The organism is Janthinobacterium sp. 344, from assembly GCF_900112025.1.
In the GTDB taxonomy this organism is placed as follows: Bacteria; Pseudomonadota; Gammaproteobacteria; order Burkholderiales; family Burkholderiaceae_D; genus Janthinobacterium.
On the sequence record NZ_FOKL01000001.1, the window covers coordinates 151,648 to 208,280 of the forward strand.

Consider the following 56,633-nt stretch of genomic DNA (forward strand, 5'->3'; position numbering starts at 1 on the left):
CTGGTGCGGCTGGCAGGAATTGAACCCACGACCCCTTGGTTCGTAGCCAAGTACTCTATCCAGCTGAGCTACAGCCGCGCAGGCAAACATTATAGCGTATTCATTTCGCTTTGAAAAGTTCGATTTTTCAATCGCTTAGCTGATTTTGCAGAATACCGCCCCGCACCATCAACCACCTTTTCACTGCTAAAAAGCGTACGCCTTTTATCGGTGGACACTTCTGCTTTCACAGTGGCATCCAGCGAATCGAGAAGTTGCTGTCTCGAAAGAAGCGGGATTATAGGGACTGCTTTCCCGCCTGTCCAGTGCTATCTTCAGCCGCGTGGAAAACGCGCGGCGCGCTGGCCGCCGCCCGCCGTGCAAGCGTGCGGTGGCCGTGTGCCGCTTGGAGCTACAATACCAGTCAGATGGTGCGTCATATGCATGCGCAGCAAGGGGCGCATCACGGGACGCTGGCACATGGCGATGGCCGCAGTCCAGCATGCCCGTGACCATGACCAACACACCGCGCGGCGACGGGCCCTGGCCCGCCGGGCAGCGGCGGCCCCACAGGGCAAGGCGGCCCGCGTGGCAGACTAACTGTTGCAGGATTTCCGATGGCCAAGCATGACCGCAAGCAAGACCTGCTCCCCCCATCGGCACCGCTGCGTCTGACAGCAGAGCACCTCGTCCGCTTGCTGGAAGGCGTGACCGACGGTTTCAGCCTGCTCGACCGCGACTGGACCATCCGCTATATCAATACGCGCGGCGCCGACATGCTGGCGCCGCAGCGCCTGCCAGGCGCCAGCATGGCAGGCAGCAGCCTGTGGCAAGCCTGTCCCGGCTTGCTGGGCACGGAACTGGAAACCTATTACCGGCGCGCCATGGCGCAGCAGCACAGCGCCAGCTTCGAGCTGTTCTATCCGCCGCTGGGGCGCTGGCTGGAAGTGCGCATCTTCCCTTCCAGCGACGGCTTGACCACCTATATCCAGGACATCAGCCAGCGCAAGGCCGCCGAAGAAACCCTGCGCCAGAGCGAAGAAGACTTGCGCGCGCTGGCCAATTCCATTCCACAACTGGCGTGGATCGCCAGTTTCGACGGCACCATGTCCTGGTACAACCAGCGCTGGCACGACTACACGGGCACCACCGCCGAGCAGATGGCCGGCGACGGCTGGAGCATGGCCTACGATAGCGAGAGCCTGCCGCACATGTTGCAGGGCTGGAAGGCCGCCTTGCGCGCCGGCACGCCGTTCGAGATGGAATTCCCCATCCGCGGCGCCGACGGCCAGTACCGCTGGTTCCTGACGCGCGCCAATCCCGTGCGCGACCGGGGCGGCCAGCTGCTGCGCTGGTTTGGCACGAGCACCGATGTCGACCAGGTCAAGCGCGCGCAGGAAGCCTTGCGCGACGAAACGCGCGTGCTCGAACTGCTCAACAACACGGGCGCCACCCTGGCCGGCACCCTGGACCTGCCTGCCCTGCTGCAAGAAACCGTGGACGCGGCCACGCGCATCAGCGGCGCGCGCTTTGGCGCCTTCTTTTACCAGGGTGATGAGGCCCTGCCCCCGGCGCGGGCCGTGAGCGGCATCAGTGCGCAACAGGCCAACGCCATCGCCGCCGAACTGCGCCAGGGGCCGGCCATGCGCCAGAACGATTTGCTGGCGGCCCCGGATGGCCACGCGGGCGCCGATATCGCACCGCCGCTGCGCAGTTGCCTGAGCCTGCCCGTCAGCTCGCGTTCGGGCCAGTTGCTGGGGCGCCTGCTGCTGGGGCATCCGCAAGCGGGCATGTTCAGCGCGCGCAGCGAACGCATCGTCTCGGCCATCGCGGCCCAGGCCGCCGTCGCGCTGGACAATACGCGCCTGTACGCGGCCGCCACGCGCGCCGCCGAAGAGCGCAAGGTGCTGCTCGACAGCGAGCGCGAGGCGCGCGCCGAGGCGGAGCGCACGAACCAGCTGAAAGATGATTTTCTTGCCACCCTGTCGCACGAACTGCGCACGCCGCTGTCGGCCATCCTCGGCTGGGCCCAGGTGCTGCGGCGCGGCACGCGCGACCAGGCCGACCTGCACCGCGGCCTGCAAAGCATCGAACGCAATGCCCGCGCGCAGGCACAGCTGATCGAGGACTTGCTCGACATGAACCGCATCACCTCGGACAAGGTGCAACTGGACCTGCAAACGCTGGTGCCCGCCAGCGTCATCGCCTCGGCCATCGAAACATTGCGTCCGGCGGCCGACGCCAAGCACATCACCATCGATTGCAACGTCGCCAACGATGCCGGCACCATCACGGGCGACCCCAGCCGCCTGCAGCAAGTCATCTGGAACCTGCTGTCGAACGCCCTGAAATTCACGCCACAGGGCGGGCGAGTCGATATCCACGTGCAGCGCGCGGGCAGCCGCCTGGCCATCACGGTGGCCGATAACGGCATCGGCATCCGCGCCGACTTCCTGCCGCACGTGTTCGACCGTTTTCGCCAGGCCGATGCCTCCACCACGCGCAAACATGGCGGCCTGGGCCTGGGACTGGCCATCGTCAAGCACCTGGTGGAACAGCATGGCGGCACGGTCACGGCCAGCAGCGCCGGTGAAATGCAGGGCGCCAGCTTCACCGTGCGCCTGCCCCTGAGCGCGCCGGCCACGCCGGCAGGCCAGCCCGGCAACGCCCTGCCCGACTTGCGCGGCATCCGGGTCTTGCTGGTCGACGACGAGCCGGACGCGCGCGAGCTGACGGAACGCATCTTGCGCGACAGCCACGCCGAAGTCCACGGCACCGGCAGCGCGGCCCAGGCGCTGCAGCTGCTGGGCCTAGTACAGCCTCACGTGCTGGTCAGCGACATCGGCATGCCCGGGGCGGACGGTTTCGACCTGCTGGCGCGGATCCGCGCCCGCGCTCCCGGCGACTGCGGCGCCCTGCCCGCCCTGGCGCTGACGGCATTTGCGCGGCCGGAAGACCGCCAGCGCGCACTCGACAGCGGCTTTCAGGCCTGGATCTCGAAGCCGCTGGACCCCAACGAACTGCTGGCGGCGGTGGCCCGCCTGGCCACGCTGCGCCTGGCCGACGCGCCGCCCTGAACGCGGCGTCAAAAGATGATATAAAGAAATACATATCCCAAGACAAAATATCTATTCCCATGGGTTAGCCTTCCTACTTTCAGACGCGGCACTGTCCTACAAGCAACTTACGCGAAGTTTGCTACACTGAAATGCAGAAGTACACCTGTATGGCAGGCTGGCGACAGGCAAACCTGACTGGGAAGCGCGGCAGTAGCGGACTCGTGCGCTGTTGTGCGCCCCATCTTGATGCAAGGCGCTACTATCATGCCCAGCCGCCGTCAGCCCCGCCACCAGCCCATTACCTGCGGCGGAAGCCAGCGTTGCATTAGACCGTATAACCGAGACCTTACATGCCCAGCCAAGATGAGATTTTGAAAGCCAAAATTTTGGTCGTCGACGACTCACCCGACAATGTCGACCTGATGCTGGAAATCCTGCGCGATGCCGGTTACACCAACGTCACGGCCACCATGCGCCCGGCCCAAGTCTGCCCATTACACCGGGAACATTGCTATGACCTGATCCTGCTGGACTTGCAAATGCCCGAGCTGAATGGTTTCCAGGTCATGAAAGGCTTGAAAGAGATCGAGCATGGCGGCTATTTGCCCGTGCTGGCCCTGACGGCGCAGCCCAGTTTCAAGATCGCCGCCCTGGAAGCGGGTGCGCGCGACTTCATCAGCAAACCGTTCGACCTGATGGAAGTGCACAAGCGCATCCACAACATGCTGGAAGTGCGCCTGCTGTACAAGGAACTGGCGCAATACAGCAAGCAGCAGCAGGAGCTGGCCCTGCATGATCCATTGACGGGCCTGCCCAACCGGCGCCTGCTGGAAGACCGCATCGAGCACACCTTGCAGCATTCGGCCCGCAACCGGGGCAAGTCGGCCATCCTGTACCTGGACCTGGACGGCTTCAAGGCCATCAACGACAGTTACGGCCACGGCTACGGCGATGAAATCCTGAAAATGGTGGCGGCGCGCCTGGTGGGCGCCTCGCGCAAGGAAGACACGGTGGCGCGCATCGGCGGCGATGAATTCGTCATCGTGCTGGGCAACCTGGCTGGCAAGGGCGACGCGCGCGAACCGGCCGCCAAGCTGATCGAAGTCATTTCCGAACCGTATTTCATCAACGACCTGACCCTGCGCCTGTCGACCAGCATCGGCATCGCCATCTACCCGGACGACGCCACCTCCGTCGAATCGCTGCTGGGTGCGGCCGACACGGCCCTGTATGAGGCCAAGCGCGCCGGCAAGAACCGTTTTTGCTGCTCGCCGCACGAGGTGATCGTACCGCAAGTGAACATGCAGAAAAGCAGCATCCCATCGATCGCCTGACGCCTGAGCGGGTGATGCCCGCTTGAGCGGGTGATATTCATAAAAAAAACCGGGCGCCTTGCGGCTACCCGGTTTTTTTGACGTTTCACCGCTTATTTCTTGACTGCCGCAGCCTCATGCTTGCCAGCATGCTGGTGATCCGTCTGCGCATCGACGGTATCGGGCGACACTTCGATGCGCGTGATGCCCGCATCGACGGAAATCGGGTCGCTGGCGGGGAAAGTCATTTCCACGGCGTCGTCCAGCAATTCTTCCTTGGCCCGCTCTTCGCCGCTCATGCCCTCTTCATCGGCCAGGATGGCCAGCGCGCTGGCCCATTTGACGAAATTGAGGTTGGACAATTCGCGCACGGTGGTCACGCCAAACGCCTGCTGCAAAGCCTTGGCGTCTTTCGCGCTGACACCGCGCAAGGCGCTGATGGGGGCGTTGACGATGTCGCGGAAGCTTTTGTCGAGGTATTCCTTGTCGACGATGGTTTCGATATTCATGGCATGTCCTTTCGTTTCTATAAATGGGCCTGCGCCGCGCCCTGCGCCACACTGGCGGCGATGCTGCGTGAAGATGTTGCACGCCCCCACTATGGCAGGCGTGCCTGGCCAGGTATGTGCGCAACCGTACGTAACTGCGCGTACACTTGCTGATGACGGCAGCAGGCATAAAGTTTCCTATTGCACAAAAATGATGGGAGGAGATTAAAATTGCCGAAAAGACAGAAATTTTCCATCCATGCGCCCTGCGATGAAATCATCATGTATGATCCACAACTTGAATTTGGTCCTCTCCTTTCACCATTCACGGGGCGCTATGTCCGCACAAACAGATCCGAACCAGGAAACGGCCCAAGCCGATGCGGAACGCGCCGCCGATCTCAGCGAGTTGCTGGGTCACGTCAATACCAGCTGGGATAACGAGCGGCGCGCCCTGTCGCGCCAGTTGCATGACAGCCTGGGCTCCTCGCTGACGGCGCTGACCATGCACCTGTCGCTGCTGACGCAAAAGATGCCGCAGGAAGCGGCCCTGCTGGACCGCGCGGCGACCATGAAGCAACTGCTGTTGAACGTGATCGAAACCAACCGCCAGATGCAGATGAAGCTGTGGAACGACAAGCTGGAATTTCTCGGCGTGAATGTGGCACTGGGCGAACTGGCTGCGCAATTTGCCGAGCAGCACAAGATCACCGTGCGCTGCAGCCTGCCGGAAGATGAACTGATCTGCCCCCGCAACGTGGGCGTGGCCCTGCTGCGCACCCTGGAAGAAGCGCTGAGCAACATCGCCGCCCACGCGCAGGCCACCGAAGTGGACATCATCATCGATGACAATGACGAAGCGCTGATGATGACCGTCAAGGACAACGGCGTGGGCTTGCCCACCCATGCCCCCGTCGAGATGAGCAAGCACGGCCTGCGCTCCGTGCGCGAACGGGTCCACTACCTGGGCGGCACCTTGAGCCTGGCGGCCAACCCGCAAGGCGGCACGGCCCTGAGCGTGATACTTCCCCGTATTACGCCAAAAGAATAAGCTGACCGCCGCCTCAGCGCGGCGCCCCCACGATCGCCTGCGGCAGCACCAGCTGCGCGACGAGCGCGGCGCGGCATTCCGCCTGGCCCGCCAGCGTGCCCAGGCGGCCATCGAGCAGGCGCAGGAAATATCCCACGCGCAACACATCCGTCAATTGCCGCATCAGCGCCGCGTCGGCCGGGTGGGCCTGGCTCAACGCCAGCGCCAGCAGGCTTTGCCAGATATCCGCCTGCGCCGTCTTCCAGCCAACCGTCTGTAAAAAGCTGCCAGGCGGCTGGCCCAGCTCCCCATGCACGCTTGCCAGCAAGGCATCGCGCGGCAGTGCGCCAGGCAAGCGTTCCAGTTCCGTGCGCCACAAGGGGAAACGCAGCAGCGGCGCCGGCAGCGCCTCCAGGCTGGCGATGAAACTGGCCCTGCCGTATCCCTGCATGCGGAAATGCAAGGCATGGCGCCTCTTTTCCTCGGCCGCCTCCTCGCCCGTGCACGACAGCAGCAACTGGTAAAAATCCAGCCTGTCCGGCTCCAGGCCCAGGCTATCCAGGGTCATGTGCAGGGCAGCATCGCCTGGCACAGCGGTTAGTGGTTGCTTGGCAGTGTCATGCATGGCGGGCTTTCGGCAAGGTGGTGATCGGCGGTGCTCCGAGTATAGAGGGTTTTGCCACCGTTGCGCCGCGCGCCGCCGCGCATCGGCTACACTGGGACATGATCTTATCGACAAGGGGAGACAGCATGCAACGAATCGCAACGGCCTTGCTGGCAGCGCTGCTGGCCATGGGCGCCGCCCGGGCCGCCGACAAAACCGTGCCGCCGCCGGAAACCGTGGACAAGCTGGCCTGGCTGGCCGGCTGCTGGAACGTCGATGGCGCCGAACCCGGTTCCGGCGAACAATGGAGCACGGCCGCCGGCGGCACCCTGCTCGGCACCAGCCGCACCGTCAAGGGCGGCAAGACGACGGCGTTCGAGTTCGTGCAGATCCGCCTCACCGAACCGGGACAGCTTGCCTACATCGTGCAGCCCTCGGGCCAGCCGCCCGTGACCTTCAACCTGCTGCGCCAGGACAAGCCCAACGAATTCATCTTCGCCAACCTGGACAATGATTTCCCCAGCCGCATCATCTACCGCCACGACAGCGAGCGCATCCTGCACGCCAGCATCGTCGGCACCTTGAAGGGCAAATTCACCACCATTGACTTTCCCATGACGCGGGGCCGCTGCGAGGCGGCGCCGGTGGCGCGCAGTAAATGAAAAAAGGGCCTTGCGGCCCTTTTTGACGGAATAAAAACGGATCAGTGCAGCTTGACCTGCGGCGTGCTGCGCTTGATGAGGAAACGGCCCATGGCCATGACGGCCGTGCGCACGCTGCCCAGCACGGCATTGTGGTGCATCAGGTGCAGGCTCACGTACATCATGCGCGCGACAAACCCTTCGACAAACCAGCTCAGGCCCTTCAGCGAACCCATCAGGGTGCCCACCGACGTGGTGCGGCCAAACGACACGAGCGAACCGTAATCGAGGTATTCATACGGCTTGGTCTGTGGCGGCTTGCCCTTCGCTTGCAGGAGGAAGGTTTTCAGCAGGTAATCCGCTTGCTGGTGGGCAGCCTGGGCGCGTGGCGGCACCAGCTTGCCGTCGGGACCGGCACACGCGGCGCAATCGCCCAGCGCATAGATATTCGCATGGCCCTGCACATTGAGCATGCCCGTCACTTCCAGCTGGCCGGCGCGGTTGGTCGGCAAGCCCAGGGTGGCGAGGAATTCCGGCGCGCGGATGCCGGCCGCCCACACGCAGATGTCGGCCGCGTAACTGGTGCCGCTGGCCACCGTCACCTTGTCGGGGTCGATGGCCGTCACGCGCGTGTCCGTCACCACCGTGATGCCATGCTGGTGCAGCAATTTCGAGGCGGCGATGGAAACGCGTTCGGGCAGCGGCGCCAGGATGCGCGGCGCGCCTTCCAGCAAGGTGATGCGCACATCCTTGATGGCGTTCAGGTTCTGGAAGCCGTACGCCGCATACACGCCGCTCGCTTCGCGCAATTCGGCCGCCAGTTCCACGCCCGTGGCGCCGCCGCCGATGATGACGATATCGACGCCGGGATGGCCCGCGTCGCCCTGGCGCTGCTCGGCCATGGCCAGCAGTTTCAACAGGGTCAGGCGGAAGCGTTCCGCGTCTTCCGTGGCGTTCAGGGAAATCGTGTTTTCCTTGGCGCCAGGCACGCCGAAGTAATTCGAGGTGCTGCCCACGGCCAGCACCAGCTGGTCGTAGCTGACCGTGCGCTGCGGCAAGAGCTGCTCATCCTTGTCGGTGGCGATGGCGCCCACCGTCAGGCTGTTCGATGCCGCGTCGAGGGCGATCAGGGGACCGTAGACATAGGTAAAACCATTGTCATGCGCCAGCATCTGGTACGACAGGCCTTCCTGGTGGATGTCCAGGGTGCCGGCCGCCACCTCATGCAGCGATGGTTTCCAGATATGGTAGAGGCGGCTGTCGACCAGGGTCACCTGGCCGGCGCCGAGCTTGCGGCTGAGTTTACAGGCCAGCTCCAGGCCGCCTGCTCCGCCACCTACGATTACGATTTTACTATGCAAAGATCCTCCGATTGACTAACTTAATTCCTGTGGTCGTTGCCCCGATCGCCGCGGTTGCCATTGCCATTGTTGCCCGGCTTGTTGCCTGGGCCATGGCCGTTGCCGTGGTCATTGCCATGACCTGGACGGTTGCCGTGGTCGTTGCCAGGGCGTCCCGGGCGGTTGCCATTGTCGTGATGGTCGCCCGGGCGGTCCGGCCGGCCATGCTGCGGCTGCGGCGGACGGCCACCGGGACGGCCATAGTGGTGGTCGGGATGTTGCTGGCGATAACGGGGCACATACTGGTTGTTATACCAACTATCCTGTACGAAATAAACTTCTTGGTTACAGGCATTATACTTGCGGCAGTGCTTGGACCAGTTTTTCGCATGGCCAGGCGGCACGCGCAGGTAGATCGGGCGGCCCACGTAGTGCGATGGACGCTGCACGATGATCGGTTGCGGATACAGCAGTTGCGGCGCGGGATAGTCGCCCACATCGATGCGCCCGTAAAAGCCGGGCTGGCCGATCGTGACCGAGACGCCAACCTGGGCGATGGCGCCCGTGGCGGCCGACAGCAAGGCGGCGGCAAGTATCAGGTTTTTCATGGAGGCACTCCTTGTATTGGTTATGTCTTCATTGTAGACCTTGTGCCAAAACAAGTTTGTACGCAAAGACACATAAGGAAAGTGTCACCCTTTCACCACAATTTTCCTAAAGGCACGACCAAACCGCTGAACAGCGACCAGTCCGGCGAGGCGCCCGTCAGCCCCCGCGCCATGCCAATATCGATGGCCAGGCGCGGCGTGGGGCTGTAGGTGGCGGCCAGCAATAGCTGGGCCGTGGCCGGCGCGCCGCGCAGCCGCGTGCCGGAAAGCTCCGCCGTGGCGCCCCAGCGCGCGCTGACGGGCGTGGAAAATGAAGCCGCCCAGCCCGTTTGCACGGTGCCCGTGCCGGGATCGGCGGCGCCCAGGCGCGTGGCATTCAGGTTGGCATCCATGTGCACAGGACCCAGGTCGCGGCTGAAAATGCCGTTCAGCGCGACGTCGCTCTTGCCGCTGCCGATGGCGTCCTTGGCCGTTGGCACCTTCCAGCCCAGCTCCAGGCCCAGGGCCGTGGCGCTGTCGAGCACGAAGGCGCGCTTGAGCACCACGGTGGTGTCGCCCACGCCCGTCTCGCGCCGGCCCGTGTCGTCGCGCGCGCGCACGTAGCCCTCGCCTTCGAGCAAGAGCCCCCACTCGGGCGTGAAGGACAGTTTGAAGGTGTACGGCAGGCTGGTGCGGCGCGTGTCGCCCGTTTTCGTCGACAGGCCGCCCACTTCAAATTCCAGCTGGCCCGGCGCGGGCAGCTGGGCGGGACTGGCGACGGAGGGCCGGTAAGGCAGGACGGGATCACCGTCCTGCGCTTGTGCCAGCGGCGCCAGCAGCAGGGACAGCATCAGCAGGGGAACGGCGGGAGACGACATGGCAGGCCCATTGGCGGCAAACGATAGCCACAGCCTACCACCGTCGCGGCCATGGCGCGCGGGCAAGCCGGCTCAGGCCAGGCGCCGCACGCCCTGGCGTGCCACGGCGGGCGGGCGGCGCAGCGGCGTCACATTGTTCGCCGGCGGCACGGCGCTGCGTTCGGCCTGCGCCTGCAGGCGGAACACGCCCACCAGCTCCGTCAGGGTCTGCGCCTGGTCTTGCAGCGATTCGGCGGCGGCGGCGGCCTCTTCCACCAGGGCCGCATTTTGCTGCGTCACCTGGTCCATCTGCAGCACGGCCTGGTTGACTTGCTCGATGCCGGCGCTCTGCTCGGCGCTGGCAGCCGTGATTTCCTGCATGATGTCGGCCACCTGGCGCACGCTGGTGACGACTTCATCCATCGTCTTGCCCGCGTCATGCACGAGCTTGGCGCCTGCCTCCACCTGCTCGACGGAGTCGCCGATCAGGGTCTTGATTTCCTTGGCGGCACTGGCCGAGCGTTGCGCCAGGTTGCGCACCTCGGCCGCCACGACGGCGAAGCCACGGCCCTCCTCGCCCGCCCGCGCCGCTTCCACGGCCGCGTTCAGGGCCAGGATATTGGTCTGGAAGGCGATGCCGTCGATGACGCTGATGATGTCGACGATCTTGCGCGACGAGGCGTTGATCGATTCCATGGTCTGCACCACCTGTTCCACCGCGGCGCCGCCCTTGCCTGCCACGTCGGAAGCGGCGCCGGCCAGCACATTGGCCTGCCGCGCATTGTCGGCGTTCTGGCGCACGGCCGAGGTCAGCTGCTCCATCGACGACGCCGTCTCTTCCAGTGAACTGGCCTGCTCTTCCGTGCGCGACGACAGGTCGAGGTTGCCCTGGGCAATTTCGCCGGACGCCGTATTGATCGTGTCCGTACCCGAGCGCACCTGGCTGACGATACCCACCAGCTTGTCGCGCATGGTCTTCATGGCAAACAGCAGGCTGTCGCTGTCGTGGCTGGCCGTGCGGATGTCCATGGTCAGGTCGCCTTCGGCAATGGCGCCGGCGATCCGCACCGCATAGGCAGGCTCGCCGCCCAGCTGGCGCGTCAATGCCCGCGTGATCAGCGCACCCAGCGCCAGTCCCGCCGCCAGGCTGCCCAGCACCAGTGCGATCATGAAGCTGCGGCTGGTCTGGTACACGCTGGACGCCTGGTCGGCGGCGGCCTTGGCCCGCTCTTCTTTCTGCAAAGACAATTTATCCAGCACACTGTCAAGCTCGTCGGCATGCAGCCGCGTCTTGTTCAGCAGCTGCGTCAAGGTGGGACTGCGCTGCGCCAGCGGCTCGGCCGCCGCCAGCACCAGCGCCTGCTGCATGGTGGCGATGTACTCCGCCTCGACGGCGGCAAAGCGGGCAAACAGGTCCTTGGCGGCCGGCGTGACGAACAGCGGCTGCGCCTTGGCCAGATAGCTTTTATTTACGTCGAGAAATTTGGTGATATCGGCCTGGCGCTTGCTGCGCTCGTCCTGCGTGGTAGCCAGCAGGAAATTGCTGCGCGCCCGGCCCACCTTGATCAGGGCGATATTCGCTTCCTTGATGTATGACAGCCCCAGCAGCTCCTGAGTGTACATTCGTCCCGCCATGGTATCGATCTTGCCCATGTTGAAGATGCCGATGCCGGCCACGATGGCCCCCATCAGGGCCACGCAAAAGAAGGCCGCGAGCAGGCGCGTGCCTACCTTCATTTGATTCAACATGTTTCCTCCCAAGCCAGACGGTGGCGGATAAGCACAGCAATGCTTTGAATATAGGGAAAAAACGGTTAAAAAAATGCTCGGATTGTCACCAACCAACAATTCCTTGATATAAAGCAACATGCACAAGGGCTTGCCGTGCTAGGCAAGCCCTCGAAGCAAGCGGTCAGTGTCCGCCATGCCCTGTCGGCTTGCGCACCGTCATCTCGATGCCGCCCTTGGCCGCCGGCTTGGCCGCGCCCTGGCCGCGCACGGGTTCCGGCAAGGCGCCCGTCCATTCATACGCCAGGGTGCCGGCCGGATGCTTGTACCAGCCCGGGTCGCGGTAATCGCCCGGTTTCTGGTCCTTGCGCACCTTCACCGTGGTAAACATGCCGCCCATGCCGATGGCGCCGAACGGGCCGTCGCCCGCCATCATGGGCAGGGTGTTGTCGGGAATCGGCATCTGCATCTCGCCCATGTCGGCCATGCCCCGCTCGCCCATCACCATGTAGCCGGGCACCAGCTGGTTGATCTTGGCCGCCACGCCCTGGTGGTCGACGCCGATCATGGTCGGCACGTCATGCCCCATGGCATTCATCGTGTGGTGCGACTTGTGGCAGTGGAAGGCCCAGTCGCCCAGGTCCGTGGCCGTGAACTCCACGGCGCGCATCTGGCCCACGGCGATATCGGTGGTCACTTCGGGCCAGCGCGACTCGGGGCGCGTCCAGCCGCCATCCGTGCCCGTCACCTCGAATTCATGGCCATGCATGTGGATCGGGTGGTTGGTCATGGTGAGATTGCCCACGCGCACGCGCACCTTGTCGCCCTGGCGCACGACCATGGGGTCGATGCCGGGGAAGACGCGGCTGTTGAAGGTGAACAAATTAAAATCCGTCATGGTCATGATCTTCGGCGTGTAGCTGCCCGGATCGATGTCGTAGTTACTGAGCAAGAAGACGAAATCGCGGTCCACCTTCATGAAGTTCGGGTCTTTCGGGTGCGTCACCCAGAAACCCATCATGCCCATGGCCATCTGCGTCATTTCGTCCGCATGCGGGTGGTACATGAAGGTGCCGGGCCGCTTGGCGACGAATTCATACACAAAGGTTTTACCTGGGGCAATGCCGGGCTGGGTCAGGCCCGTGACGCCATCCATGCCGTTCGGCAAGCGCTGTCCATGCCAGTGCACGCTCGTGTGTTCCGGCAATTTGTTGGTGACAAAGATGCGCACGCGGTCGCCCTCCACCACTTCGATGGTGGGGCCGGGCGACTGGCCGTTATAGCCCCACAGGTTCGCCTGCATGCCGGGCGCCAGCTCGCGCACGACGGGTTCGGCCACCAGGTGGAATTCCTTGACGTTGTTGTTCATGCGCCAGGGCAAGGACCAGCCGTTCAGGGTGACGACGGGGTTGTAGGGGCGCCCGTTCGGCGGCGGTGGCGGCGCCTTGGTGTCCGCGCCGGCCATGCTGACGGCTTCCGGCAACGAGGCCGCGCCCACGCGGCTGACGGCCGCCGCGCTCAGGGCGACGGCGCCCGCGTTCATGAAAAAGTTTCTACGTGTAATCATCATTATTCCTTTGCCGCAGTGGCCGCACCTGGGCCGCTGCCATTGATGGCTGACTGCAATTCAGTTTGGGCGATCCAGAAATCGCGCTGGGTGGCGATGGCGCCGTTCACGCTGGCCACCTGTTCGCGCGCGTCGGCCAGCAGCTCGAACACGCTGGCCAGCATGCCGTTGTAGCGCAGCAGCACTTCATGCGAGATCGTCTTGCGCAGCGGCACGACTTCATCGCGGTAGTGGCGCGCCAGGTCGTAGGCCGTGCGGTAGCTGGAATACGCCTCGCGCACTTCCGAGCGGGCTTTGACGGCCGTGCCCGCCGTGCGCTGCAGCGCCTGCTCATACAGCGCCTGCGCCCTGGCGTTGCGCGCCGTGCCCCAGTCGAACAGGGGCAGCTCCAGCGATACCTCATAACCGTTTTCGCGCGGCGCCTCGCTGCTGCTCTTGTTGGTATAGCCCACGTCGAGCACATTGACAAAACCCGTCACCTTCGACAGGCCCAGCGCGTCGGCCGTGGCATGCGCGTCGATTTTGCTCATTTGCACGTCGAGGCGCTGCTCCATGGCCTGCGCCTCGATATTGCCGGCCTCTGCAGCCTGGGCCGGCAAGTCGGGCAGGCGCTGCGGCAAGGTGAACGTCGTTTGCCGGCCCCACAGGCCCAGCAGGCGCGTCAGGTGCTCGCGCGCGGCGGTGGCCTGGTGGCGGGCGCGGGCCAGGTCGCTGACGGCGTCCGCATAAAACACTTGCTGGCGCGCCTGGTCGAGGCGGCTCCAGTTGCCCGCCTGCTGCAAGCGCGTGGCCAGTTCCGCGCCCGCCTCGGCCGACAGCAGCGCGCGCTGCATGAACTGTTCCGTCTGCACGGCGGCGACCGCGTTGAAATACGCGCGGCGCGTGTCGGCGGCCAGCTGCACGGCGCTGCTGGCGGCCTGCAGCTTGGCTTGCTCGAAACGGCCCCGCTCGATGTTCACGCGCAGCGGCATGGTCAGCAAGCCGGCCAGGTCGAAGCTCACGCCCCGGTCGATTTCATTGCCGTGGCTGCCGTGCGAGCGGCCGAACGACAGGCCGGGATTGCGCAAGCGCCCCGCCTGCACCAGGTCCGCCTCGGACGCGCCCAGTTCGGCCAGCGCCACCTTCATGCCGTGGTTGTTCATCAGGGCGATGCGCACGGCGCTGTCCGCGTCCAGCGGCTGGGCCAGCAATTGCGCCAGCCTTGCCTGCGTATCCCCGGCGGCCAGCGCATCGGGTGCGCCCGTGCGGGCATCGGCCAGCGCGGACACCGTCCGCATGCCGCCATCCTGGCTGAAACTGGCGCAGCCGCCCAGCAGCAGGACGGCCGCCAGCGCCAGCGGCGTCAGGCAAGTGGAGGTCGTGAGTCCGGCCATCTCAATGTCCCTCATGGTGGTGTTGCGGGGCCGGCTTGGCATCCGGCTTGGCATCCGGCTTGGGCGTGGCGTGATCCATTGGCATCTTCTGCATCGGCATCGAATGGCCTCCCATCTTGTGCCCATCCATCTTGTGGCCCGGCATCTGCATCATGCCCATGTGGCCGCCAGCATCGCCGACTTTCTGGTTCAGGGCGCGCCAGGTCTGGTCGGGCGTGGCCTCGTCCTCGGCGGCGGGACGGTAGCCGTCGAAGGCGGAACGGTAGGTGGCGGCCGGCACGGCGGCTTGCGCCTCTTGCGGGCCGGCGGCGGACTGGGCAGGCGGGACAGCGGAGGCGGCCAGCGGCACGGCAAGCGCGACGCCGGCGGCCAGCGCGCGGCTAAATATTTGCTTCATGGTATTCCTTGGATGACAGGGTATGGCGCGGCGGGCGCGCGGTGGAACGCTGGCGTGCCATCGCGACGTGCAGGGACGTGCGGCGGCGCACCGCCAGGTTCACGGGCGGTCAGGCGGAGTGCGTGCTTCTCGGGGGACGTTCGGGTCCAGGCGGGATATGCCCGGCGAACAGGGAATCGGGTGCCAGCGCCGGCGGCGGCGCGCGCAGGGTCAAGGCCTGCAAGGCCGCCATGCCGGGCGGCGCCGTGGCGCCCACGGTGCAGGCGCCATGGTTGCTGCAATCGTGGCCAGGGTGGCCGGCGCCGCCATCGTCCATGGCCATGTGCAGCGGCTGGCCCTGCATGTGGGTCATGCCGGCCATGTCGGCCATGTCATGGCACTGGGGCGCCTGCATGGCCTCGGCGGTGACGGCAATGACGGTGACCGCCGCCGCCCGCTCATCCACGCAGCAGCTGCGCATGGCCGACGCAAAACCCTGCAAGGGCAGCGTCACGGCCAGCAGCCACAGCAGCGAGCGGGCGAGGGAGCGGAAAAAGGCACGGTTCATGGCAGGACTATAAACCTTCCCACATGAGGAAGGTCAAGTCCCCATTTGCCGCCTGTTCATTGCGTCAGCCAGATGATGTAGGCGCCGTAATAGCCCTGCCCTTCCAGGATGACCTGGCCATCGGCGAAATAGATTTTTTCCACTTTATTGACGGTAAAATACGCGCGGCCATCGGCCGCCTGCACGTCGCCCGGGCAACGGGCGCGGGGCCGGCAATAGCCGCTGGCGCGCCCGATGGCCCACATCAGGTCGCCGATCATGAAGTCGTGCATCATGTCGGCCAGCAGCGGCCGGTGCCCCGCCAGCATGGCCGTGATGTCGGGGTAGCCGGCCTGCATGAGCTCGGGCAAGTCGCTTTCCTCGTACTGCAGGTCGTCTTCGCGGCAATCCTGCACGAAACGGTTGAACGGTTCGTCGAGCAGTCCCGCCAGCGCCGCTTCCGGCACGCTCAGGCGAAACGGGTGCAGCGGCAGCACGCTGTGCTGGCCGTAATTGAGTTCGCGGCAGTCGAGGAAGGCCGGCGCATGCGGCCGCCCATCGACGTCGCAGCGGATGCCAGATTCTTGCTCAAACGTCATTAATATCTACCCTTGCCATGCCCGTCGTCCCCGTTGTACCGCATCAGCGCCACATGGTAAGCGCTGGCGGGCAAACGGGACAGGCTCAGATACCACACAAAAACAGCGGATCAGTTCATGCCGCGCGGCACGCCCGTCAGGCCGGTTCCGTGATGCCCACGCAATTGCGTCCGTTTTCCTTGGCCACGTACAGGGCCGCGTCGGCGGCCAGCAGCACGGCGTCCGCACCGCCCGCCTTGCCCACACCTTGCTCCGACGACACGACGCCCAGCGAGACCGTGACGGCGCCCGCGCCGGGAATCACGGCGGCGGCCACCTTGGCGCGCAGGCGCTCGGCCACCTGGAGGGCCACGTCCAGGTCGGCATCGGGCAGCAGCATGATGAATTCATCGCCGCCATTGCGGCATAGCACGTCGGCATCGCGCGAACAGGCGCGCATCAGCTGCGCCAGGCGCAGGATGACGTCATCGCCCACGGCATGGCCCCATTGGTCGTTGACTTGCTTGAAATGGTCGATATCGATGGCGATGACGGAAAACGGCCGCGCCTGCGCCTGCCAGGCATCGAGCGCCGCCGCCATGCCGCGCCGGTTCGACAGGCCCGTCAGCGGGTCCGTCTGTACATCGGTCTTCAGCTTGCCGATCTTGTTCTGCAGCAGCGCCAGGCCCTTCAGCAGGGCTTTCTTGATCTGCGCCGCTTCCACGTACCACGAGCGGATGGCGGCCAGCTGCTCGGCCGTGCCCGGCGCATCCATGCGCCGCGCGCCCTCGGCCAGTTGCACCAGGGGCCGCGAAATCAGGCTGGCCAGCCACCAGATGAATGGCAAGCTCAGCAAGGCGATCGGCAAGGACTGCCACACCGTATCGGCCATCAGCTGGTTCAGCGGCGCCAGGGTCATGGCCGTCGGGCGCTGCGCCACGATGCCCCAGCCGGTCGACGGCATGAGGGCATAGCCGGCCAGCATGTCCACGCCCAGGCTGTTGTCCATGCGCCGGCTGCCGCCGCCCTGGCGCGCGATGATGGCATCGATCACTTCATTGCGGCCCGCCAGGTCGCCCAGGCGCTCCGGGTCCGGGTGGTACAGCAGGCGCCGCTTCTGGTCCACCACGTACAGATAGGAGCCGTCGCGGTAGTAATGCTGGCCCAGCATGGTGTACAGGATATTTTTCTGCTTCAGGTAGATGCTGCCGCCCACATAGCCGAGGTAGCGCCCGTCCTTGCCGACGATGGGGTGCGAGATGAAGACCACCAGGTTGCCGGCCGACGACATGTACGGCTGCGTGACCAGCGGGCGGCGCTCGCGCAGGGCCTGCACGGCGCCGGCCGAATCGAGCTGGCGGTGCTTGAGGGCCAGGGTTTCCGGCGACACGCCCAGCACCTTGCCCTGGGCATCGACGATCAGCACGGAGTTGAAACTGTTGGTTTGCAGGCGCAGCCGCTGCGCCTCGGCTGTCAGCCAAGCGTCGTCATCCATCCGCGATGGCAGGCTGCCGGCGCTGTAGGCCAGCTGCTGGCGCGCCGACTGCAAAAAATCCTCGGCCGTGCTGGCCAGCTTGCTCGCATACGCATGGTTCGCTTCCAGGGTCGTATCGATCAGCAACTGGCGCTGCACGCGGTAGCTGGCATAAAAGGTATTCGCCAGCGACACCAGGGCGCTGGCGAAGGCCACGAGCACGATCAAACGGCGCAAGTTCATGCGCAGAACAGGTTTAGTCCACATGGAATCGGCGAAAAATATGCAATATTGCGCTAAAGAAAGGGCGCATTATACCGAGTAAGACGTGCCAAAAAGGAACTCCTGGCAGCCGTGGCAAAGGAAAGTATACAGGCGGCAACGACATACGCTGCCGCCTTGATATGCATCAAGGGGGATGTGTCAGGCTGACCCCATCAGGCGTGGATGGCGTGCTTCTTGACCCAGTCCACATAGCGCTGCATCCAGCCCTGGAAGAAGCCCAGGCTGGCGGGACCGATGCCGCCGTGCGCATCGAACAGGCCGTCCTTGGCCTGGATAAACATCTCGGGCTGGGACAGCAGCGGCACGTCCAGGTAGGCCAGCACATTGCGCAAATGCTGCTGTGCCAGCGCCGTGCCCGTGGCGCCCACGGACACGCCCAGCACGGCGCCGGGCTTGCCGCCCCACACGCTCTGGCCATACGGACGCGAGCCGTGGTCGAGCGCGTTTTTCAGCACGCCGGGAATCGAGCGGTTGTATTCGGGAGTGAGGAAGAGCAAGGCTTGCGCGTCGGCGATCTCGGTCTTCAGGCGCAGCACCTGCTCGGCCTGCGCGCCATCGTCATCCTGGTTGTACAGCGGCAAGTCGCCGATTTCGATGTGCTTGAAGGAAAACTCGGGCGGCGCCAGCTTGATGATGGCCTCGGCCAGCTTGCGGTTGAAGGAATCCTTGCGCAGGCTGCCGACGATGATTGCAACGTTATATTGACTCATAAAATCCCCGCTGATGGTTAAAGAAAAGCCCCGAAGTGAATGTCACGCCGGGGCTATCTTGCCACACAATCATCGGTTTCGCGCTGCCTAGCGTGCGAAACCAGCGCACCTGAAAAAATGCCCAGGGCTAGGCGCCTTGCCGAAGACAGTACGAATGTACGGCAAGGCAAGGCAACAACGCCATGGGCGTTTTGGCAGGTGCGCTAACGTGCCAGGCCCCGGTACTCGCGGTAATAGCGTCCGCCCAGGTTGGTCAGCACCTCGTAGCCGATGGTGTTGGCCATGGCGGCGACGGCGTCGACCGGGTGTTCGGCGCAGATCAGGTCGACCAGGCTGCCCGGCGCCACGCGCTCCTGGGCGATGGCGCTGACGTCCAGGGTGATGGAATCCATGGAGATGGCGCCGATCTGCGGCACCTTCACGCCATCGACGAGGGCCAGGCCCTGGTTGCTCATGCTGCGCAGCCAGCCATCGGCATAGCCAACGGAAATAGTGGCCACCTGGCGCGGCTCGCTGGCCGTGTAGCGGCGGCTGTAGCCCACGTGGTCGCCGGCGGCAATCGTGCGCGTCTGCATGACCTTGCCCTGCAGGCGCACCACGGAGCGCAGGGGATTGGGCGCGTCGGCCTGCGGCGCGATGCCGTACAGGGCCGCGCCCGGGCGCACCAGGTCGAAATGATAGTCGGGCGACAGGAAGATGCCCGAGGAATTGGCCAGGCTGGCGCGGTACTGCGGCAAACGGGCACGGATGGCGGTGAAACGCGCCAGCTGCTCGCCATTCATGGGGTGATGCCGCTCGTCCGCGCACGCCAGGTGGCTCATCACGTAGCGCACATTGATACCGTCAAGAAAGTGCGGATCCAGCAGCCAGCCATCGACTTCCCGCGGCGACAGGCCCATGCGCGACATGCCCGTGTCCACCTGCACGATGGCATCCAGCGTGGTGCCCAGCGCCTGCGCATGCGCGCGCCAGCCGGCCACCTGCGGCTCGCTGTTGAGCACGGGCGTCAGGCCGTGGGCCGTGAATTCGCCTTCCGTGTCGACGGGCGGGCCGTGCAGCACGAAGATGGCCGCGTCGGGCGCCACGTGCGGACGCAGGCTGATGCCCTCTTCCAGGTGCGCCACGAAAAAGTGGCGGCAGCCTTCTTCATACAGGGCCGCGCCCACTTGCGCGGCGCCCAGGCCATACGCATCGGACTTCACCACGGCCGAGCAGGCGGCCGGCTGGGCCTTGTCGCGCAACAGGCGGTAATTGGCGCGCACGGCATCGAGGTCCACCGTCAGGATGGCGCCGCTACGTTCTTTCGGAGGCATGCTTCCCGCCATCTCAGGCTCCCGCGTATTGCAGTTTGCCGCCGCCCTGCGCGCCGCTGTAGCGGCTGACGGACAGGTCGTCGGCCAGGATGGCCGGCTTTTTCGACGACATCAGGTCGGCCAGCAATTGCGCCGAGCCGCAGGACATGGTCCAGCCCAGGGTGCCGTGGCCCGTGTTGAGGAACAGGTTGCGCAGCGGCGTGCGGCCGACGATGGGCGTGCCATCCGGCGTCATGGGGCGCAGGCCCGTCCAGAAGGTGGCCTCGGCGGTGTTGCCGCCGCCGGGGAACAGGTCGTTGACGACCATTTCCAGGGTTTCGCGGCGGCGCGGGTTCAGGTTCAGGTTGTAGCCGGCGATTTCCGCCATGCCGCCCACGCGGATGCGGTCGTCGAAGCGCGTCACGGCGATCTTGTAGGTTTCATCGAGGATGGTCGAGACGGGCGCCTTGGCCGCGTTGACGATCGGCACGGTGATCGAATAGCCCTTCAATGGATACACGGGAATGTCCAGCAGCGGCTTCATGAAGCCCGTCGAGTAGGAACCCAGGGCCACGACGTAGGAATCGGCCTTGACGATTTCCGCGCCGCATTGCACGCCGGCGATCTCGTCGCCCTGCGTCAGCAGCGCGTCGATGGCGACGCCGTAGCGGAACTTCACGCCCAGCGCCACGGCCATTTCCGACAGGCGCGTGGTAAACAGCTGGCAATCGCCCGTTTCATCGTTGGGCAGGCGCAGGCCGCCGAACAGTTTATTCTTGACGGCTTCGAGGGCCGGTTCCGCGCGCGACAGCTCGTTGCGCTGCAGCACTTCGTACGGCACGCCCGCGTCCTTCAACACTTCGATATCCTTGGCGGCGTCGTTGTATTGCTTTTCGGTACGGAACAATTGCATCGTGCCTTGCTGGCGGCCTTCATACGTGATGCCCGCCTCGGCGCGCAGCACCTTGAAGCAATCGCGGCTGTACTCGGCCAGGCGCACCATGCGCTCCTTGTTCACGGCATACGCTTCCGGTGTGCAATTACGCAACATCTGCCACATCCATTTCAGCTGGGCGGCGCTGCCGTCGAGCGAGATGGCGAGCGGCGCGTGGCGCTGCATCATCCACTTCACGGCCTTCAGGGGAATGCCGGGCGCGGCCCACGGCGAAGCGTAGCCGGGCGAGATTTGCCCCGCATTCGCGAAGCTGGTTTCCAGTGCCGGGCCCGGCTGGCGGTCGATGACGGTCACATCGTGCCCTGCCTTGGCCAGATAGTAAGCACTGGTGACGCCGATGACGCCGCTACCCAGAATCACAATACGCATAGTTTCCTCGATTATATTTATGGCTAGTGCCAGATTAACCGCTATCATATTGGGAAAGAGCCAGTATTTGTTCACGTATAAATCGAGATATTCAGCAATAAATCATGAGAATCCTTAAAGAATCGGCACGTGGCCTCGACAAGCTGGACCGCCACATCCTGCGCATCCTGCAACAGGACGGCCGCATCTCGATGAAAGACCTGGGCGAGCAGGTGGGGCTATCGATCACGCCCTGCATCGAGCGGGTCAAGCGCATGGAGCGCGACGGCGTCATCACGGGCTACCACGCCAAGGTGAATCCGGCCGCGCTGGGCGCCAAGCTGCTGGTCTTTGTCGAGATTACGCTGAATCAGAAATCGGCGTCCGCCTTCGAGCAATTCCGCCGGGAAGTCTTGCAAATTCCCGAGGTGCAGGAATGCCACCTGGTATCGGGCGACTTCGATTACCTGATCAAGGCGCGCATCCACGAAATGGCCGAGTACCGCAAATTACTGGGCGACATGCTGCTGCAGCTGCCCGGCGCCGCGCAATCGAAGAGCTATGTGGTGATGGAAGAAATCAAGGAAACCCTGGCGCTGTCGACCGAGGTGCTGCAGAACCGCTGAAGGTAGCATCTGCCAGTACCGACGGCGCCGGAATATGCGCCTTTGTATAATCTTGTAGCACATTCGCGGCCACGCAAGCACACTCCAGTCCTGACATCACGCCCGTCCCCTCTGAGATTGGAAGCAGTGATGCACACCGGGAGTCCGTATGAACACATTGATCAAACTGGCAGCTTCCTGCCTCGCGGGCCTGGCCGTGGCCATGTGCACCGCCAGTGAATACAAAGTCAACCGCGCGCCGGCCAACGGCGCCATCTATCAAAACATCAAGGTGGGCAAGACCACCCGCCTCGACCTCGACGCGGCCCTGGGCAACGCCACCGTGGTCAGCTTCGATCCCGGCTATGAAGTGTGGGTCTACAAGAACCAGCTGCAAGCGCCCGGCGTGACGCGGCTGATTCCCCTGCTGGGCGAAAAAGGCACGCGCGAAGTGGCCGTCATGTTCGACCAGGCTGGCATCGTCAGGAAATTCCGCATACACGAACCGCGCAAGTAGGCGCCCATCGGCGCCGGCCTCGGTGCGCCGGCGGGCCGCGCACGACAGCGAACGCGCGCCGCCGGCCAGATGGCTATACTGGCGGCTGGCTCCGGCGTCCCGCCGCCCACCATCCCAGCAAGGAGGTTGCATGCGCCTGCCCCTGATCGCTCCGCAAGACCTGACGCCCGCACAAAAGCCGCTGTATGACGACATGCGCAAGGGCATCACCAGCAATTTCAACGATTTCATCGCCGTGCGCGACGATGGCGCCCTGATGGGGCCGTGGAATCCCTGGCTGCACGAACCGGCCATCGGCAAGGCCATCTGGGACCTGACCCTGGCCATGACGGCCAACGCCACCCTGCCCGACAAGGTGCGCCAGATTGCCATCCTGGTGGTCGGCGCGCGCTACAACGCCGCCTATGAAATCTACGCCCACATCGCCGTCGCCGAGCGCGAAGGCATGTCGGCCGAGCGCCTGGCCACCCTGGTGGCCGACGTCAAGCCCGTCGACCTGGACCGGCATGAGAGCATCGCCTACGACCTGGCCTACGCGCTCAGCGGCGGCGGCACGCTGCCGGAGCCCTTGTACCGGCTGGCGCTGGCCACCTTCGGCCAGCACGGCACCAACGAGCTGATCTATCTGGTGGGCCTGTACGCGCTCGTCTCCACCACCTTGAACGGCTTCAACGTGCCGGTGCCGGAACGCGACTGAAGCGCTTGCCCTTCACCGGCCACCGCATTCGCGGCAACGCCGCGCCCGTTCAGGCCGCCGCCCTGGCCATGCGCGGCGGCCGGTGCGCCGCGGCGCAGGCCAGCACGCCCGCCAGCAGCAGCGCCGTCGCCGCATATTCCGCCGGCGTTGGCCAGCGCCGCTCCCACGCATAGCCGTACAACAGGGCAAACAAAAACTCGAAGACGATCATCTGCCCCATCAAGGTCAGCGGCAACACGCGGCTGGCGTAGTTCCACAAGCCATTGCCGACGACGGAACACAGCATGGCCACGGCAGCCACCACACCGGTAAACTGCAGCCATTGCGCCGGCGCGCGCGCCGCTGCCGGCATGAGCAGGGCGGGAACCGCCAGCAGCAGCGCCGCCGCGCCCGTGACCACGCCCGTCAGCAGGTTCCATTCCTGCGCCGAGACGGCCGGCAGGCGGCCCATCGAGCGGCTGTTGCTGACGGCGTACACCGTCCACGACAGCAGCGCCGCCAGCGCGCATGCCAAGCCCAGCAGCGAGGCGTGGCCCGCCCGGGACAGCGACTGCCAGCTGATGCAGCCCAGCCCGCCTGCGCTCAGCAGCAAGGAGGGAAACAGGCGGCGCAAGGGCACGGCGTCCCGGTCGCGGCTGCCAACCAGGGTGACGACCACGGGCAGCAGGCCGATCACCATCGACGTTAGCGCCACGCCGCCCGCCTGCACGGCACTGGCCAGCAGGACGTAATACACGATGTTGCCTGTCAGGCTGAGCCAGAGCAGCGTGCGCCAGTCGCGCCAGCCCAGGGTGCGGCGCAAACGCTGCCAGGCCGGCGCGACCAGCACCAGGGCCACGAGGCCGTAGGCCAGGTAGCGCCCGGCGGCCAGTTCCAGCGGGTGAAACGCGGGCACCAGCGCGGGGGCGAGAAACACCAGGCCCCACAGGGCGCCCGCGCCGATACCGGCCAGCATGCCTGCCCGGGTATTGTAGACGTACATAAATAATCTCCTGAAAAGGAGATTGTGGCCGCGGCGGCGCCGCGCTTCTTGGCGCAGGCTACTGTATTGTTGACGCAAGCTCGCGACGTTGGCGCCGGTAGGCGGCCGGCGTCGTGTCGATGCTGTCGCGCATGGCCCGCGTCAGCGCGCTCTGCTCGGAAAAGCCGGCCACCAGGGCGATCTCGGCGATGCTGGCGTCGCTGGCGGCGAGCAAGTCGCAGGCCCGCCCTATCCTCTGCTGCTGCAGCCAGGCATGCGGGCTGGCATCCATTTCCTCACGGAACAGCGCGTGCAAACGGCTGACGCTGAGGTGGGCAACGCGCGCCATCGATGCGGTCGACCACGGCAAGCCAGGCTCGGCCTGCACGCGCGCCAGCAGCGCGGCCAGGCGCGAACGGGTCTGCGGTTCGGACAGCAGCAAGGTGTCGAGCAGCAAGGGGGTCCAGCCCTGGACGATGGCCGGGGTCAGCGCCTGCTGGCGCGCCATCAGCCCCAGGTATTCGATCAGCTTGCGGGCGCCGGGACCCAGCGCCGTGTACGGCCGCTCCAGCAGCCGCCCCCAGTTGCCCTGCGCCACGGCGGCCGCGTCCACGTCGAGAATGATGGAATGGTTGGCCACCCGGCTATGCTGGGCATGCCAGGCATGGGCCGGAATCACCACGCCCTGCTGCGTATCCACCTTGCCGGGCCGGCCATCGATGTCCAGCAGCAACTGGCCATGCAGGGGCAGCACCAGTTGCACGAAATCGTGCCGGCTCGGTTCACCGATGTCCGCATAGCTGCGAAGGCTGAGGTCGATAACAGGAAGTGGTGTGCTGGACATGGCGGGACCGCCGGGCGCGAAGAAGCGCTTATTTTATCAGCTCGGCGAGCTGTTCCGCCTGGCGTGCCGGCACGTGGCGCAACGGTGCGCACGGGTGCAGGCCTGCTTGCTCTACACTGGCGTTTTCTTTCACCCGCGACCTCCATGCATCTACCTGCGAACCTCGCCCACATCTCGCTCGAGCAAGACTGGCAACACCACGCGCCCTATCCGCCGCTGGGCTTCATCCCGTTCTACGAAGGCGCCCTGGGCAATGGCGACACCTTCGGCCTGTACTGGCCCATCGGCCGCGAAGCCAGCGAACCGATCGTGGTCGAGACCTGGCATGACGAATGGCGGCTGCAGCCGCACTTTTCCAGCCTGGCGAGCTTCCGGCAAGCCTATGCGACAGCGGAGGACGAATATGTCGCCACGCCAACACTGGCCGACGACCCCGCTTCGCCGCGCGCCGCCTTCCTGGCGGCCAAGGAATTGATTGCCCAGCGTAACCCTGAAGCGGCGATCACCCTGCTGGAGGCGGCGCTGGCCCTCCTGCCCGAATACACGAACGCGCTGGTGCTGCTGCATGGCCAGTATGTGCGCGCGGGAAGAATCGACGCAGCCGTCAAGGTGGCCATCCAGGCCATCATTTCGCCGCCATCGTTTGGCGGCCCGCCAAGCAAGGCCTTGCAATGGCTGCGCACGCAGGCGGTGCCGGAAGGCGAACTTGATCCCATCTGGCGCGCCTGCGGGCAATTGTCGTTCAACTTCGGCGGCAGCAAGGAAAACGCGGATTACCCCGTGCTGCTGGCCGCCATCGACACGTATCTGGAGCAAGGCAATGTCCGCTGCGCCGCGACCCTGATGCAGACGTATGCCGAACTGATGAGCGCGGAAACCGTTTCGTTCCAGGAGCGCTACGAATTTGACCAGACCGCCTTCATCGCGCGGCAAATCGCCGTCAGCGCGCAGCTGCCCAACGGCAGCCGGGATCCAGCGATGATGCTATTCAAAGGTCAGTGACTGGAAGAATCGCTGTCGGGATGCGAGCGACTGTGCATCATGTTCCTTGTCGGCAATGACGCTCAACATATACGTTCCACCAGGCACGCGGAACCACAGTCCATGCGTGATCTTTGCGCCATTGCTTTCAGGTAAAGTTCCCTGCGTGATGACGGCATCGGCGCCCTTGAACTTGGTGACATTGGCATTCGGCTTGAAATATGCATCGTCAAACGTTGCGCCCATGCTCGAACCAGGACCGGACCGTTCAAACACAGCCATGAACGTGGAGCCATGACGGTCGGTTCCACGCAGCATGAACGCCGCTTGCCCGCCACTGCCCTTCGTCATATCGGAAAAAGGGCCGGGCATGTCCACTGAAAAACCGCCATCTGCCGAGCGTGCCCGGGTCCAGCCCTGCGCATCGAACGGCGCAGCGATAGGCAGCTGTTTTTTATCCGTATATTCCTTGCGCACCACGGCAATGGCAGGCATGGCCGGGGCGACGGCTTGCACGAAGAAAAAGCGGCGTCCCCCGCCTGCTGTCAGTTTTGTGCCATAAAAGCGCATGCGCTTGCCGACGAGCTGACTGGCGGCGGCCTTACCCCGCACGGGTATTGCGCTTTCTGAAAAACACGCATCGGCGATCAACATGGCACTGAAGAAACGGGGTGAACGCTCAAGCTCGTATTCAACCTTGGCATTGTCAATGCTGACATGAAGGCGCTCAGGGTCGGAATGCATGCGCACGACATCGACGACATCGCCATCGATCACCCAATCCGCCCTGTCTGCCGCGTCTTGCGCGGACTGGACGATGGCGGTGCAGTCCTTGCCAGTCTGGGCAAGCGCCGTGTTTGAGAACAGGAAGAAGGCCAGTGCAGTGATGGGAAATAGGTTTTTCAAGCGCGTCTCTTTCGGCTGGGTGATGTCAATATATAAAATCCGCGTGAATATTATCCCAGCACAACTAGAAATGCACTTCATTAATTAACAATAAGAAGGGCCGTGTCCGGACTCAGGCCACGCCATCGGCCGAGCGCTGCCGGAACAGCTTGCGGTACGCCGACGGCGACGTCTGCAAGCTGGCCCGGAAATGCTGGCGCAGCGACAGGGCCGTGCCAAAGCCCGCCTCCTGCGCCACGACATCGATCGACGCGGCGCTTTTCTCCAGCAAGCCTTGCGCATGCGCCAGGCGCTGGTTCAGCAGCCACTGCTTGAACGACGTGCCCGTCGCCTGGCGGAAGTGGCGCGTGAAATTGCGCCGGCTCATGGCGGCCCGCTCGGCCAGCGCATCGATGCTGTGCGCCACGCCCAGGTTGGCCGTCACGCAGGCAAGCACTTCGGCAAAACGCCCTTCGCTGCCGGACACGGGCAGCGGGCGCTCGATGAATTGCGCCTGCCCGCCCTGGCGGTGCGGCGCCACCAGCAGCCGGCGCGCCACCCGGTTGGCCACCTCGGCGCCCGCCAGCTGGCGCAGCAGATACAGGCAGCAATCGAGGCCGGCCGCCACGCCGGCCGACGTCAGCACGCCGCCATCATCCACGTACAGCACTTCCCGGTCCACCTTGACTTTGGGGTAGCGGGCCGCCAGCCGGTCCGCCATGCCCCAGTGCGTGGCTGCACTCTTGCCATCCAACAAGCCCGCCTGCGCCAGGGGAAACGCGCCCAGGCACAGGCCCACCATGCGCGCGCCGCGCCCGCTGGCCGCCTGCAGCGCCGCGACCAGGGATGGCGCCGCGTCGCGGCAATCGTCGTGCCAGGCCGGCATGATGACGATATCGGCGCCGTCCAGCCCTTCCAGGCCGAACTCGGGCGTGATGCCGAAGCCGGCCGCCGTGCGCAAGGGCACGGGGTCGGCGGCGCAGACGCGCACGTGGAAAGGCAGCAGGTCGGCCTCGTCCGTCTGGGCGCCAAACACAAGGCAAGGCACGGACAAGTGGAATGGCGTCATGCCGTCGAAGGCGATCACGGCCACGCTCAAGGGGGAAGAAGCTGGAAAAGTAGGCATGGCCCGATTTTATCGCAGATAGGCCTTCGGGCCACTTTTTGTTTACGGCGCGCGGCTTGAAAATGGCTGTATCGGGGAAGTCCTTCCTCTTTCAACCATTCAGGAGTCACACATGTCCAACACTACCGCACCGCGCCGCGCCCTGCTCGTCATCGACGTGCAAAATGAATACTTCACGGGCGACTTGCCGATCGAATACCCGTCCGTCGAGATTTCCCTGCCGAACATCGTCACCGCCATGGCCGCCGCCCGCGCCGCCGGCGTGCCCGTCATCGTCGTCCAGCACGATGCGCCGGAAGCTTCTCCCATCTTTGCAAAAGGCAGCGACGGCTGGCAGCTGCACCCGCAAGTGGCTTCCTTTGCCGCCGACCACCGCATCAACAAGGCCATGGGCAGCGCGTTTGCGGGCACGGACTTGCGCGCCTGGCTGGAGAGCCACGGCATCGACACCCTGACGGTGATCGGCTACATGACGCACAACTGCGACGCCGCCACCATCTACCACGCCGCGCACGACGGCTTGCAAGTCGAGTTCCTGCAGGACGCCACCGGCACCCTGCCCTACGCCAATGCGGGCGGCACGGCCAGCGCCGAGGAAATCCACCGCGTCTTCAGCAGCGTATTTCATTCGAATTTCGCCGCCGTCGCCAGCACGCAGGACTGGCTCGATGCCGTGCGCGCAGGCAAAGCGCTGGAAAAGGACAATATCTACCTGTCAAACCAGCGTGCGCGCAAGGCGGCTGTCGCCGCCTGAGTTGGCTTCTTAAAAGCGCCGGTGCCCGTCATCGGCGTCGCAGCGGCCGCTGAACTTGATCATGCCGTCGACCGTGATCACGCCGCTGCGGCGGTTGATCACCACGGTGGGGCGGTTCAGGGCGTTCAGACGGAAACGGCCGCGGATTTCATCGTGGCCCACGATCAAATCCATCAGATCCCACCAGCCGTCGTTGCTGTCGCCATGAATCGGTGGAATCAGCTGCTTCGGCAAACGGATCTGCGCCGCGCTGCCCTGGATACTGACGTTGACGGCCGTATCGAAACGGCTCTTGCCCGTTTCCACGGTGGATTTCTGCACATATTGATGCTTGTCATTGTCCCATTCCATGCCGGAACGATTTTCCATGACGGTTTTTTCTGCCTCGCCATAGCAGACGAGCTGGATGTCATCGCCGCGCCCGGCACGTTCGGCATGCTCATACTGGTCCGCCTGGGCGGCGAAAGCGATGGCAATCAGGATGCTGGATACGGCTGTCATGCTGGTTCTCCAATGCAAGTAAGGGGATCAGGTTGCCAGATCACCAAGTTTAGCATAGGCGAAAATCCACCTGCGCCGGCTTGCGAATGGTCAAATCGCGGCGCGATCTGCTACAGTCGCGCTCACGAAAAACCTGCCGGATGCCTGACGATGCGAAGATTGACACTGACCGCCCTGCTGGCGCTGATAACGTTCTCGCTGGCCACCGCCACGCTGGTGCTGGAAGGCCTCGACGACAAGCTGGCCCCGGCCGACGTCATCGTCGTGCCTGGCAACACCATCCTGCCCGACGGCACGCCCAGCCCCCGCCTGCAGGCGCGGCTCGACGCGGCGCTGACGCAATTCCAGGCTCGGCGAGCACCGCGCATCCTCGTCAGCGGGGCGACGGGCAAGGAAGGGTTCGACGAGGCCGCAGCTATGGCCCGCTACCTGCTCAAGCACGGCGTGCCCGCCGGCGCCATCCTTGAGGATAATCAAGGCTGGACCACGGATGCCACGGCCCGCAACGCGGCGGCATTGATGCGCGCACGCGGCTGGAAGACGGCCATGGTCGCCACGCAATATTTTCACGTGCCCCGCTTCCGGCTGGCCTTGGCACGGGCCGGTATCGATGTCAGCGGCAACGTGCATGCGCCGTATTTCGAGTTGCGCGACCTGTATTCCGTACCCAGGGAAACCGTGGGCTACCTTGTGTATTACGTGAAATCCTGAACATGAGGATACTTGCCTTTGCCGCCAGTTTTGGCCTGGTGGCCGCATGCGCCGTGCCGTCGATGGCCGCCGCCGATGCGGAGCCGATCGGCGCCGCTGCAAGCCTGTACCTGTTTGGCGCGCTGATGCTGGGGGTGTGCATCGCCGCCTTTGGCGCGCTGGCGCGGCGTGTGGACGTGGCGCATGGCCACTGGCTGTCGGCCTGCGTGGGCGCGCTGTGCGGCGCGGTGCTGTATGGCAGTTTCGCGCTGGCATTTGCAACGCAATCGATCACGGCGAGCTTTGCCTATGCCGCCAGCGCCCTGTGCGCCGCAAGCGCGGCCCTGTTGCTGCCGGGCCTGCTAAAGCGCGTGGCAAGGCTTATGGCAAGGCCAGGCCAGTGAGCAATCACTCGCTCCAGTCGCGCGAGCGCTCGACCGCCCGCTGCCACTTGTGCAGCCGGCTCAGGCGTTCATCGGCCGCCATGGCCGGCTCGAATCGGCGCCCCACCTGCCATTGCGCGGCGATTTCTTCTTCCGACGCCCAGAAGCCCACGGCCAGGCCCGCCAGGTAGGCGGCGCCCAGGGCCGTCGTTTCCGTCACCACGGGGCGCACCACGGGCACGTTCAAGATGTCGGCCTGGAACTGCATCAGCATGTCGTTGCGGGCCGCGCCGCCATCGACGCGCAATTCGGATAGCGCGATGCCCGCATCGTCCTGCATGGCCGACAGCACGTCGACGTTTTGATACGCCACGCCTTCCAGCGCCGCGCGCGCGATGTGCGCCTTGCCCGTGCCGCGCGTGATGCCGATCAGGGTGCCCCGCGCGTACGGGTCCCAGTACGGCGCGCCGAGCCCGGCGAACGCGGGCACGAAGACCAGGCCGCCCGAATCGGGCACGCTGGTGGCCAGCGCTTCCACTTCGGACGAGTCGCGGATGATGCCGATGCCGTCGCGCATCCATTGCACGGCCGCGCCCGCGATAAAGGCACTGCCTTCGAGCAAGTAATCAGTCTTGTCGCTGCCCGCGCCCAAGCTCCAGCCCACCGTCGTCAGCAGCCGGTTTTTCGATGGCAGCGGGCGCTTGCCCACGTTCATCAGCATGAAGCAGCCCGTGCCGTAGGTATTCTTCGCCATGCCCGGTTGCAAACAGGCCTGGCCGAACGTGGCCGCCTGCTGGTCGCCCGCGATGCCGGCGATGGGCACGGACACGCCCAGCAAGGCCGCATGCGTGTGCGCGGCCACGCCGCTCGACGGCACGACGTCGGGCAGCAGCGAGGCGGGAATGTCCAGCAGCGCCAGCAAATCCGTGTCCCACTGCAAAGTGTGGATATTGAACAGCATGGTGCGCGCCGCGTTGCTCGTGTCCGTCAAGTGGGCGCCGCTCATCTTGTAGATCAGCCAGCTGTCGACCGTGCCGAAGGCCAATTCGCCCCGCTCGGCGCGCGCGCGGGCGCCGGCCACGTTGTCGAGCAGCCATTTCAATTTCGTGGCGGAAAAATACGCATCGAGCACCAAACCCGTCTTGCGCTGGATCAGGTCCGCCTTGCCTTGTTCCACCAGTTGCTCGCAGAACGCGGCGTTGCGCCGGTCTTGCCAGACGATGGCGTTGGCCACGGGTTCGCCCGTGGCGCGGTCCCACAGCACCGTCGTTTCGCGCTGGTTGGTCACGCCGATGGCGGCCACGTCGGACGCGGCCACGCCGCTGTCGCGCAAGACCTGGTGCAGCACGCCTTCCTGCGAGGCCCAGATTTCACCGGCGTCATGCTCGACCCAGCCCGGCTGGGGGAAAATCTGGCGGAATTCGCGCTGCGCGCTGGCGTGCGGCCGGCCCGCGTGGTCAAACAGGATGGCGCGCGAACTGGTGGTGCCCTGGTCTAAAGCAAGTATGTATTTGGTCATGGTCGCTACTACGGCTAGACGGTAAAAAAGGCACGGGCAAAGGCCCGTGCCCCGGGAAAGCGGCTGCAGGAGTTTACACGACTACCTGACCTTGCCCTCTTTCCAAGCCTGCAATAATTTATCGTAGGCAATCGTTTCGCCCTTCGGCTTTTCATTCGCCAGCTTTTTCCACGGGGCGTGCTGGTCCGACAGGTACTGGTTCGGGTCGCCCTTCGGATTGAGCTTGGGCGCGCACGCCTTCATGCCGGCCCGCTGCAGGCGCGCCATGACCTGGTCCATTTCCTCGGCCAGGTTATCCATGGCGGCCTGCGGCGTTTTTTCCGCCGTGATGGCCGTGGCCACGTTTTTCCACCACAGCTGCGCCAGCTTCGGATAGTCGGGCACGTTGTTGCCCGTCGGCGTCCACGCCACGCGGGCGGGGCTGCGGTAGAACTCGATCAAGCCGCCGTATTCATTGGCGTGCTTCGTGAAATAATCGTGGCGGATGTCGGAATCGCGGATGAAGGTCAGGCCGACGATGGATTTCTTCAGCGACACGGTTTTCGACGTGACAAATTGCGCGTACAGCCAGGCGGCCGCCTTGCGGTCATCGGGCGTGGACTTGAACAGGAACCAGGAACCGACGTCCTGGTAGCCGTTCTGCATGCCCTCTTTCCAGTACGGGCCGTGCGGCGACGGCGCCATGCGCCATTTCGGCGTGCCGTCCTTGTTCACCACCGGCAAGCCCGGTTTCGTCATGCCGGCCGTAAATGCCGTGTACCAGAAGATTTGCTGGGCGATCTCGCCCTGCGCCGGCACGGGGCCCGATTCCGAGAAATTCATGCCGTTCGCCTGCGGCGGCGCGTATTTCTTCATCCAGTCGATATATTTCGTCAGCGCAAACACGGCGGCCGGCGAATTGGTGGCGCCGCCGCGCGACATCGAGGCGCCCACGGGCGTGCACTTGTCGGCCGCCACCTTGATGCCCCACTCGTCGACCGGCATGCCGTTAGGAATGCCCTTGTCGGCCGCGCCAGCCATCGACAGCCACGCATCGGTAAAGCGCCAGCCCAGCGATGGATCTTTCTTGCCGTAATCCATGTGGCCGTAGACTTTCTTGCCGTCCAGTTCCTTCACGTCATTGGTAAAAAAGTCGGCGATGTCTTCATACGCTGACCAGTTTTGCGGCACGCCCAGCTCGTAACCATACTTGGCCTTGAACTTGGCTTGCAAATCCTTGCGCGCGAACCAGTCGGCGCGGAACCAGTACAGGTTGGCAAACTGCTGGTCGGGCAACTGGTACACCTTGCCATCGGGCGCCGTGGTGAAGCTGATGCCGATGAAATCCTTCAGGTCCAGGCCAGGATTGGTAAATTCCTTGCCCTTGGCGGCCATGTAGTCGGACAGCGGTTCGACGGCGCCATAGCGGTAGTGCGTGCCGATCAGGTCGGAATCGGAAATCCAGCCGTCATAGATGCTCTTGCCCGACTGCATGGACGTTTGCAGCTTTTCCACCACGTCGCCTTCCTGGATGATGTCGTGGCGCACCTTGATGCCCGTGATTTCCTCGAAGGCCTTGGCCAGGGTCTTCGATTCGTAGACGTGGGTGTCGATGGTTTCCGAGACCACGGAAATTTCCTTGATGCCCTTGGCTTTCAGCTTGGCCGCCGCATCGATGAACCATTTCATTTCAGCAAGCTGTTGCTGCTTGCTCAGGCTGGATGGCTGGAATTCCTTGTCGATCCAGGTTTGCGCCTGCTTGGCGTCGGCCAGGGCCGCATTCGACACGAGCATGGCCGCAGCCGCGAAGACCGTGAACTTCAATTTCATCGTGAATCTCCTTTTATAGTTTTTACCGGCCGCCTGCTGGCGGTACGGCATCCATCAACACCGGCAAGCCGGTCATCCCCAACGCATAACAATCAACAACAACACAAAACTGATGGCGGCGCCTATCGCCTGCTGCATTTCCGTGAACCCCGCCCAGGCCAGGTTCACGTAAGCGGCCGTGAGCAAGCCGATGAACAGGCGGTCGCCGCGCGTCGTCGGCATGGGCAAAAAGCCCTTGCGTTCGATGCTGGGCGAGCGGATTTGCCAGATCGTCATGCCGGCCAGCATCAGGCCGATGCAGATGAAAAAGACGGCCACTTCCGGCGTCCACGCCATCCAGCCGAACAGGCTGGCCGTGCTATCCATATTGTTTTCCATGTCACACCCTCCCCATGGCAAAGCCCTTGGCGATGTAATGCCGCACGAACCAGATCACCAGCGCGCCGGGCACGATGGTCAGCACGCCGGCCGCCGCCAGCACGCCCCAGTCCATGCCCGCCGCCGACACCGTGCGCGTCATGGTGGCGGCGATGGGCTTGGCGTTGACGGACGTCAGGGTGCGCGCCAATAACAGTTCCACCCAGCTGAACATGAAGCAGAAGAAGGCCGTCACGCCCACGCCCGACTTAATCATCGGCAAGAAAATCTGGATGAAGAAGCGGGGGAAGCTGTAGCCGTCGATGTATGCCGTCTCGTCGATTTCCTTCGGCACGCCGGACATGAAACCCTCCAGTATCCACACGGCCAGCGGCACGTTGAAGACCATGTGCGCCAGCGCCACGGCCAGATGCGTATCCATCAGGCCGACCGTCGAGTACAGCTGGAAGAAGGGCACGAGGAAGACGGCGGGCGGCGTCATGCGGTTGGTCAAGAGCCAGAAGAACAGGTGCTTGTCGCCGACAAAGTTGTAGCGGGAAAACGCATACGCGGCCGGCAAGGCCACCGTGACCGACATGACCATGTTCATTGCCACGTAGATCATGGAATTGAGGTAGCCGCTGTACCAGGACGGGTCCGTGAAAATGGTCTTGTAGTTGGCGAACGTGAGTTGCCGGGGCCACAGGCTCAGCACGCCCACGATTTCCTCGTTGGTCTTGAGCGACATGTTGAGCATCCAGTAGATGGGCAGCAAGGAGCCCAGCAGGAAGATGGCAAGGATGGCGCCACTGATTTTCCGGTTCATCATTTCTGGTCTCCCGTGCCGACCCGCTGCATCCACGTGTACAGCACAAAGCAGAACAGCAGGATGATGAGGAAATAGATGAGCGAGAAGGCCGAGGCCGGTCCCAGGTCGAACTGGCCCACGGCTTTCTGCGTCAGGTATTGCGACAGGAACGTGGTGGCATTGCCCGGCCCGCCGCCCGTCAGCACGAACGGTTCCGTGTAGATCATGAAACTGTCCATGAAGCGCAGCAGGACGGCAATCATCAGCACGTTGCGCAGTTTCGGCAGCTGGATGTAGCGGAACACGGCCAGGCGCGAGGCGCCGTCGATGCGCGCCGCCTGGTAATACGCGTCGGGAATGGCGCGCAAGCCCGCATAGCACAGCAGCACGACGAGCGGCGTCCAGTGCCAGATATCCATCACCATCACCGTCAGCCAGGCGTCGAGCGAATTGCCGTTGTAGTTGTAGTCAAAGCCCAGCTGGTTCAGGGTATAGCCCATCAGGCCGATGTCGCCGCGGCCGAAGATTTGCCAGATGGTGCCCACCACGTTCCAGGGAATGAGCAAGGGCAGCGCGATGAGCACCAGGGCCAGCGACGCCTTCCAGCCATCGGCCGGCATGCACAGGGCGATCAGGATACCGAGCGGAATCTGGATGGCCAGCACGGAACCGGAAAACAGCAGCTGGCGCAGCAAGGCGCTGTGCAGGTCGCCGTCGAGCATGACCATGCGGAACCACTCGGTGCCCACGAAGACCTTTTGCGTGGGGCTCAAAATATCCTGCACGGAATAGTTCACCACCGTCATCAGGGGCAGGATGGCGGAGAAGGCCACGCACAGCAGCACGGGCAGGATCAGCAGCCAGGCGCGGCGGTTATTGTCGGTTTTACCAGTATTGATCATCATGCCACCCGCTTATCGTTGACGTAGTACAAGGTGCGTTGCTGGGGAAAGCGCAGCCGCACGGCCTCCCCCGCCACAACCCCCGTGGCGCGCAGCTTGGCCGCCACCGTGGCGCTGCCCAGGCGAAACTCGGCCAGGTAATGCGTGCCCATGTTGCGCACGGCCGTGACGGTGGCGGCCAGCGTATTTTCCACGTCCGCCCCGCCGCCCTCGCCTTCGCGCCGGCACTCGACAAACTCGGGCCGCACGCCGACCGTTATCTTGCCTTGCGCACCCGACAGCGCCGCGCGCGCCGCAGCGGACAGGGCCAGCGGCTGGCCCGCCACCCGCGCCACGCCGTCGTCCACCGTGCAATCGAGCAGGTTCATGCCGGGATTGCCGATGAAATAGCCGACGAAGGTGTGCTCGGGTTCCTCGAACAGCGCCTGCGCGCTGCCCGTCTGCACCACTTCGCCCTGCGTCATGACGACCACCTGGTCGGCAAACGTCAAGGCTTCCACCTGGTCATGCGTGACGTAGATCAGGGACAATTTCAGCTCGTGGTGGATTTCCTTGAGTTTCCGGCGCAGCAGCCATTTCAGGTGCGGGTCGATCACCGTCAGCGGTTCATCGAACAGCACGGCCGCCACGTCGGGGCGCACGAGGCCCCGGCCCAGCGAGATCTTTTGCTTCGCGTCCACGGACAGGCCGCTGGCGCGCAATTTCAGGTCGCCCGTCAGTTCCAGCATCTGCGCCACCTGCTGCACGCGCTTTTTCACCTCGCTCTCCTTCCAGCCGCGATTACGCAGCGGAAACGCCAGGTTATCGTGCACGGTCATGGTGTCGTAGATGACGGGAAACTGGAATACTTGCGCGATATTGCGTGCCTCCGTCGGCAGCTGCGTCACGTCCTTGCCGTCGAACAGCACCTTGCCATGCGACGGTTTCACGAGGCCGGAGATGATATTGAGCAAAGTCGTCTTGCCGCAGCCGGACGGCCCCAGCAAGGCATACGCGCCGCCGTCGCGCCACTCCATGCGCATGGGCCGCAGCGCATAGTCGGCGGGCTCCGCCGGGTTCGGCTTGTAGGCGTGGGCCAGGTCCACCAGTTCGATGCGCGCCATGTCACACCCCTCCTTGCACAGGAGCGAACACGAGCCCGCCATCGTCGCCAAAGATCAGCAAGTCATGCGGCTGGCAATACACGGTGCAGGCGCTGCCGATCTCCAGGTCGTGCACGCCGCCCAGCTGCGCCACCAGGGACAGCTCGCCGCGGCGCGCATGCACATAGGTTTCCGAGCCGCTGATTTCGGCCAGGTCCACCGTCGCTGCGATGGGCACGTCGCCATCGGACCGGGGCGACAGATGCAGGCTGTGCGCGCGCACGCCGAGGATCACGTCCGTGCGGCCCGCCAGGCGGGCGCGCTGCGCGCCGCTCAGGTGGATGGACAGGCCGTCCGCCGCCTGCGCCACGCCGTGGCCATCCACGCGCGCAGGGATCAGATTGATGGGCGGGTCGCTGAAGGTGCGCGCCACGTCGATGGAATTGGGCGCATTGAAGACGTCCAGGGTCGGTCCCTGCTGCAGCAAACGGCCCTCGTGCAGCACGGCCACGTGGCCGCCCAGCTGCAGCGCTTCCAGCGGTTCCGTGGTGGCATACACGACCGTCGTGCTGCCGCTGGAAAACAGTTCCGTCAATTCGCGGCGCAATTCCTCGCGCAGTTTGTAGTCGAGGTTGACCAATGGCTCGTCGAGCAGCAGCAGGGACGCATCCTTGATCAGCGCGCGCCCCAGGGCCGTGCGCTGCTGCTGGCCGCCCGACAACTCGCCCGGCGTGCGCTGCAGATACGGCGTGATATGCAGGCGCTCGGCCAGCGCCTGCACCTTGGCGCGTATCTGGTCCTCGGGCACCTTGCGCAAGCGCAAGGGCGAGGCGATATTGTCGTACACGGTAAAGGCGGGATAGTTGATGAATTGCTGGTACACCATGGCCAGGTTGCGGCGGCTGACGGGCACGCCCGTCACGTCCACGCCATCGGCCGTGACCGTGCCCCCGCTGGGCTTGTCCAGGCCCGCCATCACGCGCATCAGGGTCGTCTTGCCGGCACGCGTGGTGCCCAGCAAGACATTGATGGCGCCAGGCACGAGGGCCAGCGACATCGGATACAAATACGTCTCGGCACCCTGCTTCTTGCTGATCTTTTCCAGTACCAGTTGCACGCGCTTCTCCTCCAGTGATGTATTCTTTTTCGCCGCGCCCTCAAGGGACTCGGTCGCCAGCACGCTCTTTTTCTTCAGCCTGCGGGCGGCAACGGATGCCGCGCCAGCCAGGCATCGAGCTGGCCCGCCGTCTCGCGCGGCAGGTGCAAGCCCAGCTTGGAGCGCCGCCACAGGATATCGGCCGCGCTGACGGCCCATTCATGGCGCCGCACATACTCCACTTCCGCCGCGTACAGGCCGGCGGCGATTTCCTCGCCCATGGCCGCCACGTGCGCGCGCCCGTTCAGCAGCACGTGGATACGCGTGCCGTAGGCGCGCGCATAGCGGGCCACCAGGCTGGCCGGCAGCCACGCATACTCACGCTGCAAGCCCTGCACGAACTGCTCGAACTCGCGCACGGAGCGGTTCTGCGGCGTGCTGCCGAACAGGTCGCCACCGGGCAGGCAAGCCTGCGCGGTCCACGCGCCGCGCGTTTTGCCGCGCGTCAGCAACGGTTCCAGCAGATCCACGGCTTCCTCGGCCAGCTTGCGAAAGGTGGTGATCTTGCCGCCGAAAATACTCAGCAGCGGCGCCCCGTCCTGCTCCAACTCGAAGCGGTAATCGCGCGTCACGGCCTTGGCGTCGGCGGCCGCATCCTCCACCAGCGGACGCACGCCGGCATACGTCCAGACCACGTCGGCAGGACTGACGGGCTTGCTGAAATAGTAACTTGAAAGTTCGCACAAGTAACGAATTTCCTCTTCATCGATTTCTACCTTGCCGCTGTCGCCCTGATAGTCGAGGTCGGTGGTGCCGATCAGGGTGAAATCGTGCTCATACGGAATGGCAAACACGATGCGCCCGTCCGGATGCTGGAAGATATACGCATGATCATGCGCGAACAGGCGCTTGACGACGATATGGCTGCCCTTGATCAGGCGCAAATGCCGGTGCGGCGCGGCGGGCGCCGCCTGGCGCAGGAATTGCGCCGTCCACGGCCCGGCCGCATTGACGACGCTGCGGGCGCGCACGGCCGTTTGCCGGCCGCTGGCGTGCTGCAAGGTGGCCAGCCAGGAATCGCCCCCGCCGTCGCGCGCCAGCGCCGTGCAGCGCGTCTGCGTCACGATGCGCGCGCCGTGCTCGCCAGCATCCATGGCATTGAGCACCACCAGGCGCGCATCGTCGACCCAGCCGTCGGAATACACGAAGCCGCGCTTGAACTGGGGTTTTAACGGTTGTCCGGCCGCGTGGCGGCGCAGGTCGATGCCGCTGGAGGCAGCCAGGATTTCGCGCCGCGCCAGCATGTCGTACAGGAACAGGCCGGCGCGTATCAGCCAGGCCGGGCGCTGGCCCTGGGCGTGCGGCATGACGAAGCGCAGCGGCCACATGATGTGGGGCGCCGAGCGCAACAGCACTTCGCGCTCGATCAGCGCCTTGCGCACGAGGCCGAATTCATAGTATTCGAGGTAGCGCAGGCCGCCGTGTATCAGCTTGGTGGAAGCGGACGAGGTATGGGAAGCCAGGTCATCCTTTTCGCACAGCACCACGGACAATCCCCGCCCGGCCGCGTCGCGCGCGATGCCGGCGCCGTTGATGCCGCCGCCCACCACCAGCACGTCGCATTCGAGCGTGCCGTCCGCCGCCACCTCCACGTCCTGCCGTGCTGCCGCCATCGGGACTCCGTCGCTGTGAAAGGACCGGCGCGCCAGGAAAGACTAGGCGCTGCCGGCAACTGCCGTTAAGATCAAGATTGATGTGATACGCATGCAATATGAATAAGATTACGCCAGAATGCGAACTCATAGCAACATATTTTCATGATTATTTGTTCGTTTTTGTTCGTTTGTGATTTTTAAAGAGACAACGCCATGAATTTGAATCCCCGCCAGCGCCGCCTGCTCGAAGCCGTGCGCCAGAAGATCACCATGTCGGTCGAGGAACTGGCGCAGCAACTGGAGGTGACGCCGCAAACCGTGCGCCGCGACGTCAAGCAGATGGAGGAAGCGCGCCTGCTGGCCCGCTATCACGGCGGCGTGGGCTTGCCGTCGTCCGTGGAAAACATCGATTACAGCCAGCGGCAAGTGTTCAACAGCGACGCCAAGCGGCGCATCGCCGCCGCCGTCGCCGCGCAAGTGCCGCACGGCTGTTCGCTGCTGATCAATATCGGCACGACGACCGAGGAAGTGGCGCGCGCGCTGGGCCAGCATGCGGGCTTGCACGTGGTGACGAACAACCTGAACGTGGCCGCCATCCTGGCCGATAACGCCGCCTGCGAAGTCATCGTGGCCGGCGGCGTGGTGCGCGGGCGCGACCGCGGCATCGTCGGCGAAGCCACCATCGACTTCATCCGCCAGTTCAAGGTCGACATCGGCATCATCGGCATTTCCAGCATCGACGAGGATGGCAGCCTGCGCGACTTCGATGCGCGCGAAGTGAAAGTGGCGCAAGCCATCATCGAGCAGTCGCGCGAAGTATGGCTGGTGGCCGACCAGCATAAATTCGGCCGCAAGGCCCTCGTGCGCCTGGCCGACCTGGCACAGGTCGATATGCTGTTTACGGATGCGCCGCCGCCGCCCCGCTTCGCCGAGGTATTGCGCGAGGCGCGCGTGAAGGTGCTCGTGGCAGCCTGAAGACTGGAACTGGGGGCATGGCGCCGCGCTGTCGCGCGGGCAAGACGCCTTGTGTGGAAAAGCGCACTGAATGATATGAAATATTTATTAATTCATCAAAAATGCTGTTACCATTGATGCAACATGCGTTATTTTTTTAATCTTCCTCTCCGGCAGTACGATTATTCGCCTGATATTGCTTTTTATGCACTTAAAGCAATAGAATGAGGAAAACCGCTAGTCGTGTAAATGATTTCCAGTGAAAACAGTGTTAGAACTAGTTCACGCAAGACGATTGTTCCCCAACAAACCACTCGACAGCAAGCGCCAAGGCCTTAACCATGCCGGCAGCGCCGCCCAGTGAAGGAAAAGAAATGAGCCACAATTTTGAAGCGGCCGCCCTGCCGCAAGCCTCGCATCCCAACACCGCTTCCGTCAGCGAACTGGAAGCCCACCTCGGCTACTGGCTGCGCTTCGTCTCCAACCACGTGTCCCACAGCTTCCAGAAAAAAGCCGAAGCCAATGGCGTGACCGTGTCCGAATGGGTGGTGTTGCGTGAAATGTTCCGCCTCGGCTGCACCTCGCCCACCGTGCTGGCGCAGGTGGCCGGCATGAGCAAGGGGGCCGTGTCGAAACTGATCGACCGCCTCGAAAGCAAGGGCATGGTCAGCAAGTCCATCCTGCTGGCCGACCGCCGCCAGCACTCGATCGAATTGACGACGGAAGGCGAAGCGCTGGTGCCCGTGCTGGCCGGCATGGCCGACCAGAACGACGAGGAATTCTTTGGCAAGCTGCCGCGCCAGCTGCGCGAGGACTTGCTCGAAGCGATGAAGGAAGTGGCCCGCACGCATCAGCTCAAGAGCGCGCCGCTGAACTGAGCGCGTAAATCAAAAAGGCGCCGCAGCGCCCTTGGGAACATGCCGAGCGGCAGGTCAGACGGTCGGCGACGGCAAGGCGATGCCGATGGCAGCGGCCGCTTCCGCATTTTCGCTTGGCGAGCCGGCCAGCACGTAGCCGCGTTCGAGCAGCTTGCCCGTGTAGTATTTGTTGTACAGGAAGGCCCACACCACGCCGACGATGAACATGCCGAAGCCGGCGGTAAACAGGCCGATGATCACCGTGACAACAAAGGCGCCGATAAAGGTAATGAAGTCGCCGCGAAACAGGGCCGGGAAAAAGCCGAAGAAGAACGTGGTCCACGAAAAGCCATAAAAGCCATCCTTCATCAGGCCCGTGTCCTTGTGCTTCATTGCAATACGAGTTGCCATTACAGTTCCTTTGTTTTTTGAAGTAGAAAAAATTCCAATTTTATTTTATCAACTTTATAAATTGACGTGTGGAAATTTTTCACACGCAGCGGGACGCCGCCGCGCGCGCCATCTGCGCTAAGATGCCTGCCTGATTCTTTTCATGGATTACGCATGGCCCTGCACATCGACACCCCTCTGCTCAACTCGCGCGCCCTGAGCCTGCACAGCGAGCGCGCCATCTGGCTCAAGCTGGAAGCCTTGCAGCCGCCCGGCTCCTTCAAGATCCGCGGCATCGGCCTCGCCTGCGAAGAATACGCGCGCCGCGGCGCCAGCCGCTTCATCTCCTCTTCCGGCGGCAACGCCGGCATCGCCGTCGCGTATGCGGGTCGCCAGCTGGGCATCCCCGTCATCGTCGTCGTGCCGGAAACCACCAGCGCCAGGGCCAGGGCCCTGATCGCGCAGGAAGGCGCCGAAGTCATCGTGCATGGCGCCGCGTGGCAGGAAGCCAACGCGCTGGCGCAATCGATGCTCACGCCGCAAGACGCCTTTCTGCACCCGTTCGACGACCCGCTGCTGTGGCAAGGCCACGCGGGCATGATCGATGAAGTGGCGCGCGCGGGCGTGAAACCGGACGCCGTGGTGCTGTCGGTGGGCGGCGGCGGCTTGCTGGCCGGCGTGGCGGAAGGCTTGCGGCGCAATGGCTGGGACGACGTGGCCCTGGTGGCCGTGGAAACGCAAGGAGCAGCCTCGCTGGCGGCCGCCGTGGCCGCGCGCGACCACGTGGCCCTGCCCGCCGTCACCAGCATCGCCACCTCGCTGGCCGCGCGCCAGGTCTGCGCCCAGGCCTTCCACATCAGCCAGACGCGCCCGCTGCACAGCGTGGTGGTGTCGGACAAGGCCGCCGTCGATGCCTGCCAGCGCTTCATTGCCGACCAGCGCCTGGTGGTGGAACCGGCCTGCGGCGCGGCCCTGGCGGCCATCTACGAACGGGTGCCGCAGCTGGCGCCCTACCGCAACGTGCTGGTCATCGTCTGCGGCGGCGTCACGGCCACCACCCAGCAGCTCGACCACTGGAGCGCCAGCCTGCAAGGCTAGCCGGGCGCCTCGATCAGCGCCACGCCATCGCGGCCCTGCCCCTTGGCCTGATACAGGGCCTGGTCCGCCAGGTCCAGCAGCTGCGCCGGCGCCAGCTCGCCGGCGCGGTAGATGGCGATGCCGATGCTGGCCGTCACGGCCAGCGGGCCGCTGGCCAGCGCGAACGGCGCGCGGATGGCGTCGAGGATCTTGGCGCCGATCTGGCGCACTTCGGCCGCGCTCTTGACACCCTCGAAGATGATGACGAATTCATCGCCTGCCAGCCGCGCCACCAGGTCGCTGGCGCGCACGCTGCGCGCCAGGCGGGCGGCGAATTCCTGCAGCACGGCGTCGCCCGCCTGGTGTCCCAGGCGGTCGTTGATGGCCTTGAAGCGGTCGATGTCGAGGTAGGCCAGCGCCATCGGCGCGCGCGTCATGCGCGTGCGCTGCATGCCCGGCGCCAGCTGTTCATCGAAGCGGCGCCGGTTGGCGATGCCCGTCAGGGTATCGGTGGCGGCGGCAAACTGCAGCGCCGTGTGCACCGCCTTGACCTTGGTGATTTCGTGGATCAGGCCATACACGCCGGCCACGGCGCCCCGCTCGTCCACGTCAGGCACGTAGCTGGTCTGGAAGGCGCGCGGCGCCTGTCCGTTTTCGCCCTCGACGGTGAATTCATACTCTACCTCCTCGCCCGCGAAGGCGCGCCGCAGATACTGCTCGCGCAGCTGGTACGCTTCCTCGCCCAGCACCTCGCGGATCGAGTGCATCAGGCTTTCCTTGTGCGATCTGCCGAACCATTTTTCAAACGTCGCGTTGATGAACTGATAGCGGTGCTCGGGGTCGATGTAGACGATCACCACGGGCACGTGGTCCGTCAGCAGCTTCAGCCGCCGTTCGCTGTCGCGCGTCTGCGCCTCGGCGATCTCGCGCTCGGCCACCAGAGAGTAGAAATCGCGGCTCAAGTCGCCGATCTCGTCGCGCCGCTCGATCTGCAGCGCTTCGATGCCCAGGCGCTGGCGGCGAATCTCATGCACATGGTGGCGCAGGCGCGCCAGAGGCAGCAAGAGGCGCAGCACCGCGCGCCAGCCGGCCAGGCCCGCCAGCGCCGCCAGCAGCACGGCGGCCAGCAGGATCTTGCTGCGGATCGCATGCAGCGGCGCGAACGCATCGCGCATCGGATAGACGGACGCCAGTATCCAGCCCGTGGAGGCGATGCGGTGATAGGCGAACAGCGCATCGACGCCGTGCGTGGTGCGGCCCGCCATCCACCCTTCGAAGCCCTGCATAGCGCGCCGCGTCGGCTCGCTGACGGGGCCAAGGGCTTCGATATGCTGCATGATGCGCGACTTGTCCGGGTGCTCGACGATCACGCCCTCGCTCGTCATGATGTACAGATAGCCGCCCTTGCCCGGCTTGAGCGCGTCCAGGCGCCCCAGGAAATCGGGCTGGCGCAGGTTCACGCTGGCCGCCAGCACATAGCGCATGCCGCCCTGCGCGTCGAACACGGGCTGCGTCACGACGACGATGGGCATGCGGGAAATGCTGCCGTTGAGCGGCGCGGAAATGACGGAACGCCTGCTTGCCAGGGTCTGCTCGAAATACGGCCGGCCCTTCAGGTTCATGCCCGCCTGCGGCTGGAACGGACTCACGCTGGCCAGCAGGCGGCCGTCGATGGCAACCACGCCCGCCGTATAAAACTCGGCGCCCAGCACCGTTTGCGCGGCCAGGAAGCGCTGCAGGCTGGCGCCGTCGTGCGCGCCGCTGGCCGCCAGGCTGTCGGCGATCACGCGCAGCACCTTGCGCTTGGCGTCGAGTTCCTCGTCGATGAAGACGGCGGCGCTGGACAGCGACACGTATTGCTGGCGCCCCGTGACGTCGCGCATGCCCCGTTCGGCCACGGCCAGGGTGGCCAGCGCCAGCAGGGCGACGGCGCCCAGCACCAGCAAAAAGACGACCACGCTCATGCGCGCCTTCAGGCTGGCGGGCAGGCGCCGGCGCAGCCACTTGCGCCAGCGCGTCACTGGCGCTGCCGCCGCTGCAGATATTCGCAGATGCGCGCCACCGATTCCTCCAGCGCCAGCGCCTGCGTATCGAGCGTCAGGGCGGCGTCCAGCGGTTCTTCATAAGGCGCCGACACGCCCGTGAATTGCGCCAGCTGCCCCCCGCGCGCCTTCGCGTACAGGCCCTTGACGTCGCGCGCCTCGCATACGGCCAGCGGCGTGCTGACGTGCACTTCGATGTAGCGCTCGGCGCCTATGATGGCGCCGGCCATGGCGCGGTCGCTGCGGTACGGGGAAATGAAGGCGGCGATAACGGTCAGGCCCGCCTCGTTCATCAGGCGCGCCACTTCCGCCGTGCGGCGGATGTTTTCATGCCGGTCCTGCGGCGAAAAACCCAGGTCGCGGTTCAAGCCATGGCGCAGCTGGTCGCCATCGAGCACCGTCGCGGCGCGGCCCTGCGCCTTCAGCGCTTGCGCCAGCGCCAGGGCGATGCTGGTCTTGCCGGCGCCGCTCAAGCCCGTCAGCCAGAGCGTGGGGTATTGTGCTGCTGTCATCACACTGCCTCTCTCTCGTAGAGCTGGCAATATAGCAAAGCCTTGCGGGAAAGGACAGATTATCAGGCCGCGCCGCGCGCCTGGGCCAGCAACTGTCGTATCTCCGGTACGCAGGAGCCGCAATTGCCGCCCGCCTTGACGCAGGCCGTCACTTGCGCCGCCGTCGTCAGCTTCCGCTCCACGATGGCGGCGCAGATGGTGTTGCGCCCCACGCCAAAGCACGAGCAGACGGTGGGGCCGGCGTCCACGCCCTTGCCGATGGGCTGGCCCAGCAGCACGCCGGCGCGATCAAGCGCGTCCATGTGCGCATGCGCAAACAGGCCCGCGAGCCAGCTGCGCGACGGCAGGTCGGGGCGCGGCGAGACATACACGCATTGCGCGATGCGCCCCTCGTCCAGGTGCACGGCGCGGTACACGCCGGCGCTGGCGTCCGCGTAATCGAGCCAGTCGGCGTTGTCGTCCGTGACGCCCAGCAGCGCGCGCGCCCAGGCGCCCAGGTCGGCGATGCGCTGGCGCCCGGCCAGCTCGTAGCGCAGGAACTGCGCGCCCTGGATGCGCGTCCAGTGCGCCACGCCCTCCAGGCTCAAGGGGGTGCGGCTCAGCACAAACGCATGCCAGTGCACGCGGAACTGTTCGATGCGCACGGGCGTATGCTTGAATTCCGGCTCGCCCGAGACGGGATCGACGACCGGGTTGACGACGGCGCCCACGCGCGCATCGGACGCATGCGCGTCGCTCCAGTGGATCGGCACGAAGACCTGGCCGCGCGCGATGCCGCCGCCATGCACGACCCGCGCCACCATCGCGCCCCAGGCGCTGGAGACGCGCGCCAGCTCGCCCTCGCGCACGCCGTACAGCAGCGCGTCCTGCGGATGGAGGTCGATGAACGCTTCGGCGACGTGGCCCGACAATTTCGCCGCCTTGCCCGTGCGCGTCATCGTGTGCCACTGGTCGCGCACGCGGCCCGTGTTGAGGATCAGCGGATAGTCCTCGTCGGGCATGTTGCGCGGCGCGCGCGGCGGCGTCGGCACGAAGCGCGCGCGCCCGTCCGCATGCGCGAAGCGGCCGTCGCCGAACAGCCGCGCCCGGCCCTGCGGCCACTGCTGCGGCGGCAAGCCGTCGTACTGCGCCGCGTTCAGCGCCACCAGGTGCGACAGATTGAACAGGCGGGCCGTCTCGCCGCCGTTGCGGAAGGCGGACAGGCGCGCGTGCTCGTCGAAGATGGCCTGCGCCGATGTGAATTCAAAGCCCGCATACCCCATGCGCCGCGCCACGTCGCACAGCACGCGCCAGTCGGCGCGCGCCTCGCCCGGCGCCGGCAAAAAAGCGCGCTGGCGCGAGATGCGCCGCTCCGAGTTCGTCACCGTGCCATCCTTCTCGCCCCAGCCCAGGGCGGGCAGCAGCACGTGCGCCTGCGCGTTCGTGTCCGACTGCGCGCTGATGTCGGACACCACCACCAGCTCGCACCTGGCCAGCGCGCGCCGCACCTGGTCGGCGTCCGGCATGCTGACCAGCGGATTGGTGGCGATGATCCACACGGCTTTGACCTTGCCCGCCTCGATCGCGTGGAACAGGTCCACCGCCTTCAAGCCCGGTTTGCTGGCGATGCGCGGCGCATCCCAGAACGCTTGCACGGTATCGCGGTGCCGCGGATTATCCAGTTCCAGATGCGCCGCCAGCATGTTGGCCAGGCCGCCCACTTCGCGCCCGCCCATGGCGTTCGGCTGGCCCGTCAGCGAAAACGGGCCCATGCCGGGCTGGCCGATGCGCCCCGTCGCCAAATGGCAGTTGATGATGCTGTTGACCTTGTCCGTGCCGGAAGACGACTGGTTGACGCCCTGTGAAAAGGCCGTGACGACCTTGCGCGTGGCGGCGAACGCCTGGTAAAACGCCAGCAGCGCTTGCGGGTCGACCTTGCAGATGCGCGCCACCTGCAAGGGGTCGCTGCAGTCCGCGTGCGCGGCCGCCAGCGCCTCATCGAGGCCGCGGCTGTGGCGCGTGACGAAATCGCCGGCGATCGCGCCCTCCTTCGCCAGGTAGCACAGCAAGCCGTTGAACAGCCACACGTCGGTGCCCGGTTTCACGGGCAGGTGCAGGTCGGCCAGCTCGCAGGTGGCCGTGCGGCGCGGGTCGATCACCACCAGTTTCACTTCCGGCCGGGTTTCGCGGATGCGGGCAATGCGCTGGAACAAAATCGGGTGGCACCAGGCCGTGTTCGAGCCCACGAGCACGACCATGTCGGCCAGCTCCAGGTCTTCATAGCAGCCGGGCACGATATCTTCGCCGAACGCGCGCTTGTGGCCGGCGACGGCCGACGACATGCACAGACGCGAATTGGTGTCGATATTCGCGCTGCCCACGTAGCCCTTCATGAACTTGTTGGCGACATAATAATCCTCCGTCAGCAGCTGGCCCGACACATACAGCGCCACCGCGTCGGGCCCGTGCTCATCGATGATGGCGCGCAGGCCGCCCGCCACCTTGTCCAGAGCGGTGTCCCAGGAAGCGCGCTGCAACACGCCATCGACGCGCACCTGCGGCTGCAGCAGGCGGTGCTCGAGGTCCAGCGTATCGCCCAGGGCCGAGCCTTTCACGCACAGCTTGCCCAGGTTGGCCGGATGGCTGGCGTCGCCGGCGATGCGGATGGCGCCATCGGGCAAGGCTGTCGCTTCCACGCCGCAGCCGACGCCGCAATACGGGCAGGTGGTTTTCACGGGTGTGCAGGTCGTCATGGGAATTCCTATCAGGCGGCCTGGCCGCACAGGGCCTGGCCAAACAGCAGGTGGGAGCGCAGCGCGGCGATATCGCGGCGCTGCTGGATCAGGTCGAAATACCAGGGGCCGTCCTGCACCTCGCCATACAGCACGGCGCCCACCAGGCGGTTGCCCTGCACCACCAGGCGCTTGTAGATGCCACGGCGCGGGTCGCGCAACACCAGGTCTTCGCTGCCTTCGCCGCCGAGGATGTCGCCGGCCGAATACAGGTCGATGCCCGTCACTTTCAGTTTGGTGGCGCTGGCTTGCTGCACGTAGCGGCGGTGCCCGGCGCCGGCCAGGTGCGCGCCGCACACGCGCGCCTGTTCCCAGATGGGCGCCACCAGGCCGAAGGTGGCGCGCCGGTGCTGCACGCACTCGCCCACGGCGTAGACGCGCGGGTCGTAGCTTTGCAGGCAGTCGTCGACGACGATGGCCCGCTCGCAGTGCAGGCCGGCCGCCTGCGCCAGCGCGATGTTGGGGCGCACGCCGGCCGTCATCACCACCAGGTCGGCGGGGATGACGCTGCCGTCCGCGAACTGCACGCCTTCCACGCGCGTGCTGCCCATGATGGCGGAGGTTTGCGCCTGCATCAAAAAGCGCAGGCCACGCGCTTCCAGCGCCGTTTTCAGCAGCATCGATGCGGGAGGATCCAGCTGCTGGTTCATCAGCGCGCCGCTCATGTGCACCACCGTCACCGCCATGCCCTGGCGCTGCAAGCCGTTGGCCGCCTCCAGCCCCAGCAGGCCGCCGCCGATGACCACCGCGTGGCGGCGCGTGCGCGCCGCCCGCAGCATGGCGTCGACGTCGTCGATATCGCGGAAACCGATCACGCCGGGCAGCGCGTGGCCCGGCACCGGGACGATGAAGGGCGTGGACCCTGTCGCCAGCAGCAGGCGGTCGTAGCGCACCGCGATGCCGGACAGCGACTGCACGGTGCGCGCCTGGCGGTCGATGCGCACCACCGGGTCGCCCGCATGCAGGGTGATGCCGTGCTGCGCATACCAGTCGCGCGTATGCAGCATGATGTCGTCCACCGTCTTTTCGCCGGCCAGCACGGGCGACAGCAGGATGCGGTTGTAATTGCCATGCGGTTCGGCGCCGAACACCGTGATGTCGTACAGGTCCGGCGCGAGTGTCAAGAGTTCCTCGACCGTGCGCATGCCGGCCATGCCGTTGCCGACCACGACTAAAGACGGCCGTGCGGCGGCGCTCACAGGGCCACCCACACCATGCCGCCAGACACGCGCGCGGGCCAGGCGGCGACCGAGTGTTCCGGCGCTTCCATGCATTCTCCGCTGGCCAGGTCGAAATGCTGCTTGTAGATGGGCGACGCCACCACGACGCGCTCGCCGAGGCTGCCCACCAGGCCCCGCGACAGCACGGAGGCGCCCGCGTTCGGGTCGACATTGTCGATGGCGTACACGCGCGGCGCCGCATCGCCGACGCGGAACACGGCCACGTGGCGGCCGTGCAGCAAGGCGCATACGCCCGTGTCGGGCACGATGTCGTCCAGCGCGCAGACGGCCACCCAATTGGCGTTGGCGGATAGGGACAGGTCGTTCATGGTCACGCCTCCACGGCAAGGATGGGAATCACGGTGCCGGAGCGGCGTTCGCTTGCGGTGGCGGGACGGATCTGGCCCCGCTCCGCCACGAACACCACGTTCTCATCGTTCTTCCCGCTGTTGACGAAGTGGCGGAAACGCTGGCGCACGGCGGGGTCGGTGACGGCCGCCTTCCACTCGCAGGCATAGGTGTCGACCACGTGCCGCATGTCCGCTTCCAGTTCCGCGCCCAGGCCCAGGCTGTCGCCGATGATGACGCGCTTGAGGTAATCGAGGCCCCCTTCGAGGTTGTCGCGCCACACGCTGGTGCGCTGCAGGCGGTCTGCCGTGCGCACGTAAAACATCAGGAAGCGGTCGACATAGCGCACCAGGGTGGCTTCATCGAGATCGGATGCCAGCAGTTCCGCGTGGCGCGGCTTCATGCCGCCATTGCCGCAGACGTACAGATTCCAGCCCTTTTCCGTGGCGATCAGGCCGATGTCCTTGCCCTGCGCCTCGGCGCATTCGCGCGTACAGCCGGAGACGCCGAACTTGATCTTGTGCGGCGTGCGCAAGCCCTTGTAGCGGTTTTCCAGTTGAATGGCGAAGCCCACGCTGTCGGCCACGCCGTAGCGGCACCAGGTGGAGCCGACGCACGATTTCACCGTGCGCAAGGATTTACCGTAGGCGTGGCCCGATTCGAAGCCGGCCGCGATCAGCTCTTCCCAGATGGCCGGCAACTGGTCCACGCGGGCGCCGAACAGGTCGACCCGCTGGCCGCCCGTGATCTTCGTATAGAGACCGTATTTTTTCGCCACCATGCCGACGGCGATCAAGCCATCGGCCGTCACTTCGCCACCCGGCATGCGCGGCACCACCGAGTACGTGCCATCCTTCTGGATATTGCCGAGAAAATAATCGTTACTATCCTGCAGGCTGGCGTGCACGGGCGAGAGCACGAAATCGTTCCAGCAAGACGCCAGGATATTCGCCGCCACGGGCTTGCACACGTCGCAACCGAGGCCCTGGCCATGCGCGGCCAGCAGTTCGCCGAAGCTGCGGAGCTTGCCGACCCGCACCAGGTGATGCAGTTCCTGGCGCGAATAGGCAAAGTGTTCGCACACGTGGTTGTTCACCATCATGCCCTGCTTCTGCATTGCCGCCTTCATGATCTGCGTCACCAGCGGCACGCAGCCGCCGCAGGCCGTGCCGGCGCACGTAGCACTTTTGAGGGCACCGATGGTGGTGGCCCCGCCCGCGACGGCCGCGCACAGCGCGCCTTTCGACACGTCGTTGCACGAGCAGATCTGCGCCGCATCGGGCAGGGCATCCACGCCCAGGCCCGCCTTTTGCTGGCCGTCCGGCTGCGGCAGGATGAGGAATTCGGGCGATGCCGACAGCTCGATCTTATTCAGCATCATCTGCAGCAAGGTGCCGTACTCGCTGGCGTCGCCCACCATCACGCCGCCCAGCAGATACTTGCCGCAATCGGAGACGACGATCTTCTTGTAGATCTGCTTGCGCTCGTCCATGAACTGGTAGGAGCGGCTGCCCGGCGCGGTGCCGTGCGGGTCGCCCAGGCTGGCCACGTCCACGCCCATCAATTTCAATTTGGTGCTCATGTCGGCGCCCTTGAAGCTGGCCTCGCCCGCTTCTCCCTCCTCCGTCCGCAGCAGGTGGCGCGCCGCGATGCGCGCCATTTCATAGCCGGGCGCCACCAGGCCGAAGACCAGGCCGCCCCACAGCGCGCATTCGCCGATGGCATAGATGTCGGGGTCGGACGTGAGGCAGCGGTCGTCGATGGCGATGCCGCCGCGCGGCCCCACCTCCAGGCCGCAGGCGCGTGCCAGTTCGTCGCGGGGACGGATGCCGGCCGAGAAAACGATCATGTCCGCTTCCAGGTGGCTGCCGTCGGCGAACTGCATGCGGTGCGTGGCCGATTCGCCATCGACGATGGCCACGGTGTTCTTTTGCGTGTGCACCGTCACGCCCAGCTCCTCGATCTTGCGGCGCAGGACGCGCGCGCCCCCTTCATCGACCTGCACGGCCATCAGGCGCGGCGCGAATTCCACCACGTGGGTATCGAGTTTCAAGTCGCGCAAGGCCTTCGCGCATTCGAGGCCCAGCAGCCCGCCGCCGATGACCACGCCCGTGCGGGACTTCGCGCCCCAGGCCAGCATGGCTTCCAGGTCTTCGATGGTGCGGTAGACGAAGCAGCCGTCGCGCTCCTTGCCCGGCAGCGCCGGCACGAACGGCGTCGAGCCGGTGGCGAACACCAATTTATCGTAGGCGAGCACCTCGCCCGTGCTGGCCGTGACGGTTCTTGCCGCCCGGTCGACGGACACGGCGCGCGCATTGAGTTTCAGCACGACGTTGCCCTTGTCGAAGAAGCCGGGCGCCACCAGCGACAGCTCGTCCGCCGATTTGCCGCTGAAAAATTCGGACAGGTGCACCCTGTCGTAGGCGGGGCGCGGTTCTTCGCACAGCACGGTGACGTGCAGGTGCGGCGCCGTGTCCAGCGCCAGCCGTTCGAGGAATTTATGCCCGACCATGCCATGGCCCAGGACGACGATCTTCAGGGGATGGTGCATTGCGCTCTCCTCAGGCCGCGGCCATTGATGGTTCGGCCGCTACACGGGTAAAGCGCACGGCGATGGCGCACAGGGCCGAGATCACCACCAGCGCGCTGAGGATGATCAAGGTCTGGCGGATGTCGCCCGTGCCCTTCATCAGGAAACCGGCGGCCACGGCGCCCACGTTGCCGCCCGCGCCGATGATGCCGGCCACGCCGCCGAGAGCCTTGCTGTCGATGAAGGGCACCAGCGCGTAGGTGGCGCCGCACGCCATGTGGGTGAACAGGCCGAAGACCAGCATGGCGATGACGGCGTACGTGACGCTGTCGACCTTGGCAAACCACAGCAGGCCCACGCCTTCGCCGATCATCAGCATGAACAGCAGGGTCACGCGGCTGTTCAGGTTGCCGCGCAGGGCCAGTTTGTCGGACAGCCAGCCGCCCAGGGCGCGGGCGAACAGGGCCAGCAAGCCGAAGCTGCCGGCGGCCAGGCCGGCCGATTTCAGGGACATGCCGAAATGGTCGACGTAGTACACGGCGGCGATGTTGTGGATGAAAATCTCGATGCCGAAGCAGGCGCCGTAGGTGACGAACAGCAGCCACACGCGGTAATTGGCGCTGGCGGCCTTGAAGCTGGCCCAGCCGCCCTTTTTCCCTTCGATGGCAGTGCCGGCCTTGCGCAGGTCCGAGTAATTACCTTCCGGGCAATCCTGCGTATAGCGCCAGTACAGCGCGGCCATGATCAGCATCAGCACGCCCGGCACCAGCAAGGCGATGCGCCAGCCCAGCGATTCGGACACGCCCAGCATCAGCACGGCGCCGAGCAGCAAGGGCATCAGCGCCTGCGCGGCGCCGCCGCCCGCATTGCCCCAGCCGGCGGCGGCCGCATTCGCCGTGCCGACGACGCGGGGGGCGAACATCACGGAGGTGTGATATTGCGTGATGACAAAACTGGCGCCCACGGCGCCGATGCCCAGGCGGAAGAACAGAAAGCTTTCATAGCTTTGCGAGGCGGCCACGCCCAGCACGGGGATGGCGCCCAGCAGCAGCAAGCCCGTGTAGGTCTTGCGCGGGCCGTAGCGGTCGCACAGTGGCCCCACGAGCAGGCGCACGAGGATGGTGATGGCGACAGCGGCGATATTGATGTTCGCCACTTGCGCCAGGGACAGGCCGAACTCGCCCTTGATGACAGGCATCAGCGGCGCGCAGGCGAACCAGGCGAAGAAACACACGAAAAATGCCATCCACGTCAGGTGGAATGCGCGCATGGGCGGCGTGGCGAGGGAGAAGAGCGCGATGCTTGTTGCTTTTTGGCTGGCCATGATGGTGTCCCGAAGTATCCCGTTGATAAAACAAAACGGCGCCCGCCCCCGCCGATGAAAAATCAGCCAGGGCGGACGCCGTTGTCCAGGTGGTCCCACGTTGGACCGTCGTTGCGTTTATTCAGGGGATCGCCGTTGATCCGTACCTCCTGTTTAGCAAGCGCCGTGCCAGCTTGCGGCAAGGGCACGCACCGCCATCGCCATGCACTTTGCGCCAGATCATGTCACCTGGCGGTGCAAGGGCGCCACTTCCTGGTGCAGGCGGGAACCGGCACGGCACACGGCCTGTCTAAATACCGATGGGATAACTTGCCGGGAGGGCCGGGTGAACGAGCGATCTTGGCGGCAACATTGGCGACAAGTAAGATGGCTGGCGTGCGCATGCGTCGGTGCCGTCCTGTTTGCCTGGAGCACCAGCGCCACGGGGCAGGCGCCACCGGCCGCCTCCGCGGAACAGTCCGAGCCGAAGGAACACAGCGAACTCGATGCCACCGTGCAAGCGCCGTTCCGCGCCGCGCCCGCCGAGCGCGGCAGCCAGGCGCGCACGTTTGTCGTGCGCCTCGCCTACCCGGACGCAGGCCGCGTGCACGCGGTGCGCTGGACATTGACCTTGTCCGGCCCCGGCCCGCAGGGCGCCGTGCTGCGGCGCTGGTCAGGCACGGAACAGGTGGGCGCCAGCGAGCGCAGCGTGCGCCTGGCGTGGGATGGCCGCGCCGACGCCGATGCGCGCGAACGGCGCGCGCGGGTTCCCGATGGCTTGTACCAGCTGCGCCTGCTTGCCGTGGCCGATGCGGGCACGCCGCAGGAAGCGCAGGTGGAACAGCAGTGGCAAATCCAGGTGCGGCGGGGCCGCGGCGCCCCGCTCCAGGTGCCCGCCTTCCAGGCCGGCCTGCAGCAATTGCCCAGCCTCGGTGGCCAGGCCGACTACCGCATCGTCTACGCCAACCTGCACAGCCAGACGCGCCACAGCGACGGCGGTGCCCCGCTGGACGCCTGCCATGGCGCGCAGGAACCACAGACGGCGCCGTTCGGCCCCATCGATGCATACAAGTATGCGCAAGATCACGGCCTGGACGCCCTGCTGACATCCGAGCACAACCATATGTACGATGGCTCGGACGGCACCAACAGCGCGGCCGTGCCCGCTGAAGCGAAGGCCCTGTACCAGACGGGCCTGGCCGAAGCGGCCGCGTATTCGGCCGCCCACCCGGGCTTCCTGGCCCTGTACGGCATGGAATGGGGCGTGATCAACAAGGGCGGCCACCTGAACATCTTCAATAGCGAGCAATTGCTGGGCTGGGAAAGGAATGCCCAGGGCGAGTTGCTGGCCGACGTGGAAACGCCGAAAAGCGACTACGCGGCCCTGTATGCGCTGATGCGCGAACGGGGATGGCTGGGCCAGTTCAACCATCCCGCCTTCGCGGGCCAGTTTCTCGTCCATGGCCAGCCCCTGGGCTACACGCCCGATGGCGACGCGGCCATGGTCTTGTGCGAAGTGATGAACACGTCCGCGTTTTCCACCAACGACGAGGAAACGGAAACGCGGCGCAGCAACTATGAAGCGGCGTGCAACCGGGCGCTGGCCGCTGGCTACCATGTGGCGTTCAGCAGCAACCAGGACAACCACTGCGCCAACTGGGGCGCGGCGTATGGCAACCGCACGGCCGTGCTGGTGGCCGGCCAGCAGGCGGGCGCGGGCGCCACCGGCACGCCGCCGTTCCTGACACGCGACAGTTTCCTCGAGGCGCTGCGCGCGCGCCGCGTGTTTGCCACCATGGACAAGCACGCCCAGCTGCTGTTTACGGCGAATGGCAAGCTGATGGGCGAACGCTTCGACAACCACGGTCCGCTGCAGCTGTCCACGCATTTCAGCAACAGCGCAGGGCGCCAGGCGGCGGCCATCGCCATCTTCCACGGCGTGCCAGGCGCAAACGGTTCCGTCACGCCCATCGCCGACCAGGCCGAGGTCACGGTCACGCCCGCGCCCGGCCCGCACTTTTATTATGCGCGCCTGACGCAGGACGACGGCAATCTCGTCTGGTCGGCGCCCATCTGGGTCAATCAGCTGCCTTAGCGCCCGTCTCTCCAGGCCGGGCGGCGCCGGCGCCCGGTGCGCGCTGTGTGTCCTGCCGAACTGAACGGATGGCGCAAGCGTGTTCTACTGCATCATCGGCCACGTCATTCTGGCCCATGATAAAAAGAGGAACATCTGATGCACAAGAAAATAATCGTTTCCGCCATGCTGGCGGCCCTGGCGGCATACGGCGTATCGGCATACGCCCAGGATCGCCATGCGCAGAATGCGCACGGCACGCAGCAGCAAGACCAGCGCGGCGACGCCGCACGTGACCACGGCAACAATGATCGCCGCGACAATGATCACCGCGACATTCATGCCCAGCCTAACAAGGGCGCCCAGCATGCCGGCAACCGTGGCGCCGGCTCCCGCCATAACTTGCACAAGGGCAATCGCGTGCCCGCCGCCTACCGCAACAAGCAGCATTATGTGAGCGACTGGCGCGGCCGCCACCTCAGCGCCCCGCCCCGCGGCCACCAGTGGGTCCAGGTCGACGGCGACTATGTGCTGATGACTGTCGCGACAGGCTTGATCACGCAGATCATGCTCGGCAATTAAGTCCCGATGAAGTCCCTTTAGCGGCGCCCGCCAGGCGCCGTCCCTGTTGTCCGGTGCCCGGCTTTGCCCCGCACCGGATGTTCCCGTTGCGGCGCCCGCCGTCAAGATCAGGCCGATTGCCGCGGCGCGTGGCCCTGCAGCGGTGCATGCTCTTCCATCAGCGCAGCCGCCCAGTCGATGAAGACGCGCAGCTTCTTGCTCACATGCCGGCTGGGCGGATACGCCAGGTACAAGGGCATCGGCGCCATCCGCCACGCCTGGAACAGGGGAAGCAAGGCGCCGCTCGCCACGTGGGGCCGGGCCATGTAGTCAGGCAGCCACAACACACCCAAGCCCGCCAGCCCGGCCGCCAGGTAGGCATTGCCGTCGTCGATGGACAGGATGTGCTGGCCTTCAAGCGCCACGCGCGTGCCGCCCTGCTGCATTACGGCAGGAAAGACGCCGTCGCGTCCCCAGCGAAAGTGCACGATGCGGTGCTGCGCGTCGCGCAACTGTTGCGGATGGCTGGGTGTGCCCGCGCGCGCCAGGTAATCTGGCGCCGCATACACGGCCAGTTGCAGCTCGCCGATCTTGCGCGCCACCAGCGACTGGTCGCGTATCTCGCCGCCGCGGATGACGCAATCGACATTGTCGCCGATCACATCGACCATGCGGTCGCTGGCGCCCATGT

53 protein-coding genes and 1 tRNA gene (1 of these 54 running past the window's edge) are annotated in these 56,633 nt (G+C 65.2%); 16 read left to right on the forward strand and 38 right to left on the reverse strand.

Annotated elements, in window-relative coordinates; all coding sequences use genetic code 11:
• Position 1: 1 nt before the first annotated feature.
• A tRNA-Arg gene (locus BM193_RS00695) sits at positions 2-78 on the reverse strand.
• Positions 79-596: 518 nt separating this feature from the next.
• Between BM193_RS00695 and BM193_RS00700 the strand changes: the two genes are divergently transcribed.
• Both BM193_RS00700 and BM193_RS00705 read left to right on the forward strand, forming a co-directional pair.
• Positions 597-3,056: a hybrid sensor histidine kinase/response regulator gene (locus BM193_RS00700; protein WP_092794398.1), complete on the forward strand. Its 2,460-nt coding sequence runs from the start codon at positions 597-599 to the stop codon at positions 3,054-3,056.
• Positions 3,057-3,388: 332 nt separating this feature from the next.
• Positions 3,389-4,372 carry a GGDEF domain-containing response regulator gene (locus BM193_RS00705; protein ID WP_092794401.1) on the forward strand — a complete coding sequence of 328 codons (984 nt, stop codon included), beginning with the start codon at positions 3,389-3,391 and terminating at the stop codon, positions 4,370-4,372.
• Positions 4,373-4,464: 92 nt separating this feature from the next.
• Here the strand turns inward: BM193_RS00705 and BM193_RS00710 are convergent, their stop codons facing one another.
• Complete coding sequence (locus BM193_RS00710) at positions 4,465-4,860, reverse strand: hypothetical protein (RefSeq protein ID WP_092794404.1); 396 nt, start codon at positions 4,858-4,860, stop codon at positions 4,465-4,467.
• Positions 4,861-5,176: 316 nt separating this feature from the next.
• On the opposite strand from BM193_RS00710, the gene BM193_RS00715 reads away from it, so the two are divergent.
• Positions 5,177-5,890, forward strand: coding sequence for a sensor histidine kinase (locus BM193_RS00715; RefSeq protein WP_092794406.1), 714 nt, complete (start codon positions 5,177-5,179; stop codon positions 5,888-5,890).
• Between the two features lie 13 nt (positions 5,891-5,903).
• Here the strand turns inward: BM193_RS00715 and BM193_RS00720 are convergent, their stop codons facing one another.
• Positions 5,904-6,437 carry a hypothetical protein gene (locus tag BM193_RS00720; protein WP_092832187.1) on the reverse strand — a complete coding sequence of 178 codons (534 nt, stop codon included), beginning with the start codon at positions 6,435-6,437 and terminating at the stop codon, positions 5,904-5,906.
• A gap of 182 nt (positions 6,438-6,619) precedes the next feature.
• Here BM193_RS00720 and BM193_RS00725 point away from each other — a divergent pair, with 182 nt between their 5' ends.
• Positions 6,620-7,135, forward strand: coding sequence for a DUF6265 family protein (locus BM193_RS00725; RefSeq protein WP_139175984.1), 516 nt, complete (start codon positions 6,620-6,622; stop codon positions 7,133-7,135).
• A 41-nt stretch (positions 7,136-7,176) separates the two neighbouring features.
• On the opposite strand, the gene BM193_RS00730 is transcribed toward BM193_RS00725, so the two are convergent.
• The 13 genes from BM193_RS00730 to BM193_RS00790 all read right to left on the reverse strand — a co-directional run bounded on the left by BM193_RS00730 (position 7,177) and on the right by BM193_RS00790 (position 21,152).
• A complete protein-coding gene (locus BM193_RS00730; protein WP_092794415.1) occupies positions 7,177-8,475 on the reverse strand; it encodes an NAD(P)/FAD-dependent oxidoreductase in 1,299 nt (432 codons plus the stop codon).
• Between the two features lie 20 nt (positions 8,476-8,495).
• Positions 8,496-9,062, reverse strand: coding sequence for a hypothetical protein (locus tag BM193_RS00735; protein ID WP_217638401.1), 567 nt, complete (start codon positions 9,060-9,062; stop codon positions 8,496-8,498).
• A 92-nt stretch (positions 9,063-9,154) separates the two neighbouring features.
• Complete coding sequence (locus BM193_RS00740; RefSeq protein ID WP_254785754.1) at positions 9,155-9,919, reverse strand: transporter; 765 nt, start codon at positions 9,917-9,919, stop codon at positions 9,155-9,157.
• A gap of 72 nt (positions 9,920-9,991) precedes the next feature.
• Positions 9,992-11,647 (reverse strand): methyl-accepting chemotaxis protein, encoded by a 1,656-nt coding sequence (locus BM193_RS29260; protein ID WP_092794419.1) that lies wholly within the window; start codon positions 11,645-11,647, stop codon positions 9,992-9,994.
• A gap of 163 nt (positions 11,648-11,810) precedes the next feature.
• A complete protein-coding gene (locus BM193_RS00750; RefSeq protein WP_092794422.1) occupies positions 11,811-13,193 on the reverse strand; it encodes a multicopper oxidase family protein in 1,383 nt (460 codons plus the stop codon).
• A 2-nt stretch (positions 13,194-13,195) separates the two neighbouring features.
• A complete protein-coding gene (locus BM193_RS00755) occupies positions 13,196-14,566 on the reverse strand; it encodes a TolC family protein (RefSeq protein ID WP_254785756.1) in 1,371 nt (456 codons plus the stop codon).
• A 1-nt stretch (position 14,567) separates the two neighbouring features.
• Entirely contained in the window at positions 14,568-14,963 is a 396-nt protein-coding gene (locus tag BM193_RS00760; RefSeq protein ID WP_092794428.1) for a hypothetical protein, read from the reverse strand.
• A 109-nt stretch (positions 14,964-15,072) separates the two neighbouring features.
• A complete protein-coding gene (locus BM193_RS00765) occupies positions 15,073-15,510 on the reverse strand; it encodes a hypothetical protein (protein WP_092794430.1) in 438 nt (145 codons plus the stop codon).
• A gap of 56 nt (positions 15,511-15,566) precedes the next feature.
• On the reverse strand, positions 15,567-16,088 hold the full coding sequence (locus tag BM193_RS00770; protein ID WP_092794433.1) for a hypothetical protein: 522 nt from the start codon (positions 16,086-16,088) through the stop codon (positions 15,567-15,569).
• A gap of 136 nt (positions 16,089-16,224) precedes the next feature.
• A complete protein-coding gene (locus tag BM193_RS00775; protein WP_092794436.1) occupies positions 16,225-17,808 on the reverse strand; it encodes a sensor domain-containing diguanylate cyclase in 1,584 nt (527 codons plus the stop codon).
• A 170-nt stretch (positions 17,809-17,978) separates the two neighbouring features.
• A complete protein-coding gene (locus BM193_RS00780) occupies positions 17,979-18,536 on the reverse strand; it encodes an NADPH-dependent FMN reductase (protein WP_092794438.1) in 558 nt (185 codons plus the stop codon).
• Positions 18,537-18,739: 203 nt separating this feature from the next.
• The gene (gene alr / locus BM193_RS00785; RefSeq protein WP_254785758.1) at positions 18,740-19,849 is read right to left on the reverse strand and encodes an alanine racemase; all 1,110 of its coding nucleotides are present in this window, start codon (positions 19,847-19,849) and stop codon (positions 18,740-18,742) included.
• Between the two features lie 13 nt (positions 19,850-19,862).
• A complete protein-coding gene (locus BM193_RS00790) occupies positions 19,863-21,152 on the reverse strand; it encodes a D-amino acid dehydrogenase (RefSeq protein WP_092794445.1) in 1,290 nt (429 codons plus the stop codon).
• Positions 21,153-21,256: 104 nt separating this feature from the next.
• On the opposite strand from BM193_RS00790, the gene BM193_RS00795 reads away from it, so the two are divergent.
• From BM193_RS00795 to BM193_RS00805, 3 genes are all read left to right on the forward strand, one after another.
• Positions 21,257-21,757 (forward strand): Lrp/AsnC ligand binding domain-containing protein, encoded by a 501-nt coding sequence (locus BM193_RS00795; RefSeq protein ID WP_071322999.1) that lies wholly within the window; start codon positions 21,257-21,259, stop codon positions 21,755-21,757.
• Between the two features lie 148 nt (positions 21,758-21,905).
• Entirely contained in the window at positions 21,906-22,253 is a 348-nt protein-coding gene (locus tag BM193_RS00800; protein ID WP_092794449.1) for a hypothetical protein, read from the forward strand.
• A gap of 130 nt (positions 22,254-22,383) precedes the next feature.
• Entirely contained in the window at positions 22,384-22,950 is a 567-nt protein-coding gene (locus BM193_RS00805; RefSeq protein WP_092794452.1) for a carboxymuconolactone decarboxylase family protein, read from the forward strand.
• Positions 22,951-22,999: 49 nt separating this feature from the next.
• Here the strand turns inward: BM193_RS00805 and BM193_RS00810 are convergent, their stop codons facing one another.
• The gene (locus BM193_RS00810) at positions 23,000-23,932 is read right to left on the reverse strand and encodes a DMT family transporter (RefSeq protein ID WP_092794454.1); all 933 of its coding nucleotides are present in this window, start codon (positions 23,930-23,932) and stop codon (positions 23,000-23,002) included.
• A gap of 58 nt (positions 23,933-23,990) precedes the next feature.
• The gene (locus tag BM193_RS00815) at positions 23,991-24,755 is read right to left on the reverse strand and encodes an AraC family transcriptional regulator (protein ID WP_092794457.1); all 765 of its coding nucleotides are present in this window, start codon (positions 24,753-24,755) and stop codon (positions 23,991-23,993) included.
• A 144-nt stretch (positions 24,756-24,899) separates the two neighbouring features.
• On the opposite strand from BM193_RS00815, the gene BM193_RS00820 reads away from it, so the two are divergent.
• A complete protein-coding gene (locus BM193_RS00820) occupies positions 24,900-25,757 on the forward strand; it encodes a tetratricopeptide repeat protein (RefSeq protein WP_092794459.1) in 858 nt (285 codons plus the stop codon).
• On the opposite strand, the gene BM193_RS00825 is transcribed toward BM193_RS00820, so the two are convergent.
• Both BM193_RS00825 and BM193_RS00830 read right to left on the reverse strand, forming a co-directional pair.
• On the reverse strand, positions 25,740-26,642 hold the full coding sequence (locus tag BM193_RS00825; RefSeq protein ID WP_092794462.1) for a hypothetical protein: 903 nt from the start codon (positions 26,640-26,642) through the stop codon (positions 25,740-25,742). The genes BM193_RS00820 and BM193_RS00825 overlap by 18 nt on opposite strands.
• A 112-nt stretch (positions 26,643-26,754) precedes the next feature.
• Positions 26,755-27,747 (reverse strand): GlxA family transcriptional regulator, encoded by a 993-nt coding sequence (locus tag BM193_RS00830; RefSeq protein WP_175533114.1) that lies wholly within the window; start codon positions 27,745-27,747, stop codon positions 26,755-26,757.
• 112 nt (positions 27,748-27,859) lie between these two features.
• Between BM193_RS00830 and BM193_RS00835 the strand changes: the two genes are divergently transcribed.
• Positions 27,860-28,501: a cysteine hydrolase family protein gene (locus BM193_RS00835; protein WP_092794467.1), complete on the forward strand. Its 642-nt coding sequence runs from the start codon at positions 27,860-27,862 to the stop codon at positions 28,499-28,501.
• 9 nt (positions 28,502-28,510) lie between these two features.
• On the opposite strand, the gene BM193_RS00840 is transcribed toward BM193_RS00835, so the two are convergent.
• Positions 28,511-29,002, reverse strand: a complete 492-nt coding sequence (locus tag BM193_RS00840) for a hypothetical protein (protein ID WP_092794470.1) — start codon at positions 29,000-29,002, stop codon at positions 28,511-28,513.
• A 150-nt stretch (positions 29,003-29,152) separates the two neighbouring features.
• Between BM193_RS00840 and BM193_RS00845 the strand changes: the two genes are divergently transcribed.
• Together BM193_RS00845 and BM193_RS00850 are read left to right on the forward strand one after the other, a co-directional pair.
• The gene (locus BM193_RS00845) at positions 29,153-29,713 is read left to right on the forward strand and encodes a YdcF family protein (protein WP_092794472.1); all 561 of its coding nucleotides are present in this window, start codon (positions 29,153-29,155) and stop codon (positions 29,711-29,713) included.
• Positions 29,714-29,715: 2 nt separating this feature from the next.
• The gene (locus tag BM193_RS00850) at positions 29,716-30,096 is read left to right on the forward strand and encodes a hypothetical protein (RefSeq protein ID WP_092794475.1); all 381 of its coding nucleotides are present in this window, start codon (positions 29,716-29,718) and stop codon (positions 30,094-30,096) included.
• A gap of 4 nt (positions 30,097-30,100) precedes the next feature.
• Here the strand turns inward: BM193_RS00850 and glpK are convergent, their stop codons facing one another.
• The 8 genes from glpK to glpD form a co-directional block, all read right to left on the reverse strand.
• The gene (glpK, locus tag BM193_RS00855) at positions 30,101-31,594 is read right to left on the reverse strand and encodes a glycerol kinase GlpK (protein WP_092794478.1); all 1,494 of its coding nucleotides are present in this window, start codon (positions 31,592-31,594) and stop codon (positions 30,101-30,103) included.
• 81 nt (positions 31,595-31,675) lie between these two features.
• Complete coding sequence (locus BM193_RS00860) at positions 31,676-33,403, reverse strand: ABC transporter substrate-binding protein (protein ID WP_092794480.1); 1,728 nt, start codon at positions 33,401-33,403, stop codon at positions 31,676-31,678.
• Between the two features lie 72 nt (positions 33,404-33,475).
• Positions 33,476-33,769, reverse strand: a complete 294-nt coding sequence (locus BM193_RS00865; RefSeq protein WP_254785760.1) for a DUF2160 domain-containing protein — start codon at positions 33,767-33,769, stop codon at positions 33,476-33,478.
• A 13-nt stretch (positions 33,770-33,782) separates the two neighbouring features.
• Positions 33,783-34,586 carry a carbohydrate ABC transporter permease gene (locus BM193_RS00870; protein WP_092794487.1) on the reverse strand — a complete coding sequence of 268 codons (804 nt, stop codon included), beginning with the start codon at positions 34,584-34,586 and terminating at the stop codon, positions 33,783-33,785.
• Positions 34,586-35,473 (reverse strand): carbohydrate ABC transporter permease, encoded by an 888-nt coding sequence (locus tag BM193_RS00875; RefSeq protein WP_092794490.1) that lies wholly within the window; start codon positions 35,471-35,473, stop codon positions 34,586-34,588. Before BM193_RS00875 ends, BM193_RS00870 begins: the two co-directional genes overlap by 1 nt.
• Positions 35,470-36,573, reverse strand: coding sequence for an ABC transporter ATP-binding protein (locus tag BM193_RS00880; protein ID WP_092794493.1), 1,104 nt, complete (start codon positions 36,571-36,573; stop codon positions 35,470-35,472). Before BM193_RS00880 ends, BM193_RS00875 begins: the two co-directional genes overlap by 4 nt.
• Before the next feature lies 1 nt (position 36,574).
• Positions 36,575-37,669, reverse strand: a complete 1,095-nt coding sequence (locus BM193_RS00885; protein ID WP_092796923.1) for an ABC transporter ATP-binding protein — start codon at positions 37,667-37,669, stop codon at positions 36,575-36,577.
• Positions 37,670-37,743: 74 nt separating this feature from the next.
• Entirely contained in the window at positions 37,744-39,321 is a 1,578-nt protein-coding gene (glpD, locus tag BM193_RS00890; RefSeq protein WP_092794496.1) for a glycerol-3-phosphate dehydrogenase, read from the reverse strand.
• A gap of 195 nt (positions 39,322-39,516) precedes the next feature.
• Between glpD and BM193_RS00895 the strand changes: the two genes are divergently transcribed.
• Positions 39,517-40,278, forward strand: coding sequence for a DeoR/GlpR family DNA-binding transcription regulator (locus BM193_RS00895; RefSeq protein ID WP_092794498.1), 762 nt, complete (start codon positions 39,517-39,519; stop codon positions 40,276-40,278).
• Between the two features lie 353 nt (positions 40,279-40,631).
• On the forward strand, positions 40,632-41,135 hold the full coding sequence (locus BM193_RS00900; protein WP_092794501.1) for a MarR family winged helix-turn-helix transcriptional regulator: 504 nt from the start codon (positions 40,632-40,634) through the stop codon (positions 41,133-41,135).
• Positions 41,136-41,189: 54 nt separating this feature from the next.
• On the opposite strand, the gene BM193_RS00905 is transcribed toward BM193_RS00900, so the two are convergent.
• Positions 41,190-41,525 carry a hypothetical protein gene (locus BM193_RS00905; RefSeq protein ID WP_092794504.1) on the reverse strand — a complete coding sequence of 112 codons (336 nt, stop codon included), beginning with the start codon at positions 41,523-41,525 and terminating at the stop codon, positions 41,190-41,192.
• 153 nt (positions 41,526-41,678) lie between these two features.
• Here BM193_RS00905 and BM193_RS00910 point away from each other — a divergent pair, with 153 nt between their 5' ends.
• A complete protein-coding gene (locus BM193_RS00910) occupies positions 41,679-42,602 on the forward strand; it encodes a pyridoxal-phosphate dependent enzyme (RefSeq protein ID WP_092794507.1) in 924 nt (307 codons plus the stop codon).
• On the opposite strand, the gene BM193_RS00915 is transcribed toward BM193_RS00910, so the two are convergent.
• The 7 genes from BM193_RS00915 to BM193_RS00945 all read right to left on the reverse strand — a co-directional run bounded on the left by BM193_RS00915 (position 42,599) and on the right by BM193_RS00945 (position 53,328).
• Positions 42,599-44,602, reverse strand: a complete 2,004-nt coding sequence (locus BM193_RS00915; RefSeq protein ID WP_092794510.1) for a diguanylate cyclase domain-containing protein — start codon at positions 44,600-44,602, stop codon at positions 42,599-42,601. The genes BM193_RS00910 and BM193_RS00915 overlap by 4 nt on opposite strands.
• Positions 44,599-45,135 (reverse strand): adenylyl-sulfate kinase, encoded by a 537-nt coding sequence (gene cysC / locus BM193_RS00920; RefSeq protein WP_092794513.1) that lies wholly within the window; start codon positions 45,133-45,135, stop codon positions 44,599-44,601. Before cysC ends, BM193_RS00915 begins: the two co-directional genes overlap by 4 nt.
• Before the next feature lie 62 nt (positions 45,136-45,197).
• Positions 45,198-47,867 (reverse strand): nitrate reductase, encoded by a 2,670-nt coding sequence (locus BM193_RS00925; RefSeq protein WP_092794516.1) that lies wholly within the window; start codon positions 47,865-47,867, stop codon positions 45,198-45,200.
• An 11-nt stretch (positions 47,868-47,878) separates the two neighbouring features.
• Positions 47,879-49,117: an NAD(P)/FAD-dependent oxidoreductase gene (locus BM193_RS00930; RefSeq protein ID WP_302847624.1), complete on the reverse strand. Its 1,239-nt coding sequence runs from the start codon at positions 49,115-49,117 to the stop codon at positions 47,879-47,881.
• Positions 49,102-49,455, reverse strand: coding sequence for a nitrite reductase small subunit NirD (nirD, locus tag BM193_RS00935; protein WP_092794522.1), 354 nt, complete (start codon positions 49,453-49,455; stop codon positions 49,102-49,104). Before nirD ends, BM193_RS00930 begins: the two co-directional genes overlap by 16 nt.
• A gap of 2 nt (positions 49,456-49,457) precedes the next feature.
• The gene (gene nirB / locus BM193_RS00940; protein ID WP_175533115.1) at positions 49,458-52,025 is read right to left on the reverse strand and encodes a nitrite reductase large subunit NirB; all 2,568 of its coding nucleotides are present in this window, start codon (positions 52,023-52,025) and stop codon (positions 49,458-49,460) included.
• Between the two features lie 10 nt (positions 52,026-52,035).
• On the reverse strand, positions 52,036-53,328 hold the full coding sequence (locus BM193_RS00945) for an MFS transporter (protein ID WP_092794525.1): 1,293 nt from the start codon (positions 53,326-53,328) through the stop codon (positions 52,036-52,038).
• A 325-nt stretch (positions 53,329-53,653) separates the two neighbouring features.
• On the opposite strand from BM193_RS00945, the gene BM193_RS00950 reads away from it, so the two are divergent.
• Both BM193_RS00950 and BM193_RS00955 read left to right on the forward strand, forming a co-directional pair.
• Positions 53,654-55,402 carry a CehA/McbA family metallohydrolase gene (locus BM193_RS00950; protein ID WP_254785761.1) on the forward strand — a complete coding sequence of 583 codons (1,749 nt, stop codon included), beginning with the start codon at positions 53,654-53,656 and terminating at the stop codon, positions 55,400-55,402.
• 138 nt (positions 55,403-55,540) lie between these two features.
• Positions 55,541-55,963, forward strand: a complete 423-nt coding sequence (locus BM193_RS00955) for an RcnB family protein (protein ID WP_092794528.1) — start codon at positions 55,541-55,543, stop codon at positions 55,961-55,963.
• Positions 55,964-56,070: 107 nt separating this feature from the next.
• Here the strand turns inward: BM193_RS00955 and BM193_RS00960 are convergent, their stop codons facing one another.
• Positions 56,071-56,633, reverse strand: partial view of a LysR family transcriptional regulator gene (locus BM193_RS00960; RefSeq protein WP_092794531.1) — the 3' portion only. Its footprint extends 370 nt past the window's final position; the window shows 563 of its 933 coding nt (coding positions 371-933); the start codon falls outside the window, past its right edge; the stop codon is at positions 56,071-56,073.

Excerpts from the sequence above, each read along its gene's own strand:
- BM193_RS00700 (WP_092794398.1), top strand. The coding sequence starts at position 597 with ATGGCCAAGCATGACCGCAAGCAAGACCTGCTCCCCCCATCGGCACCG.
- BM193_RS00705 (WP_092794401.1), top strand. The coding sequence starts at position 3,389 with ATGCCCAGCCAAGATGAGATTTTGAAAGCCAAAATTTTGGTCGTCGAC.
- BM193_RS00710 (WP_092794404.1), bottom strand. The coding sequence starts at position 4,860 with ATGAATATCGAAACCATCGTCGACAAGGAATACCTCGACAAAAGCTTC.
- BM193_RS00715 (WP_092794406.1), top strand. The coding sequence starts at position 5,177 with ATGTCCGCACAAACAGATCCGAACCAGGAAACGGCCCAAGCCGATGCG.
- BM193_RS00720 (WP_092832187.1), bottom strand. The coding sequence starts at position 6,437 with ATGACCCTGGATAGCCTGGGCCTGGAGCCGGACAGGCTGGATTTTTAC.
- BM193_RS00725 (WP_139175984.1), top strand. The coding sequence starts at position 6,620 with ATGCAACGAATCGCAACGGCCTTGCTGGCAGCGCTGCTGGCCATGGGC.
- BM193_RS00735 (WP_217638401.1), bottom strand. The coding sequence starts at position 9,062 with ATGAAAAACCTGATACTTGCCGCCGCCTTGCTGTCGGCCGCCACGGGC.
- BM193_RS00740 (WP_254785754.1), bottom strand. The coding sequence starts at position 9,919 with ATGTCGTCTCCCGCCGTTCCCCTGCTGATGCTGTCCCTGCTGCTGGCG.
- BM193_RS29260 (WP_092794419.1), bottom strand. The coding sequence starts at position 11,647 with ATGTTGAATCAAATGAAGGTAGGCACGCGCCTGCTCGCGGCCTTCTTT.
- BM193_RS00750 (WP_092794422.1), bottom strand. The coding sequence starts at position 13,193 with ATGATTACACGTAGAAACTTTTTCATGAACGCGGGCGCCGTCGCCCTG.
- BM193_RS00755 (WP_254785756.1), bottom strand. The coding sequence starts at position 14,566 with ATGGCCGGACTCACGACCTCCACTTGCCTGACGCCGCTGGCGCTGGCG.
- BM193_RS00760 (WP_092794428.1), bottom strand. The coding sequence starts at position 14,963 with ATGAAGCAAATATTTAGCCGCGCGCTGGCCGCCGGCGTCGCGCTTGCC.
- BM193_RS00765 (WP_092794430.1), bottom strand. The coding sequence starts at position 15,510 with ATGAACCGTGCCTTTTTCCGCTCCCTCGCCCGCTCGCTGCTGTGGCTG.
- BM193_RS00770 (WP_092794433.1), bottom strand. The coding sequence starts at position 16,088 with ATGACGTTTGAGCAAGAATCTGGCATCCGCTGCGACGTCGATGGGCGG.
- BM193_RS00775 (WP_092794436.1), bottom strand. The coding sequence starts at position 17,808 with ATGTGGACTAAACCTGTTCTGCGCATGAACTTGCGCCGTTTGATCGTG.
- BM193_RS00780 (WP_092794438.1), bottom strand. The coding sequence starts at position 18,536 with ATGAGTCAATATAACGTTGCAATCATCGTCGGCAGCCTGCGCAAGGAT.
- alr (WP_254785758.1), bottom strand. The coding sequence starts at position 19,849 with ATGCCTCCGAAAGAACGTAGCGGCGCCATCCTGACGGTGGACCTCGAT.
- BM193_RS00790 (WP_092794445.1), bottom strand. The coding sequence starts at position 21,152 with ATGCGTATTGTGATTCTGGGTAGCGGCGTCATCGGCGTCACCAGTGCT.
- BM193_RS00795 (WP_071322999.1), top strand. The coding sequence starts at position 21,257 with ATGAGAATCCTTAAAGAATCGGCACGTGGCCTCGACAAGCTGGACCGC.
- BM193_RS00800 (WP_092794449.1), top strand. The coding sequence starts at position 21,906 with ATGAACACATTGATCAAACTGGCAGCTTCCTGCCTCGCGGGCCTGGCC.
- BM193_RS00805 (WP_092794452.1), top strand. The coding sequence starts at position 22,384 with ATGCGCCTGCCCCTGATCGCTCCGCAAGACCTGACGCCCGCACAAAAG.
- BM193_RS00810 (WP_092794454.1), bottom strand. The coding sequence starts at position 23,932 with ATGTACGTCTACAATACCCGGGCAGGCATGCTGGCCGGTATCGGCGCG.
- BM193_RS00815 (WP_092794457.1), bottom strand. The coding sequence starts at position 24,755 with ATGTCCAGCACACCACTTCCTGTTATCGACCTCAGCCTTCGCAGCTAT.
- BM193_RS00820 (WP_092794459.1), top strand. The coding sequence starts at position 24,900 with ATGCATCTACCTGCGAACCTCGCCCACATCTCGCTCGAGCAAGACTGG.
- BM193_RS00830 (WP_175533114.1), bottom strand. The coding sequence starts at position 27,747 with ATGCCTACTTTTCCAGCTTCTTCCCCCTTGAGCGTGGCCGTGATCGCC.
- BM193_RS00835 (WP_092794467.1), top strand. The coding sequence starts at position 27,860 with ATGTCCAACACTACCGCACCGCGCCGCGCCCTGCTCGTCATCGACGTG.
- BM193_RS00840 (WP_092794470.1), bottom strand. The coding sequence starts at position 29,002 with ATGACAGCCGTATCCAGCATCCTGATTGCCATCGCTTTCGCCGCCCAG.
- BM193_RS00845 (WP_092794472.1), top strand. The coding sequence starts at position 29,153 with ATGCGAAGATTGACACTGACCGCCCTGCTGGCGCTGATAACGTTCTCG.
- BM193_RS00850 (WP_092794475.1), top strand. The coding sequence starts at position 29,716 with ATGAGGATACTTGCCTTTGCCGCCAGTTTTGGCCTGGTGGCCGCATGC.
- glpK (WP_092794478.1), bottom strand. The coding sequence starts at position 31,594 with ATGACCAAATACATACTTGCTTTAGACCAGGGCACCACCAGTTCGCGC.
- BM193_RS00860 (WP_092794480.1), bottom strand. The coding sequence starts at position 33,403 with ATGAAATTGAAGTTCACGGTCTTCGCGGCTGCGGCCATGCTCGTGTCG.
- BM193_RS00865 (WP_254785760.1), bottom strand. The coding sequence starts at position 33,769 with ATGGATAGCACGGCCAGCCTGTTCGGCTGGATGGCGTGGACGCCGGAA.
- BM193_RS00870 (WP_092794487.1), bottom strand. The coding sequence starts at position 34,586 with ATGAACCGGAAAATCAGTGGCGCCATCCTTGCCATCTTCCTGCTGGGC.
- BM193_RS00875 (WP_092794490.1), bottom strand. The coding sequence starts at position 35,473 with ATGATGATCAATACTGGTAAAACCGACAATAACCGCCGCGCCTGGCTG.
- BM193_RS00880 (WP_092794493.1), bottom strand. The coding sequence starts at position 36,573 with ATGGCGCGCATCGAACTGGTGGACCTGGCCCACGCCTACAAGCCGAAC.
- glpD (WP_092794496.1), bottom strand. The coding sequence starts at position 39,321 with ATGGCGGCAGCACGGCAGGACGTGGAGGTGGCGGCGGACGGCACGCTC.
- BM193_RS00895 (WP_092794498.1), top strand. The coding sequence starts at position 39,517 with ATGAATTTGAATCCCCGCCAGCGCCGCCTGCTCGAAGCCGTGCGCCAG.
- BM193_RS00900 (WP_092794501.1), top strand. The coding sequence starts at position 40,632 with ATGAGCCACAATTTTGAAGCGGCCGCCCTGCCGCAAGCCTCGCATCCC.
- BM193_RS00905 (WP_092794504.1), bottom strand. The coding sequence starts at position 41,525 with ATGGCAACTCGTATTGCAATGAAGCACAAGGACACGGGCCTGATGAAG.
- BM193_RS00910 (WP_092794507.1), top strand. The coding sequence starts at position 41,679 with ATGGCCCTGCACATCGACACCCCTCTGCTCAACTCGCGCGCCCTGAGC.
- cysC (WP_092794513.1), bottom strand. The coding sequence starts at position 45,135 with ATGACAGCAGCACAATACCCCACGCTCTGGCTGACGGGCTTGAGCGGC.
- BM193_RS00925 (WP_092794516.1), bottom strand. The coding sequence starts at position 47,867 with ATGACGACCTGCACACCCGTGAAAACCACCTGCCCGTATTGCGGCGTC.
- nirD (WP_092794522.1), bottom strand. The coding sequence starts at position 49,455 with ATGAACGACCTGTCCCTATCCGCCAACGCCAATTGGGTGGCCGTCTGC.
- nirB (WP_175533115.1), bottom strand. The coding sequence starts at position 52,025 with ATGCACCATCCCCTGAAGATCGTCGTCCTGGGCCATGGCATGGTCGGG.
- BM193_RS00945 (WP_092794525.1), bottom strand. The coding sequence starts at position 53,328 with ATGGCCAGCCAAAAAGCAACAAGCATCGCGCTCTTCTCCCTCGCCACG.
- BM193_RS00955 (WP_092794528.1), top strand. The coding sequence starts at position 55,541 with ATGCACAAGAAAATAATCGTTTCCGCCATGCTGGCGGCCCTGGCGGCA.